This is a genomic window from Pseudomonas sp. Pseusp88, from assembly GCF_047303955.1.
Lineage (GTDB): Bacteria > Pseudomonadota > Gammaproteobacteria > Pseudomonadales > Pseudomonadaceae > Aquipseudomonas.
Map to the genome: position 1 here is coordinate 57672 of NZ_JBGLYM010000022.1, position 54978 is coordinate 112649.

The window sequence follows — 54978 nt, forward strand, 5'->3', positions numbered from 1 at the left end:
TGTGCGCGGTCCATGGAATCAAGGCGATCAATGGGAATACGTGGAAAATCCACAGCCTGCGGTGGACGGCGGCGACGGCTCGGCCAGTGTGACGCTGTCGGCAAAAGACCAGGAGTTGCTGGAACAGATGAAGCTGCGAACTCAGTCCAATCCGGATGCTGATCCGGTCACCGGGGCAGATCTGGGGTCGGGCATGGTCCAGGGCAAGGATGACTAAAAGCGCTGCAACCGTCCGCGTGGCGGTTGCTCTATTTTTTCGCTGGAGACTGACAAAGTGCTGATAACAGATGAAACCCTGGAAGACAACATCAACCCCCACCGCAGATTTGCAACAACTTTGAGTCGCTTCGAGATTGCAGCTCGCCAAGTGCGCAGGGGTTTTAAGGTCTCGATGGCGGTCAATGTATTCGGCGTAGGTACAGTGTTGCCAAACGATCTACCGAAAACAACGCAGACGCGCAAAACCAAGTGACTGACGGATACAAACGCGCCATGGACGGCCTTATGCAGAACTTACATACCCCGACTCAAGCTGACCCGCCCGCCAGTAAGTGCCGATGAAGCTACGGCAAAAACATCATCTATGAAGTGCTGTTCCTTGCTGCCGGGTTCTCACCCGCCGCTCTAATGCTTGGGGCAAAAACATTTGTAAAACGGAGAACTCATCAATGAGAGCACTCACCTATCACGGCGCCCATGACGTCAGAGTGGACACCGTAGCCGACCCAGTGATTGAAGCGCCGGACGACATCATCCTGCGTGTCACCGCCACAGCGATCTGTGGGTCGGACCTGCATCTGTATCGCGGTAAGATCCCGTCGGTTGAGAACGGCGACATTTTCGGCCATGAGTTCATGGGTATCGTTGAAGAAACCGGCTCAGAAGTGACTGCCGTTCAACGCGGCGACCGGGTCGTTATCCCTTTTGTAATCGCCTGCGGTGATTGTTTTTTCTGCCAGCAGGACCTGTTCGCCGCCTGTGAGACAACCAATACCGGGCGTGGCGCCATTCTCAACAAAAAGGCCATCCCACCGGGCGCCGCGTTGTTCGGCTTCAGTCACTTGTACGGCGGGATCCCCGGCGGTCAGGCCGAGTACGTCAGGGTGCCAAAGGCCAACACCGGACCATTCAAGGTGCCAGGGACCCTGGCCGACGAAAAGGTGTTGTTTCTTTCGGACATCCTGCCTACCGCCTTTCAGGCGGTCAGCAATACCGGGATTGGTCAGGGCTCGAGCATCGCAATCTTCGGCGCCGGCCCCGTCGGTCTGCTCAGCGCAGCCTGCGCGAGAATGCTCGGCGCGGAACGCATTTTCATGGTCGACCACCATGCCTACCGCCTTTCCTATGCGCAGAGCACCTACGGCGTAATCCCGATCAACTTCGATGAGGATGATGACCCGGCCGACACCATCATCCGCCAGACTCCGGGCATGCGTGGCGTCGATGGTGTAGTGGACGCGGTCGGCTTCGAAGCCAAGGGCAGTGCCACCGAAACGCTACTGACCACACTCAAACTGGAAGGCAGCAGCGGCAAGGCATTGCGCCAGTGCATCGCAGCCGTAAGACGTGGCGGGGTGGTCAGCGTGCCTGGGGTATATGCAGGTTTTATCCACGGTTTCCTGTTCGGCGATGCGTTCGACAAAGGACTGACATTCAAGATGGGCCAGACCCATGTGCAGCGTTTCCTCCCCGAACTGCTGCAGCACATCGAGGCCGGTCGCCTGTCGCCTGAAGCCATCATTACCCATCGGATGTCCCTTGAAGATGCAGCTCTGGGCTACGCGCTCTTTGACAAGAAAGAAGAGGATTGCCGCAAGGTGATTCTGACACCGGGCTCCTCTACCATCGTAGTGCCCGAGCCTGAAACCATGATGGGCCAGCCGGCCATGTGAATACGCTAAAACCTGTTGAATCCGTGCAAGACTGTGGCAGCGAATTCATTCGCGAAAGCAGTCTTGCAGACGACACAAATGCGACGCCTGCAGTGGCCTGTTAACCCATGAATTCGCTGCCATAGTTTGGGTCCCGCCTGTCCGGTGTCTGCTGCGTCGCAGCATTACGTTTGAGACAGCGCGGGATTACCGGCGGCCGAGATGTTTATTGCTCGGTATCAAGCCGCAAGCTTTTTCGCTTCATCGACACCGGCGCTGGTCAATTTGATAGGAAACTCCAGAGATGAAGTCTGGTGCTCTGCCGCCAATGGCTTGCCCTGGATAAAGTTTCGCTCCTGGAAACTTTTGATAATGGCCAATACGGCTTTTTCACCGCGATAGTTATCCAGTATTTCCTTGCCGAGACCGCTTGGGTGGGCATGCAACAGTCGGGTCAATACTTCGCGTTCCAGCTCATGATCACTCATGAATACCTCCGGGGCATGGTTTCATTGGGGTTTCAGATTGGATACCTCAAAGTCGCTTGAGTGCATTGGCAATGACAGGCGGTCATGAGCACGCGCCTCATCACCACGATCAGCACTCAGCGTGGCAAGCTTTTTTACGCCCATTTTTGGTGCGCGCTCATCCATGCCGCAGAGGGAGAAAACCTGGTCCACAGGCGCTGCTTCACGGAAAACACTGGCGTCAGGCCAGCAACGCCACTACATTTTTACCATAGCCGCCGCAAAGGTTTGCGCGCGCCGAATCCGCCTCATGTGTTTCACGCATAGGCCATGCTCAAACGTCATAACCCTGTGTTTTCCCACATGGTAGTCTCGCCGCCACTTTTGAATTGGCATTGATCGTTTTTCGATGATGACCAGAACCAGGAAACATCATGTCCAGAATCTCCCACTCAGCGTTGCGCCGTAATTTCCGAGAGCTGCTGGCCTCGCAGAAATGCTTTGAAACTGCCTCGGTATTCGACCCGATGTCCGCGCGCATTGCCGGGGACCTGGGTTTTGAGGTCGGCATCCTGGGCGGTTCGGTGGCGTCGTTGCAGGTATTGGCAGCGCCGGACTTTGCCCTGATTACCCTGAGTGAATTCGTCGAGCAGGCCACGCGCATCGGTCGTGTGGCGCAACTGCCTTTCATCGCCGACGCCGATCACGGTTACGGTAATGCCCTGAACGTCATGCGTACCGTCGAAGAACTCGAGCGCGCAGGCGTAGCGGCCCTGACCATCGAAGATACCCTGCTACCTGCGCAATTCGGCCGCAAATCCACCGACCTGATCGCCATCGAAGAAGGTATCGGCAAGGTAAAGGCTGCACTCGAAGCCCGTGTCGATCCCGAGCTGTCTATCATTGCCCGCACCAACGCTGGCGTGCTTTCTGTCGAAGACGCCATTCTGCGCACCCAGGCCTACGAGAAAGCCGGTGCCGACGGCATCTGCATCGTCGGCATCAAGGACGTCGACCATCTGCGGCAGATTTCGGAAAAACTCAGTGTACCGCTGATGCTGGTGACCTATGGCAATCCCAAGCTCACTGACATGCAACTGCTGGCGAGCCTGGGTGTGCGCGTCGTGGTAGCCGGCCATGGTGCCTACTTCGCTGCAATCAAAGCGACTTACGACAGCCTGCGCGCGCAGCGTCAGATCACCCACAGCACCTCGAATCTCAGCGCTACCGAACTGACCCACACCTACACCCTGCCTGAAAGCTATGTGGCCTGGGCGAAAGAGTTTATGGATGTGCAGGAGTAACGCTCACCCTTTGCCGCTCTCGTATGCCGTAGCGCAGAGCTGCCGGGCCGCCCACGGGGTGGAGTATGTGGGAACGAATTCATTCGCGAAGGCGGTGTTTCAGACGCCAACACTGCGTCGACTGTCCTCTTCGCGAATGAAATCGCTCCCCCAGCAATGGTATTTAGTCAGCTGATTATCGCCACCAAGGCGGCTCCTGCAGCTTTAATGTTCCCCACCATCAGCGCGCCGAAAAATGCCGCACATGAGCATGCAGCTGACCGGCCAGGTCGGAGAGGTTGATGCTCGAATCATTCACTTCATTGGCGCTGACGGCATTGTCATTGGCCAGGTTGCGGATCTTCTCCACACGCTCACTGATGTCCTGGGCGACCACTGCCTGCTGTTCAGCAGCACTGGCGATCTGGATGGACATGGTGCTGATGGTCTGGTTGGTCGCAGTGATGCGATCCAACACTTCGCTGGCGCTCTCTGCCCGACGAGCGCCTGTCTCAGCCTGAATGCTGCTCTGGTTCATGACCTCCACGGCCTTTTGCGCACTGGCCTGCAGGCGCTCGATCATGGCCTGGATTTCCATAGTCGACGACTGTGTACGCTGGGCCAGGCTGCGCACCTCGTCCGCGACCACGGCAAATCCGCGTCCCTGCTCCCCTGCCCTGGCCGCTTCGATCGCGGCGTTCAAGGCCAACAGGTTGGTCTGGTCGGCAATACCGCGGATGGCTTCGAGAATGCCGCCAATACTGGCAGTATCGCCGGCAACCGCACGGACCACGTCCGATGCTCCGGATATATCCACCGACAACTGCTGAATGGTGCCAACCATTTGCCCCACCATCCGTTGGCCGTCGGCGGCAGCGCTGTCTGCCTCGCGTGCGGTGGAGGCTGCTTCGGCGGCATGTCTTGCAACTTCATGCACGGTCGCAGCCATTTCGTTAATGGCTGCGGAAACTTCGGTGGTGTGGAGTTCCTGCTGACGGATATTGGCTTGAGTATTGAGAGTTGCACGGTTCAACTGACCGGAAGATACCTGCAGTTGCTCGCTGGAGGAAATCACACTGCCCACCACTTCCTTCAAGCTTTTGACCATCTTGTGGAAGGCGCTGGACAGCTCGCCGAAATCCCCCTGAGTGTTGGGGTCCATGCTGATATTCAGATTGCCACTGGCGACCTTGCTGGCGTCGTCGGTCAGGCGCTCCAGGGCGCCACTGACCTTGCGCCGAATCGCCAGAATACCGATTACCGCAACGATGATCAGCAGGATGACCAAAGCGATGACCGCGTACATGTAACTTTCGCCAAGATTGCGAAGTTGGGTGACTTCACCCGAGGTGCGTTTTTCCAGAAGTTGAAAGAAATCATCTACCGGATGCATGATCTTGGCTTTTTCAGCGAAATATTGCGGACTGTACACCTGCATCAAAGGCTGATTCGCTCCACCGGCAACGGCCCCGCCCTGTTTTCGCACGGCATCCATGGCTTGGGTTTCCAGCGTCACCAGACCATTGGATTTACCTTCGGCCTCGGTCAACTTGTCGAACTCGGCGCTATTGAAGCCCTGCTGTCGCATTAGCTCTTTGAGTGCAACGGTGTCGCCATTGCCACGTGGCGCAGATTCGTTGGCCAATAAAAAGTCCAGGTACGGCCGTTGATAATCCACGGGGCGTGCGAGTTTGCCGTTACGTATATCCAGAATGTCATTATAGCGCTTCGCATAATCGGGATTACCTGTGACCACGAACGCCCGCGCCATTTGCGTCAGGTCATCCGAACTCTGACGCAACTGGTCGGCCAGCAGGTAGGACTGATAGCGGTTGTCCTGGCGGTCGCTGAGGGCGAGCTGGTTGTTGACCAGCAGCAGGATCAAACCGCACAGCAAGGCTGCGCAGCCAATGATGAGGAAGAAAATGAGATTGAAAAACCGTTGGATGGACATCGTATGGGGCACTCTTTATCAATGAATTTAAGTAGTTGCAGATACGCCCGCCGTCTCGACAAGATCAATCGCAGAATGGTTATTGTCCAAATGGTCAGGTTATAGTTATGTTTTTTTGGACTCGCGAAAAACACCGCTAACATAGGGGATATCTGTGAGCGCCGCAATATATTACCAACGTTTTAAAGCCACCCGATAACCGAAGAAAAAACACTCTGCGTCAACTTATAGCGTTATGCATAAGTTGATTACTATTTTACAATTTGCTGCTGGCGAGCTGAAGTCCAGTCAACTTTTTCCACTCAATGGATGTGCGAAATGACCGCGCCCGATAATACATCCGCGCCCTTCCTCAAGCCCGGCGAGACGGTCGTGCTTTTCGATGGTGTCTGCAAACTTTGCAATGGCTCGGCCCGATTCATCATTGAGCATGATCACCAACAGCGGATCAAACTGGCCACGGTGCAATCGCCCGAAGGCCAGGCACTGCTGGCCTGGGCCGCCCTGCCCCTGGACCATTTCGACACCATGGCAGTCATCCGCGACAACCATCTGTTCCTGCGCTCAGATGGTTTTCTGGCGATCGTCGGGGACTTTTCCGCGCCCTGGCGCTGGCTACAACTTGCCCGTTTCATCCCGCGCAGCTGGCGCGACTGGGTCTATGACCGCATCGCGCGCAATCGCTATCGCTGGTTTGGTCGCTATGACACCTGTCTGATGCCATCGCCAGAGCACGAGCGACGTTTCCTCAAGGCACTGCCCGACAGCACTACCGAGCCGCGCTGACCATTGCCCGCAGCAGTACCGCGCAGCCCGCCGCGAGATCTTCCGGCGTGGCGTTTTCGATCTCGTTGTGACTGATACCGCCTTCACAAGGAACGAAGATCATACCCGCCGGCCCGAGTTCGGCGATGAATATCGCGTCATGCCCTGCGCCACTGACGATGTCCATATGGCTCAGACCCAGCTGCTCGGCACCTTGGCGCACAGCGTCAACACACAGTGGCGCAAAGTCCAGTGGCGGGAAGTCCGCAGTTGGCGTCAGCTCGAAGCTCAGACCGTGGCGTTTGCAAGTCTGCTCGATGACTTCACGCAAGTCGTCGACCATCTTTTGCAACTTGTCCCCGTGCAGGTGACGAAAATCGATGGTCATTTTCACTTCACCGGGAATCACGTTACGTGAGCCGGGATGGATGTTCAGGCAGCCCACCGTACCGCAGGCATGGGGCTGGCTGGCCAGGGCGATGCGGTTCACCGCCGTGACCACATCGGCAGCGCCTACCAACGCGTCCTTGCGCAATGACATGGGCGTCGGCCCGGCATGGGCCTCGACACCGCTCAAGGTCAGGTCGAACCATTTCTGTCCCAGGCAGCCCATGACGACGCCGATGGTCTTGCGCTGATCCTCAAGAATCGGGCCTTGCTCGATATGCGCCTCGAAGTAGGCGCCCACCGGATGCCCGAGCACCGGGCGGCTGCCGGCGTAGCCGATGCGCTGCAATTCCTCGCCCACCCCCAGGCCTTGTTCATCCTGCTTGGCCAGGGTCTCGGCCAGATCGAGTTTGCCGGCGAACACTCCCGAGCCCATCATGCAGGGAGGAAAGCGCGAGCCCTCTTCGTTGGTCCAGACCACTACTTCAATGGGGGCCTCGGTTTCCAGGTCCAGATCATTGAGGGTGCGGATCACCTCCAGTCCTGCCATGACCCCGAAGCAGCCGTCGAATTTTCCACCTGTGGGCTGCGTGTCGATATGGCTGCCGGTCATTACCGGGGCGCGCTGCGGATCCCGACCGGGGCGTCGGGCAAAAATATTGCCGATGGCGTCGATGCTCACGCTGCAACCAGCCTGTTCACACCACTGTACGAACAGATCCCGGGCCTGGCGATCGAGGTCCGTCAGCGCCAGACGACACACACCGCCTTTTACCGTGGCACCCAATTGCGCCAGGTCCATGAGCGACTGCCAGAGGCGCTGGCTATTGATCAGCGGCGCGTTGCTGTCGAAGGCTGCATGGGGATTGAGTCGAGTATTCATAAGGGGCTCCCGGCAATTGCCACGGCCAGACGCACAAGGCTCAGATCACTGCCTCTGGGTCCCATCAACGAGATGCCCAGGGGGGCACCGTCCTTGATGGTCAACGGCATGTTCAATTGTGGCGTGCGGCATAACACGGAAATCGCCAGCAGGTGATGGGAGATTTGCCGGGTCTCTTCGATTTCTTCATCCCTGGCGGTCAGCAAGGGTGCAATATCCGGCACCGTGGGCATCACCAATACTCTGTTGCCCAGCAGCGCTTTCCAGCGCGCCGCAAAGTCTTCGCGAAAGGCGCAGGCGTTTTCATACTGCTCATCGGTGACGGCCTTGGCCCAGGCAAAGCGTGCCGCGACATCCGGGCCAAGGGTCAGGCCTTCGCGCTCAATGAGTTCGCCCTGGGCCAGCCAGGCTTCGCGCCCCTGGATATAACGGAACGCCCAGTAAGCCTCCTTCAACGATGGCAGCTCGCCGGTCAGCTTGTACAACGGTCCACTGTGGGCGCCGATCCGGGCGATGGCCGGTGCCAGTGCATCCAGAGAGGCGGCAGGCAACAGAGCAAACAGCTCATCACAGATCAGCAGCTCGGGAACGTCGGGCAATGGCTGCGGGTCGTCGCCCAACAGGCACTCGCCGACCTGGCCGAACAAGGTTGCGTCACGGGTGAAGTAACCGGCAGTGTCCATGCTTTCACAGAGTGCCTGGGTTTTTTCCAGGGAAATGCGCCCGTGGCTGGGACGCAGTCCGAACAGGCCGCAGTAGCTGGCAGGGGTACGCACCGAACCGCCGGTATCGCTGCCCATGGCGAAATCGCACAAACCGTTGGAAACCGCCGACGCCGAGCCGGAAGAGGAGCCCCCGGGAATGCGGTCATGGGCTGCACCGTTGCGCGGCGTGCCGTAATGGGCATTCTTGCCGCTCATGGAGAACGCCATCTCGTTGGTATGGGCCTTGCCGATCAATTCAGCACCCGCATCCAGCAGGCGCTGAATCACCGGCGCTGTAGCGGTCTTGATTCCGGACATGGCCAGCACGTGGGGGTTGCCACCCCCGGTCGGGTAACCGGCGACATCGAACAGATCCTTGGCGGCAAAGGTATAGCCCGCCAGAGGCCCGCTTGCCGCACGGGGCACATCAACAGCCGGATAAGGCATGAAGGCAAACGCAGAATCGCTCATGACAAAGTCTCGCGAGAAAGTTGAACAGGCACCTGGTTCCAGTGATGGCAGCTCACTGAGTGTTCGGCAATGACGTCTTCGATGGCGGGCACCTGGCGCTGACACAGTTCGCTGGCCAACAAGCAGCGCGGAGCAAAGGCGCAACCGACCGGCAGATTGGCCAGGTCTGGCGGTGCCCCGGGAATACTGGTCAGGCGCTCGCCTTTGCGCAGCCCGTCCTTTGGCCGCGTGCCCAGAAGCACACGGGTATAGGGGTGCTGCGGGTTGTTCAGGAGTTCCGCAAGAGGCGCCTGCTCGACGATACGCCCGCCATACATCACCGCGACCCGGTCGGCGACTTCCACGGCGGCGCCGATGTCGTGGGTGACGAAAATGATCGACAGGCCCAGGGCCTGCTGCAATTCGCGCAACAGGATCAGAATCTGGATCTGCACCGTGGCGTCGAGGGCCGTAGTCGGCTCGTCCGCCAGTAGCAGCTTGGGCTGGCATGACAGCGCCAGAGCGATCATTGCCCGCTGCCGCATGCCCCCGGACATCTCGTGGGGATAGGCGTCCAGACGCAGTTCGGGACTGGGGATGCGCACCCGGTGCAAGGCCTCCACCGCTGCCGCGCGCGCCTCTGCATGAGACATGGGCTGATGGCGGCGCAGGGCTTCGATAATCTGCTGACCAATGGTGTAGACCGGGTCCAGTGCCAGCAGCGGCTCCTGAAAGATCATTGCTGCTATCGGCCCGCGCAGCGCCTGCAATTGTTTGGAGGACAGGGCCATAAGGTCCTGCCCGGCAATCTTGATGTGACCCTCGATTCGGGTGGTACGTTCAGAGTGCAAGCGCATCAGGGCGCGCAGGGTCACGCTCTTGCCGGAGCCGGACTCGCCGATCAAGGCCAGCACTTCACCCCGTGCCACTTGCAGACTCACGCCGTTGACGGCCGACAGGGTCTGACCGCCGCGCTTGAAACGCACCTTGAGGTCGCGCACGTCGACCATGGGTTGTTCGCTCATGCCTGCGCTCCCTGGTAAATCAGTTCGGCCGCCGGACTGCGGCTATGCCCTGCCCCCGGTTTGACCATCAGGCAGGCGGCGTAATGCTCGTCGTCGATCAAGGTCAAGGGTGCGGCGGTTTGTGCGCAAATGGCCTCGGCATGAGGGCAACGGGTATGAAAGCGACAGCCTGAGGGCGGGTCGATGGGGCTCGGTGGATCACCGGACAAGGGTGAAACCAGTGTGCGCTGTGCCGGATCCATGGACGGCATCGACGTCAGCAACGCGCGGGTATAGGGATGCTGCGCCGAGGCAAACAGTGACTCGGCCGGGCCGACTTCAACGATCTCGCCCAGGTACATGACAATAATCCGGTCGGACAGATACCGCACCACATGCAGGTCATGGCTGATGAATACGTAAGTCAGTTGCAGGCTGTCCTTGAGATCAAGCAACAGGTTGAGGACCTGGGCTTCCACAGACTTGTCCAGGGCGGAAACTGCCTCATCGAGAATCACCAGACGCGGATCTACTGCCAGAGCTCGGGCGATGTTCACCCGCTGACGCTGCCCCCCGGACAGCTCATGGGCGTAACGCCCGGCGAAACGCGTGGGCTCCAGCCCTACCCGGCCCAGCAGGTCGCGAGCGCGTTGCAGTGATTCACGCTGGCTGATGCCATGCACCGAAGGCCCGAACGCCACCGATTGCTCCATGGTCATGCGCGGATTGAGGGAAGAGTAGCTGTCCTGAAACACCATCTGCACCTGACGCCGGTAATCGCGCAACGGTAACTGATGGCCGCCAACGGTCATTGCATCGAACACCAGCTCGCCACTGTCATGCTCAATCAACTGCATGAGCAGCCGGGCCGTGGTCGACTTGCCGCAACCGGACTCGCCGACTACGCCGAGGGTTTCGCCCTTGCGCACGACAAAATCGATGCCATCCACCGCGCGTACGACGCTACGCTTGCCCAGCGCGCCCTTTACCGGGAAGTGTTTGACCAGTTTCGTCACCGTCAGCAGTGGCTGCGCAGGGCCGCCAATATCAAGCTGGGTCATGCTCAACTCCTGATTGCCATGGCCGCCCGCAAGCGATCGGCGAGCACATTGAAAGAGATCGAGGTGATAAAGATCATCGCGCCGGGCAACGCCGACACCAAAGGTTGGGTGTAGATGGCCGTGCGCAGGGTGTTGAGCATCAAACCCCACTCCGGCTCCGGTGGGGTCACCCCAAGCCCGAGGAACGACAAACCCGAGGCGAGAATCATCGATACTGAAATCAGGCCGGTGGCAAAGACGAAGATAGGCCCCAGCACGTTGCCCAGCACCTGGGTGCGAATGATGGTGAACGCTCCCGCCCCGGATGCCCGTGCAGCCTCGATGTAATCGCGGTTGCGCACTTGGGTGGTGACGCTTTCGGCGATCCGCGCCACTTGCGGCACGAACACCAGGGTCAGCGACAGCAGCGCGTTATTGACCCCGGCCCCCAAGGCGCCGGAAAAGGCAATGGCCAACAGCACTGAAGGGAAGGCATAGAAGACATCCACACTGCGCATGATCAGGCTGTTCAGGCGGCCGCCGAAGTAACCGGCAATCACGCCGATGGCGCCACCGATGAAGAAGGCGAGGATCACCGGGGTGATGCCCATGAACAGCGACAGCCGTGCCCCCAACATCAGGCGTGACAGCAAATCCCGGCCCAACTCATCGGTGCCCAGCGGAAAACCCTGGGTGCCAATGGGTTTGAGACGCTTGAACATCGAGGTGGTGAACGGATCTCCGGGAACGATCCACGGCCCAAGCAGCGCCAGAATCAGCAGCACCAGAATCACCGCAGCGACGGCCAGGGCCACCGGATCGCGACGCACCCGGCCGAATACTTCACGCCAGTAGCCCGGCGAACTTTCAACCGGGGCAATGACCGGGGTGGAGGTACGCAGCATTGACAGATTCATGCTCAGCCCCTTTTGATTCGTGGATCGAGCAACGTCTGGAGAATATCCACCAGCAGGTTGAGCACGACAAAAAACAGCGCCAGGACCCAGATCGTGCCCTGCAACAACGGTAGATCACGCTGGAAAATCGCCGAGTTGAGCAGCAGGCCAGTGCCCGGCCAGGCAAAGACGGTTTCCACCAGGATCGAGCCGCCCATCAGGTAGCCGATCTGCAGACCCATCACCGCCATGGCCGTGGGCGCAGCATTCTTCACCACATGCAGGAACAGTCCCCATTCGCCCAGCCCCTTGGCGCGCAGGCCAATGATGAACTCCTGGGACAGGGTTTCAGCTACCTGGGCGCGCACGGTGCGGGCGATGATGCCGGTGGGAATCACTGACAGGGTAATCGCGGGCAGGATCATGAATTGCAAGTGCGCCCAGTCCCATGCCCACGCCAGCTGACCCATGGGGCCGCCGCCGGTCGCGGGCAGCCAGCTCAACTGTGAGGAAAAGACGATCACCATCAGCATGCCCAGCCAGTAGTGCGGCACGCTGACGCCGATGGCCGAACAGGCAGATGCGATGCGGTCCAGCCAGCTGTCCTGAAAGTAACCACCGACAAAGCCGAACAGACTGCCGAGCACGAAGCCGATCAAGGTCGCGAGGATCGCCAGGCGCAGGGAGTAACTCACGGCACCGAGCACTTCGCCGGCGACCGGGCGGCCACTGGCAATGGACATGCCCAGATCACCCTGCACCGCATGCCAGACCCACAGGCCGAATTGCACCGGCAGCGGCTTATCGAAGCCATAGGCCTGAATCAACTGTTCACGCAGGGCTTCAGAAGCATCCGGCGGCATCACCGATACCAGGGGATCACCGGGGGCCATGTGCACGAGCATGAAACACACCAGTGCCACGCCCAACAGAATTGGCGTCGTCAACAACAGACGACGCAGGACATAGGCAAGCATAAGGTCGGTTCCTGTCAGTCAGGGGGCAGGCACGTTTTCGTGGGAGCGAATTCATTCGCGAATACGGTCTGCCAGTCACCGCGATGGTGAATGTGCCGACCTCTTTGCGGATGAGTCCGCTCCCACACATGCGGTTATCAATCCTGCTTGGAGACCAACGCGAGATCGATCAGCCAGCTCTGGGCCGGCACCACGCCACTGACCTTCGGCGAAATGGCCCGCGGGCCCATGTCGTGGGCGACGTACAGGAACGGAACCTCGTCGACGATGGCCGCGTTGAGCTTGCCCGCCGCTTCATCCAGTGCCTTGGGCTCGAACGAGTTGCGCACGGAGGTGATCAGCTCCTCGACTTTCGGTGTGCTGAAGTAGCCCCAGTTGTTTGAAACTGGCGGGAAAGCCTTGGCGCTGGCGAAACGGACCATGCCGAAATACGGATCCATGACTGCTGCACTGACGTTGATGGCATTGGCGCCCTGGGCGGCCGGGTCCTTGGCGCCGAGGCGCCATCCGCTGAACAGGGTGTTCCATTCGGTCACGGCGATATCGACGTCGAAGTAACAGTTTTTCAGGCTCTGCTGAATGTATTCGTTCATCGGCAGCGGTTGCATCTGTCCGGAACCGGAGGCAGACGTCAGCACCTTGACCTTGACCGGATGGTCCTTGCTGAAACCGGCATCGGCCATGAGTTTTTGCGCGGCAGGCTGATCGAAGCGGATCTTGAAGTCAGGGTTGCCGTACCAGGGCGAATCTTTCTCGTAGGTGCCGGTGGCTTCCTGCATATAGCCGCCGAGATAGGCTTTGAGTTCGCTGCGGTCCAGGCACAGGTTGGCGGCCTGGCGCACGCGCTTGTCCAGCCATGGCGAGCCGGGCGCGAAGGAGAACTGCCACGGCCAGATATGCGGCTGGGCGTTGGCGTAGATCTTGAATTTCTTGCTCTTGATCTGATCCATGGCGTCCGGCGCCGGCGCTTCGATCCAGTCAACCTGCCCTGACAGCAAGGCCGCAGTACGCGCGTTGGCCTCAGGCAGCGGGATCAGTACTACGTGATCGACCTTGGGCACACGCTTGGGATCCCAATAGCCCGCATTCTTGTCCAGCACCAGTTCCTGGCGCGGCACCATGCGGTCCATCTTGAACGGGCCGGTGCCTACCGAGTGGCCAGCAAAGGCAGTCCAGGCCAGCTTGGAGCGCTCGGCCGGGTCAGTGACGGTTGCCGGCACGGCGGCAAAATCTTTCTGCCAGGCCGTGGGCGAAGCCATGAACAGGTTGGTCAGGTTGAACGGCAGCACCGCATCCGGCTCACTGGTGGTCAGGACGACGGTCAGGTCATCGATCTTCTGTGCGCTTTTGAGCGTCGGCATCCGCGACACGGTCACGCCAATCTGCCCCGGGGCGAATTGTGGTGCCTGCTTGTCCAGCACCTTGTTGACGTTCCATACCACGGCATCGGCATTGAACGGTGTGCCGTCATGGAACTTGACCCCCGGACGCAACTTGAACACCCATTGCGTGTGGTCATCGGGCTTCACCGCCCATTCGGTGGCCAGGCCCGGGACCAATGAGCTGGGCTTTTCGCTCTGGGAAAGATCCCACTCCACCAGGGAGTCGAACATGGTGATACCGGTGAAACGGTTGCCTTCATAACCTTGATCCGGCTGACCGTGGGTCAGCGGAATATCGGCGGCGGTCATGGCGATCCGCAACGTGCTTTCAGCCATGGCGGTGAGTGGCGACAGGGTGCCCATCACTACCGAAGAGGCCAGTGCCAGTCGGGTAAAACTACGTGCGCGAAATGCTGAAGCAAGCGTCATGGCAAGTTTCCCATCAGTCAGGTAAGCAGAGCTGACAGGGTCAAGGCAATGCTCATACCAACTTGAATCGCTGTTCTGTAGAACGCTTACCCGACTGCCAGGATTGGCCTATTTTTCAGAGAGTTATGAGTCATCAAAAATTGAAAATTTTCTTCACCCAAACGTTTGGGTAGCGTTGCCCAAACGTTTGTGCAATCTTTTGGTACGCCGCGCTCCATCCTGGCGCAAACGTGTTGTCCGCCTTCCACGGGCAGCCCAATCTGTGCATACACATCGCCAAATGCGAGTATTTGCGCCCTGCTCTTCTGCGTTTTCAGGCACCCCATGAACAGACGTCCGGCTACGCTGCGCGGTATCGCCCAACAACTCAACGTGCATGTGTCCACGGTCTCGCGGGTGCTCAATGGCAGCCTCGATCACGCCGGACGCGCCGCCTCCAAGGAAACCATCGAGCGTATTCGCGCGCTGGCGGCAAGCCTGGACTATCAGCCCAACACACACGCCCGCACCCTCAAGACCCGACACAGCCGCGAGATTGCCATCCTGGTACCAAGGCTGTCGGACATTGTCCTGGCCACGGTGTACGAAGGCATCGATGAGGCCGCCAGTGCCCGGCGCTACACTTCGTTCGTCGCCAATACCCTGGACCGCCCCGAACGCCAGCGCGAACTGGCAGAGCGCGCGCTGGCGCGCAACGTCGAGGGTTTGATCATCAGTGATGTGCATTGCACCGCAGAGCCGGGCTTTCTTGAAGAACTGGAACAGCGCCAGGTGCCCTTCGTATTGGTCAGCCGCAGACGCGGCCAGCACTGCTCGATCACGGCAGACGATGAAATGGGCGGACGCCTGGCCGCTGAACACCTCTTCGCCCAGGGTCACACCCGGGTTGCGGTGATTGCGGGCGAAGCCCATAGCAGCAACGCCCGGGAACGCACAGCCAGTTTCGTCGAGTATTACCGCGAGCGCGGGATCGATATCGCGCCTGAACGGATCATTACCGGTCACTTCGATACCCAGGCGGGCTTCAGCATTGGTGAACAGTTATTGGCTCATCCGCAGCCACCCACGGCGATCTTCGCGGTCAACGATTTCCTCGCCATTGGCCTGTTCGGCGCCATGAGCAATCGCGGCCTGACGGTTGGCCGCGATATTGCCGTTGTCGGCTACAACGACACGCCCCTGGCGGCGCACCTGCAACTGACCAGTATCAGTACCAGCATGCATGCACAGGGTGTGTGCGCCGTGGAAACGCTCCTGAAGCGAATTGCCGGCGAACCGGTGCAGTCTCACCGCTTCCCCGTGGTCCTGACGGTACGCGGCAGCAGCGTGCAACCTCGGGTCATCAGCTCCAGCTGATACTCAGCCCGGAAAAACAGGTCGTGCCGTTGGCCGGCAAGCCCGGCGCCAACGAGATTGCGTGATGCCTGTGGAAACGGAACAGCCGTAGGAGCGAGGCTTGCCCGCGAAAGCATTATTCCAGCCTCTGCCCCCCTATTGGATGTACCAGACTCCATGCGCCAACCGACCAGGTTCAGTCAATTAACACGTCAGGTCAGAGGGCATCAAGCCGCGGCCGCTTCCCTCTTCAGACTGGCCATATCAATAACGAAGCGGTACTTCACATCGCCCTTGAGCATGCGCTCGTAGGCTTCGTTGATGTTCTGCATGTCGATCATCTCGATATCCGAAACGATTCCGTGTTTGGCGCAAAAATCCAGCATCTCCTGGGTTTCCTGAATACCACCGATCAGCGAACCGGCCAGACTGCGGCGCTTGAAGATCAGGTTGAAAACGTTCGGCGAAGGATGCGGGCTGTCAGGTGCACCGACCAGGGTCATGGTGCCATCACGCTTGAGCAGCGCCAGGAAGGCATCCAGGTCATGGGGTGCGGCCACGGTATTGAGAATGAAGTCCAGGGTATTGGCGAATGCGACCATTTCATCCGGATTCTTCGACACCACCACCTCGTCGGCCCCCAGGCGCAGGCCGTCTTCTCGCTTGTTCGGCGAGGTGGTGAACAGCACCACATGGGCGCCCATGGCATGAGCGATCTTCACGGCCATATGCCCCAGGCCGCCCAGACCGACCACGCCGACCTTCTTACCGGGTCCGACCTTCCAGTGATGCAACGGCGAGTAGGTAGTGATCCCGGCGCAGAGCAGCGGTGCCACAGCCGCCAGGTTGGCGTCACCATGGGCGATGTGCAAAACGAACTTTTCTTTCACCACGATATTGTCCGAATAGCCACCGAAGGTGTTTTCGCCACCGAAGACCGGCCCGTTATAGGTGCCGGTGAAGCCGTTTTCACAGTACTGCTCTTCGCCCTCGGCACAGGAGGCGCATTGCTGACAGCTGTCGACCATGCAGCCGACACCGGCCAGGTCGCCGACCTTGAACTTGCTGACCGCAGCGCCCACGGCAGTCACTCGACCAACGATTTCATGGCCCGGCACCGACGGATAAAGGGTGTTGTGCCATTCGTTTCGGGCAGTGTGCAGGTCGGAGTGGCAGACGCCGCAGTAAAGAATCTCGATCTGTACGTCATCGGCGCCCGGTGTGCGGCGTTCGAAGGTGAATGGCTTGAGCGAGTCCTTGGCATCCCTGGCGGCGTAGCTGTAAGTCTTGGTCATTGCAATCCCCTCTCGATTCAGCGGTTGAGTACAAGCTGACCAGCATAGACCTTGATACGTTCAACAGGGGGCGCAAGAGTGACGGTTGTCGGCATCAAAAGTCCCATGATCAAATGGCGTCGGGCGCAGTTGTTCGTCCCGCCCGTCAACCCGCAGACAAGAGAGCCCCATGGCAAACCAAGACATCACCTTCACTCCCGACCCGGATGCCGACTCCATTTCCTCCGACGTCGCCGGCTTTGGCGGCCTGCTGGTCTCCACCCAGGTCCCGACTCGCGCCGATGGCAGCCTTGAGCTGGGCGATATCGCTGCCCAGAGCGAATGCACCCTGCAGGCCCTCAAGGTCGCGCTGGAGCGTGCCGGCAGCTCCATGGACCGGGTCCTGCACCTGACCATCTACCTTACCGATATCGCTGACCGCCCTGCTTTCAATGAGGTCTACAATCGGTTTTTTGCCAAGCCATGGCCCGTTCGTGCGGCGGTTGGTGTGGCTGCTCTGGCGGTTGAGGGGATGCGTGTCGAGGTCACTGCGATGGCGGCAAAAGCTTAAAGCCGCTTCCATCGGGCAGTCCAAGGGTGCCGGTCAGGCGTTTCGCCGCTACAATGCGCGACCTGACCGTGCAACCTGACCAGAAAATTAAAAACCATGTCCCTGCCCAAACATCATCTGGAACTGCTGAGCCCTGCCCGTGACGTGGCCATTGCTCGCGAAGCCATCCTGCACGGCGCCGATGCCGTGTACATCGGTGGCCCGAGCTTCGGCGCCCGCCACAATGCCAGCAACGACGTGAGCGATATCGCCGCCCTGGTGGAGTTCGCCCGGCGCTATCACGCGCGGATCTTCACCACCATCAACACCATCCTGCATGACGACGAGCTGGAACCGGCGCGCAAGCTGATCCATCAGCTCTACGATGCCGGTGTCGATGCGTTGATCGTCCAGGACCTGGGGGTGATGGAGCTGGATATACCGCCCATCGAGCTGCACGCCAGCACCCAGACTGATATCCGCACCCTGGATCGGGCCAAGTTCCTCGATCAGGCCGGCTTTTCCCAGCTGGTATTGGCCCGCGAGCTGAACCTTCAGGAAATCCGCGCCATTGCCGCCGAGACCGATGCCGCCATCGAGTTCTTTATCCATGGTGCCTTGTGCGTCGCCTTCTCCGGCCAGTGCAATATTTCCCATGCCCACACCGGGCGCAGCGCCAACCGTGGCGACTGTTCCCAGGCCTGTCGCCTGCCTTACACCCTCAAGGATGATCAGGGCCGCGTCGTCGCCTACGAAAAGCACCTGCTGTCGATGAAGGACAATAACCAGAGCGCCAACCTGCGCGCCCTGGTCGATGCCGGTGTACGTTCGTTCAAGATCGAGGGCCGTTACAAGGATATGGGCTATGTGAAAAACATCACTGCCTATTACCGACAGCGCCTGGACGAAATCCTCGAAGACCGCCCGGATCTGGCGCGCGCGTCCAGCGGCCGCACCGCGCACTTTTTCGTGCCGGACCCGGAAAAGACTTTCCATCGCGGCAGCACCGACTACTTCGTCAGCGATCGCAAGATCGATATCGGCGCCTTCGATTCGCCGACCTTCACCGGCCTGGCCGTGGGCGTGGTCGAGAAAGTCGGCAAGCGCGACATGCAGGTAATCACCCATGAGCCACTGTCCAACGGCGACGGCCTCAATGTGCTGGTCAAGCGTGAGGTCGTGGGTTTCCGCGCCAATATCGCCGAAGCCAAGGGTGAGTTCGAGGAAGACGGCGAGAAGCGCTATCGCTATCGCGTCGAGCCCAACGAAATGCCTGAAGGCTTGTTCCGCCTGCGCCCGAGTCATCCGCTGAACCGCAACCTGGACCATAACTGGCAACAGGCCCTGCAAAAAACCTCCGCCGAGCGCCGCATTGGCCTGTCCTGGATTGCCCGCCTGCGCGAAGATCGCCTGGAACTGACTGCCACCAGCGAAGAGGGCATCAGCGCCAGCGTTACACTTGATGGTCCGTTCGGTGCGGCCAACAAACCGGAGCAGGCCCTGGAACAACTGCATGACCTGCTCGGCCAGTTGGGTACTACCCAGTACCACGCCACCGCCATCGAGCTGGATGCGCCCCAGGCGTTCTTCATCCCCAACTCGCAGCTCAAGACGTTGCGCAGGGAAGTGATCGAAGCCCTGACCAACGAGCGCGTCAAGGCTCATCCACGAGGTGGACGCAAGGCCGAGACCAACCCGCCGCCGGTCTACCCGGAAGCACACCTGTCGTTCCTCGCCAACGTCTACAATCAAAAGGCCCGTGACTTTTACCACCGCCACGGGGTCAAGCTGATCGACGCGGCCTACGAGGCCCATGAGGAAAGCGGTGAAGTGCCGGTAATGATCACCAAGCACTGCCTGCGTTTCTCCTTCAACCTCTGCCCGAAACAGGCCAAGGGTGTCACCGGGGTCAAGACCAAAGTTGCGCCGATGCAACTGATTCATGGCAACGAAGTACTGACGTTGAAATTCGACTGCAAGCCTTGCGAGATGCACGTGATCGGCAAGATGAAGGGCCATATCCTCGGTCTGCCGCAACCGGGCAGCGCCGTGGTCGGCCATATCAGCCCTGCCGATTTGCTCAAGACCATCCCTCGCGGTACGCACTGAAAACGAAAAAGCCCGGTGCAGCATGGCTGCACCAGGCGTTCTCGACAAATGTTCTGAAATACACCTCGTGGGAGCCGGCTTGCTGGCGATGACGGCGGCGCAGGCAATACATCCATTGACCGATCCACCGCTATCGCCAGCAAGCCGGCTCCTACACCCGTTGCATACCCGTTTACCGGTTACTGCGCAGCCACCGCCCCCTCCTTGAACATCGCCGCAAACTTGGCTTTGTTGGCCGCGTAGTACTCAGCCACCACCTTGTCTGCCGAGCTGTCACGCGCCTGGGCCATCAGTTTTTCCAGGTCAGCCTGGGGAATGGCGTAATGGTTGAAGAACCGCGCCACTTCCGGATGCTGAGCGCTGAAGCCTTTACGGGCCACGGCGTGGATCTGTTCTACACCGCCAAACATATGCTTGGGATCATCGAGGTAGCGCAACGACCACTTGGAGAACATCCAGTGCGGGCTCCAGGCGTTGATCAACGACCATTTATCGCGTTTGTTATTACGATCCAGTTCGCTCAACATGCCGCTTTCCGAAGAAGCGACCATCTTGTAGCCGTCAAGCTTGTATTCTTCGATGGCCTTGAGCGTCAACTTGTATTGACCGTTGCCCACTTCCGAGGTGAGGATCTTGCCTTCGAACTTTTTCTTCACTTCCGGTTTGTTCAGGTCTTCGACACTCGCCACTTCGCTGACCGGGATCGACGTCGGTACGGCCATGCCGATACGCCCTTCATAGAGCACCCCGAGGTCTTCGAGCTTGTCCTTGTACTTGTCCCAGAATGCCTGGTGAGTGCTCGGCAGCCAGACCATCGGAATCAGGTCGATATTGCCGTTGGCCATGGCCTGGAACTGAATGCCGATATCGGCCATGACCAGTTTCACCGGTTGCTTGAGCTGATCCTCAATAGCGATATTGGCCAGCTTTACGGCGATTTCGGTGTCGGACCAGTTGACCCAGCCAATCTTGATCGGCTCCTGCTCGGCGGCCTGGGCAAACAGGCTGCCAGTGGCCAGCGTGACCCCGGCGAACAAGCCGACCAGCATTTTCTTATACGGTAAATAAGCAACCATTGTGCATCTCCCCTATCAATTTATGGATATGGCTTGGCAGTTCAAGCGATAACGCTTTCTTGTTATTAACAGTAGAGCCTTATCAAGCACTCGTATCTGGACAGACTCAGGTTCAGTAAAACGGTCATTACATATTCGGGTAGTTCGGTCCCCCTCCGCCTTCCGGCGCAATCCAGGTAATGTTTTGCGTCGGATCCTTGATATCGCAGGTTTTACAATGAATGCAGTTTTGCGCATTGATCTGTAACGAGGGTTCGCCTTCCAGGTGAACGACCTCATAGACCCCCGCCGGGCAATAACGCTGGGCGGGCTCATCATAAAGTTTCAGATTGGTGTGTATGGGAATGGCGGTCGATGCCAACTTCAGGTGTATCGGCTGATTTTCATCGTGGGCGGTATTGCTGATAAATACCGACGACAGTCGATCAAAACTGATGATGCCGTCCGGTTTCGGATAATTGCGCGGTCGCAATTGGGCCGCGAACTTGAGCTTGTCGTGGTCCCGGGCCAGGTCACGCAGGACAAAGGGCGTACGCGTCTGCAAAAACTTCTGCTCGATATAGTTGAAGGCACCGCCCAGCAGCGCGCCGAATTTGTGTACGGCCGGGCCGAAATTGCGGCTCTGGCGCAGTTCCTCACCCAGCCAGCTGTCCGCGAAGGCCTGCTCGTAGCTGCTCAATGGCCGGGCCGGATCGGCGTCGGCGCTGATCGCCTCGAACATCGACTGCGCCGCGAGCATGCCCGATTTCATCGCCGTATGGCTGCCCTTGATCTTGGCGAAATTTAGCGTGCCTGCATCGCAGCCCACCAGCACGCCGCCGGGGAAGATCATCTTCGGCAGGGAGTTATAGCCGCCTTTGGCAATAGCCCGAGCGCCGTAACTGGTGCGCTTGCCGCCTTGCAGATAGCGCTTGATCAGGGGGTGATGCTTGTAGCGCTGGAACTCTTCGAAAGGCGACAGATGCGGGTCTTCGTAGCTGAGATCGACGATCAGCCCCACCGCCACCTGGCTATCGGCAATGTGATAAAGAAACGAGCCGCCGGGGTTGTGATCATCCAGAGGCCAGCCGGTGGTGTGTACCACCAGGCCTTCTTCGTGCACTGCGGGGTCGACCTGCCAGATTTCTTTGATGCCGATGGCGTAATGCTGCGGATCGGCATCGCGGTCCAGGGCAAAGGCCTCGATCAGGCGCTTGCCCAGGTGGCCGCGACAGCCCTCGGCGAACACCGTGTAGCGGCCGCGTAACTCCATACCCGGCGTATACACCCCCGGCCTCGGCTCGCCGTCACGGCCGACGCCCATATCCCCGGTGACAATGCCCCGCACCACACCGTCTTCAATGATCAACTCACTGGCGGCAAAGCCGGGATAAATCTCCACGCCCAGAGCCTCGGCCTGCTCGGCCAGCCAGCGGCACAGATTGCCTAGAGAAATTATGTAGTTGCCCTGATTGTGCAATGTCTTCGGGGCCGCCCACTGAGGGATCTTGCGCCCGATTTCGGCATCGCTGAGCCAGTAGATATCGTCGCGCAGCACCCGGGTATGCAGCGGTGCGCCGAGGGTTTGCCAGTCGGGAAACAGTTCATCCAGGGCACGGGTTTCAAATACCGCACCCGAGACGATATGCGCGCCGATTTCCGAGCCTTTCTCCACCAGGCACACCGACAGCTCCCGGCCCTCGGCGTTGGCGAGCTGCTTCAGGCGGCACGCGGTGGACAGCCCGGCCGGACCACCGCCGACAATGACGATATCGAACTCCATCTGCTCGCGTTGCACTTATCTATCTCCGGTGCCGTGTGGCTGGAATACGGTTGTTAGCGGGAATGCGCTTTTGTGGGAGCCGGTTGGTGGGGATGAGGGCTGATCTGTCACCGCAATTATTGCGGGCACTTCGCACTCGATCGCCATCAAGGCGGCTCCCGCAGAGCGGGTAGTTGTCACAATGCCAACTCCAACGCCGGCAACGCTTCGAACAGATCCGCCACCAGCATGTAATCCGCCACCTGGGCGATGGGCGCTTCGGCGTCCTGGTTGATCGCGACTATAATTTTCGATCCGCTCATACCGGCCAGATGCTGAATCGCGCCGCTGATGCCCACGGCGATATACAGCTCCGGCGCAACGATCTTGCCGGTCTGACCGACTTGCAGATCATTGGCGGCATAGCCGGCATCCACGGCAGCACGGGAAGCGCCCACGGCCGCGCCGAGCTTGTCGGCGACTCGCTCGATCAGGGCGAAGTTGTCCTTGTTCTGCATGCCGCGCCCGCCAGATACGACGACCCGGGCATTGGTCAGGTCGGGACGTTCGCTGACGCTGATGCGCTCATCGACAAAACGCACATTGGCCGCTGCCTGACCACCATCGAGCACCACAATGTCGCAAGGCTGCGCAGCAGCACCCGCCGCGCTGAAGGCCGAGGCGCGTGTCGTCAGAATCTTGATTGCGTCAAGGGACTGCACTCTGGCGATGGCATTACCGGCGTAGATCGGCCGCAGAAAGGTGTCGGCGCTGACAATCTGCACCACATCGGAAAGCATGCCCACATCCAGGCTGGCGGCGACCCCGGGCAGTACGCTACGGCCAAGACTGCTGGCATCGGCCAGGACATGGCTGTAACCATCAGCCACCAGGGCACTGATCAGCGGGATCAGGTTATCGGCCAGTGCGTGCGCGGTCTGGCACAGCAATACCCGGCTGACGCCCGTCGTCAGTGCAGCCTGTTCGGCCGCAGCGCGATCGACCCCGGTAATCAGCAGCACATCGATGTCCTGACCGAGGGATGCAGCCGCGGCAATCGCACACAGGCTGCCGGTCTTGAGCATGCCATTGGCCTGCTCGGCGATAACCAGAGTACGCATCAGATCACCCCCGCGACGTTTTTCAGTTTGTCGACCAGCTCAGGCACCGAACCGACGGTAATGCCGGCCTTGCGCACCACCGGTGGCAACACTTCCAGCAGACGGCTATGAACCTTGGTGCTGACCCCGAGACTATGGGCAGACACCACGGTCAGCGGCTTTTTCTTGGCTTTCATGATGTTCGGTAGCGAGGCATAGCGCGGTTCATTGAGGCGCAGATCGCAGGTGACGATAGCTGGGGCCTTGAGTGCGAGGGTCTGGGCGCCGTCATCCACTTCCCGCTCGACGCGCCATTCGCCATCGACAAAGCCAAGCGCAGAGGCGTACGTGGCCTGGCCCATGCCGGTCAGTTGCGCAACCATCTGCCCGGTCTGGTTGTTTTCCTGATCGATGGCCTGCTTGCCGAACAGCATCAGGTCGGGCTTTTCGTTGTCGATGATTTTGGCCAGGTACTTGGCCACATTGAGCGGCTCAAGCACCGCAGTGGTTTCCACCAGAATCGCCCGATCGGCGCCCAGGGCCAGGGCGGTACGCAATTGCTCCTGAACAACAGGCGCACCTACCGATACCACCACAACTTCTGTCACCAGGCCTTTTTCTTTCAGGCGTACGGCCTCTTCCACGGCGATTTCGCAGAACGGATTCAAGGCCATCTTCACCCCGTTCAACTCGACATCCGCACCATCGGCCCTGACCCGAACCTTGACGTTCGGGTCGATGGCACGTTTCACCGCAACGAGCACTTTCATGGTTACCCCCTGTTGTCTCGACAGCCAGGTAACGCTCGGTCCCTGTTGCCATTTCGGCCGATCTTAGCGAGGCATTCATGGCCAGGCAAGAGAAATGTACACATACGTCACAGAGATTGACACACATGTACAGTTCGCATACTTTCGCGTCAAACCAAGCCTGATGTTCCCGACAAGGAGCGCAACACCATGTCCAGCGATCCGCTGCTGCAGCCCTATAAGATCAAGAACCTGACCCTGCGTAACCGCATCATGACCACCTCCCATGAGCCGGCTTATCCGGTCGACGGGATGCCCAAGGAGCTGTACCGTGCCTATCACGTCGAACGCGCCAAGGCCGGCGTGGCCCTGACCATGACCGCCGGTTCCGCCGCGGTGTCCAGGGACAGCCCGCCGGTGTTCAACAACGTGCTGGCGTACAAGGACGAAGTGGTCAAATGGCTCAAGGACATGACTGATGAGTGTCATGAGCATGGTGCCGCCGTGATGATCCAGCTGACTCACCTGGGCCGCCGTACGCGCTGGGACAAGGCAGACTGGCTGCCCGTGGTCTCGCCGTCGCACCGCCGCGAAGCTTCGCACCGGGCCTTTCCGAAGAAGATGGAAGAGTGGGATATCGAGCGGATCATCAAGGACTATGTGGATGCCGCCGAACGCATGAAGGCTGCCGGTCTCGATGGCCTGGAGCTGCAAGCCTACGGCCACTTGATGGACCAGTTCTGGTCACCCTTGACCAATGACCTGGATGGCCCGTACGGCGGCTCACTGGAAAACCGTATGCGCTTTACCTTCGATATCCTGCGTGGTATCCGCAAACAGTGCGGCGAAGACTTCCTGCTCGGTGTGCGCTACACCGGTGACGAAGACCTGCCCGGTGGCTTCGGTGCTCAGGAAGGCATGGCGATCTCCCATATGCTCAAGGATAGTGGTCTGGTCGACTTCCTCAACGTGGTGCGCGGCCATATCGATACAGATGCCGGGCTCACCGATGTGATTCCAATCCAAGGTATGCGCAACTCGCCACACCTGGACTTTGCTGGAGAAATCCGCGCCGCCACCGGCTTCCCGACCTTCCATGCGGCAAAGATCCCCGACGTCGCCACTGCCCGCCACGCTATTGCGTCAGGCAAGGTGGATATGGTCGGCATGACCCGCGCCCATATGACCGACCCGCATATCGTGCGCAAGATCATCGAGAAGCGTGAAGAAGAAATCCGCCCGTGCGTGGGTGCCAATTACTGCCTGGACCGCATTTATCAAGGCGGCGCGGCATATTGCATCCATAACGCCGCCACTGGTCGCGAGACCACCATGCCCCACGAGATCGCCCCGGCGGCGGTCAAGCGCAAGGTGGTGGTGATCGGCACCGGCCCTGCTGGCCTGGAAGCCGCGCGAGTGGCGGCCGAACGTGGCCACAGCGTCACGGTACTGGAAGCGGCCGACCAGCCCGGCGGGCAGATTCGCCTGACATCACTAAGCGAACGCCGTCGCGAGATGATCAGCATCATCGACTGGCGCATGGCCCAGTGCGAGCGACTGGGCGTGACATTCCACTTCAATACCTGGGCCGAGGCCGACACCGTGCTGGCCCATGAGCCGGACGTGGTGATCGTCGCCACCGGAGGCCTGCCTCATACCGAAGTGTTGAGCGCTGGCAATGAGCTGGTGGTATCGAGCTGGGACATCATTTCCGGCGACGTGAAACCCGGTAAAAACGTGCTGATCTTTGATGATGCCGGCGACCATGCCGCCCTGCAGGCGGCCGAAGTCATCGCCAACAGCGGCGCGACCCTGGAAATCGTCACCCCGGACCGGTCATTCGCCCCCGAGGTTATGGCGATGAACCTGGTGCCCTACATGCGCAGCCTGCAGGACCTGGACGTAACCTTTACCGTGACTTATCGGGTCGACTCGGTGGAGCGCCGCGACGGCAAGCTGTTGGTCACTTTCGCCAGTGACTACGGCAAGGTCAACAAGCAGCGTGTCGTTGATCAGGTGGTCATCAACCACGGCACCCTACCCCTGGACGAGCTGTATTTCGATCTGCGCGAGCACTCAAGCAACGGCGGCGCCGTAGAGCAGCACAACCTGATCGCCGGCAAGGTGCAGGGCCTGGTGACTAATCCGCAGGGGCGCTTCCAGCTGTTCCGCATCGGCGATGCCGTGTCGGCCCGCAACACCCATGCGGCGATCTTCGATGCGCTGCGTTTGCTCAAAGACATTTAAATAACAACAACCCAAGCCAAAGGAAAAACCATGTCTGTCTTTACCCATGTCACCGTCGGCACCAATGACCTGAACAAGGCCCGCGCCTTCTATGACATCGTGCTCAAGCAAATCGGCCTGAACCGCGTAGCCGACCTCGACGACGCCGGCTCCATCTGGGGCGTCGACAAGCCTTCGTTCTTCGTCCTCAAGCCCAACGACGGCAAGGCGGCCAACGTCGGCAATGGCGTGACCGTCAGCTTTGAAGCGCCGAACCGTGCCGCCGTGCAGGCGTTCCACGAAACCGCACTGGCCAATGGCGGCACCTGCGCAGGCCTGCCAGGTGGCCGTGGCTGGGCAGAGAATGCCTACGCTGCCTACGCCCGCGACCTGGATGGCAACAAACTCGCCGTGTACTGCTTCAAGGCCGAGTAAGCGCTTGCTCTAGAAACACAAAGGCCCTCTTCATGAGGGCCTTTGTTGATCTGCCGTCAACTCAGCTTTCCAGCGGCGCCTCTTCGAAGGTATCGCTCAGGGCGACGAATTCACCGGGAGTCTTTTCGGCGAAACCGAACTTGCCAAAGAAGCGGTCCAGTTCGCGGCGTTTCGGCGCCTTGCCGGTGAAGATGCTGACGTAATGCGGGATACGCCGGAAGCGCTCGGTAATGTCCTCGGTGGTCTTCATCGAGATATAGCCGATCTGCGTAAGGTAAATAGTCCGCGCCCGGGCGTCGGCACCTTCCGGCTCGTAGCCGAAGCGACGAAACATCAGCGCCAGGGCACCGATTCGCGCTTCATCGGCGATGGCGATTTCAGCTGCCACTTCAGCGGACTGCAAAGCCCAGCTGCGCACGGCGAACTCGAATTGGGAATCGAACAGTTCAGGGTTCAACCAGCACTCGAAGACATTGAGGATCGCCTCGGTGATGTTCTCGGCATAGCTGTCGCACTGCTTGACCATGCCGCCGCTGTTCTTGTCGCGCCAGCGCGTCAGCAAGGCCGTCAGCAGTTGCTCGCGGTCCTCGAAGAACCAGTAGAAGCTGGTACGGGACAGGTTGAGGCGCTTGGCCAGGGGCATGACCCGCACCGCATCGACACCGGATTCCTTCAAGGCATCGTAGGCGGCTTCAAGCCAGCCCTCAGGCGAGCCCCGCCAGCCGGAATCCTGGGTTTTACTGCGTGCCTTGCCTGTTTGCGACATCCGCGACTCACCTTAGTCAAATATCCGTTAATTTACTGTACGCTCATGACCTTTTGATGTACACCTTTGTACATTCGCACGACACAGGGCCATCTATGAAAATCCAGCCGTTACCGCCGCTCAATAGCCTGGTGGCCTTTGAAGCGTCTGCGCGGCATTTGAGCTTTACCGCGGCGGCCCGGGAGCTGAATGTCACCCAGGGTGCGATCAGCCGGCAGATCCGCCTGCTGGAAGAATACCTGGGCGAAAGCCTGTTCACCCGCAACACTCGGGAAGTCAGCCTGAGCCATATCGGCAGCGGCTACTTTGAGACCGTACAAGGGTTACTCAAGCAGTTGGCCACTGCAACCGGCGAGATCCGCCGCTGGCAAGGCGCACGACAGATCACCCTGATGACCAGTTCGGCCCTGGCGGCGCTCTGGGTATTGCCCAGGGTCGGCGACTTCCAGCGATTATATGAAGACGTCGACCTGCGTATCATCGCCCATGACCAGGTCAAGGATCCATCCCGTCTGGACTGCGACCTGGCATTGTATTACTGCAGCACCCCGCCGAAAAACATGATTGTCACCCCACTCTTCCCTGAAGAAGTGTTCCCGGTATGCAGTCCGGCCTATCTGGCCAAGCATCCGCACCTGGAAGATATCGAACAACTGGCGGCGGCCACCTGGCTGACCCTGGACGACCCGCAGCGCGACTGGATCGGCTGGCAGCAGTGGTTCGAATACCAGGGCCTGGCACCGCGCACGCCGCGACATCGGGTCAATATCAATAACTACTCGATGCTGATCCAGTCCGCCTTGAGCGGCCAGGGTATTGCCCTGGCCTGGTCCAACCTGATCGGCGACCACCTGCACAGCGGTGCGCTGTTGCGACCGGTCAGCCAGGTACTGCGCACCGAAGCGCAGTTCTGCCTGTTGGAGCGACCGGGGATGGCGGGCAATCATTCGCTGGTGAGGCATTTCCGCGAGTGGTTGTTGCAGCAGGTGCCCTGACACGCCTTTGTGGAAGCGGATATATTCGCGAAATGCCGTAACAGGCGCCACAGATGGATCAAATATACTGACGTCATTCGCGGATGAATCCCGCAGTAGCGCGTGTATATCGTCGGATCTGTGGGAGCGGATACGTGCGCAAAGGGACTGTTCTGGCTTTACAGCAAACATAGAATCTCCCACAGTTGCAACGAACGCCGGTACTCATGAGATTTTCTCATTACTGCGCGCAATTAAATAGTTTGTGAATCCCTGGCATTTATATAATTATCTGCTCCAGCGCTGCCCAACAATCAATCAATAATAAAAGCGTATAATCAAGATGACCAATCCGTCCCGTAAAGACTTCCTTCCTGCACCACGACTGCCAATCAATAACTAACGACATGGTTGTTTTCGCGACCATGACTCAATTAAGCAAATTGACAGAGTGACATTATGTGGATCACTGACGATAAACTTCCGTTGGGCGCCCATATCGCCCGCTACGTAGAATGGTTGACGCAACACGGTGCGAAGCTGTTTGACTTTATTTCTCTCGTCCTCTCCGCCGCCATGACCACCTTTTCCTCCGCTTTGCTCTGGTTCAACCCGTTTATATTGATCCTGCTGTTTGCCGGTTTTGCCTGGTGGGTACAACGCAAGTTATCCCTGGCCCTATTCGTGGCATTCTCATTTTTACTGATATTGAATCTGGGTTATTGGCAGGAAACCATGGAGACCCTGGCCCAGGTCAGCTTCGCCACCCTGGTCTGCGTCATCGTCGGAGTACCGGTGGGTATCCTCGCTGCCCACAAACCGACGTTCTACACCGTGATCCGCCCGGTGCTCGACCTGATGCAGACGATCCCCACCTTCGTCTACCTGATCCCGACCCTGACCCTGTTCGGCCTGGGCGTGGTGCCGGGGCTGATTTCCACCGTGGTCTTCGCCATCGCCGCGCCGATCCGCCTGACCTACCTGGGCATCCGTGATGTGCCTGAGGAGCTGCTGGATGCCGGCAAGGCCTTCGGCTGCTCGCCGACGCAGTTGCTGGTGCGCATCGAACTGCCCCACGCCATGCCCAGCATTGCCGCCGGGGTGACCCAGTGCATCATGCTGTCGTTGTCCATGGTGGTGATTGCCGCCTTGGTCGGTGCCGACGGCCTCGGCAAACCAGTGGTCAATGCGTTGAACACCGCCGATATCGCCCTGGGCTTCGAGGCCGGCATGGCTATTGTGCTGCTGGCGATCATGCTCGACCGCATCTGCAAACAACGTGACCGTACCCTGGGAGGTGACGCATGAGCATCATTCGTTTCGAAGACGTCGACGTCATCTTCTCCGATCGGCCCAAACCTGCTCTGGCCCTGCTCGACCAAGGCCTGTCACGTCCCGAGATCCTCAAGCAGACCGGCCTTATCGTCGGTGTAGAAAAGGCCAGCCTGGAGATCAACAAAGGCGAGATATGCGTGCTCATGGGCCTGTCCGGCTCGGGCAAGTCCAGCCTGTTGCGCTGCATCAACGGTTTGAACAGCGTCAGCCGCGGCAAGCTGTTCGTCGAACATGATGGGGCGCAGATCGATATCGCCCGCTGCTCTGGCGCCGAACTGAAACTGATGCGCACCCAACGCATTGCCATGGTGTTCCAGAAATTCGCTCTGATGCCCTGGTTGACGGTCAGTGAAAACATAAGCTTCGGCCTGGAGATGCAGGGTCGCGCACCGCAGGAGCGACGCAAGCGGGTCGATGAAAAACTCGAACTGGTAGGCCTCACCGCCTGGCGCAACAAACGGCCCGACGAACTGTCCGGCGGCATGCAACAGCGGGTCGGCCTGGCTCGTGCCTTGGCCATGGACGCCGATATCCTCTTGATGGACGAGCCCTTCTCCGCCCTCGATCCGCTGATCCGCCAGGGTTTGCAGGACGAATTGCTGGACCTGCAGAAAAAACTGCACAAGACCATCGTGTTCGTCAGCCACGACCTGGACGAAGCGCTAAAACTCGGCACACGCATCGCCATTATGAAAGACGGCAAGATCATCCAGTACAGCAAACCCGAGGAAATCGTACTGAACCCGGCGGACGAGTACGTACGGGCCTTCGTCGCCCATACCAACCCGCTGAATGTGCTGCGCGCCAGCAGCCTGATGACGTCGTTGCAGGACTGCCAGGCCAGGGTTGGCGAGTATTGCCTGGATGCCGGGCAAGACCTGTGGCTGACCGTGGGCCCGTCCCGGCGTCTGGTCAGCGCCCGCAAAGGCACGGCGCCCTGTGAGGTGCAGGTCTGGAACGGCAGCCAGGCTACCGCCACCCTCGCCCGCCTGCCAACGCTGGTCGCCGCCGATACCAGCATGCGTGATGCCCTGAATATCCGCTATGAAACCGGCCATCCGCTGATCGTGCAGGACAGCGACAAGGGCATCGTCGGCGTGCTTGGCGACGGTGAGCTGTATCGGGCGCTGCTGGGCAAGAACCTGGCGCCGCCGGCGCCGGCAGTCAGTGCTGCGCCGGTAGGCGCGTTGAAAACAACACAGATCGCCTGAGCTGCAATAGACCTCTGCAGGAGCGGCTTCAGCCGCGAGACCGCCCTCCCGGCTAAAGCCGGTCCTACGGGAGGGTAGGTAACGCATGACCGCTATTCAATTACCGGAGTAAAGACACCATGCCCGAAGATAAAAAGGTCAAGGGCTACCGCCGGTTGATCCCGTCCATGACCGCCCTGCTGGAATTCGAAGCGGTCGCCCGGCTGAGCAGCTTTACCTTGGCCGCCCAGGAACTGGGGGTCACCCAGGCAGCGGTAAGCAAGCAGATCAAATATCTGGAGGAGACCCTCGGGGCGCGGCTGTTCCATCGCCTGCACCGGGCTATTCAGCTGACCGGCGAAGGCGATGTGCTGTATTCGGTAGTGTCCGAATCCATGCAGCGCATGGCCAGTGTGTTCGACAAGATCAGCGAGGGTATTACCGAACAGAAGTTGGTGCTGGCCAGTACTTCGGCATTTTCGCAATTGCGGATATTGCCGCAACTCAGCACCTTGCGTTTGCAACAACCGGAATTACAACTTCGCCTGATCACCCAGCAACTGACCCCGGACTTGCGCGGTGATGATATTGATCTGGCAGTGCGCTTTGGTAATGGCAAGTGGGATGACGGTACGGCGATTCATCTGTTCGATGAGCAAGTGTTTCCAGTGTGCTCGCCAGCCTGGTTGGCCAGTCATCCGCCACCCGCGTCACCGGAAGACTTCCTGCATGTGGAGTTGATCGATTCCGACACCACTCTGGAAGGCTGGATGACCTGGAACAGCTGGTTCAAGGAACTGGGCGCGAGTCGGCCAAAACTCAAGTACAGCCTGCGCTGCAGTGCCTATACCGACACCATTCAGGCCGCCCTGCAAGGCCATGGCATTGCCCTGGGCTGGAGCCGCCTGCTGGAGCCCATGCTTGCCAGCGGCCAGCTGGTGCGCCTGACGTCACTGGTGGTCAGGCCCGGGGATGCCTACTACGTCGTGGTGCCCAATGGTCGTACGCCAACGCCTATGATGCTGGCGCTGATCGAATGGCTGCGAGGTGATGCACCGACGCTGAATAACTCGAAGTTACTTTCCCAGGTCGCATAACTTGAAGTTATGCGAAGTTAAGAATAAGGCGCATTGACGATAATTTCCGGCAATTCAATACTCTCCCCCATTAAAACTTAATTATTAGATCCAGCCTGTGAGGTTTCCATGACCGTTGTCGCCATTAAATCCCATCGTGAACTTGTCCAGGCTCGAACTCCGGGTCATGGCATGCCCGGCGACTTATTTGGTCGCGAAGATATATTTGCCAACGATGTCGATATTTTCTTTACCAAGCACTGGATCCTGGTCGGCGTGACGGCGGATATTCCGGAACCGGGCGATGTCTCGACCATCGATATCGGCAAGTCGTCGATCATCCTGGTACGGGACGACGATGAGCAGGTGCAGGCCTTTCGTAATGTCTGCCGTCATCGCGGCGCACGTCTCAAGCCTGCCGGCAAATCCACTGTGGGTATGCTGGTCTGCCCGTACCACCAATGGACCTACGACCTGGACGGCAGCCTCAAGCACGCAGCGCATATGGGCAAGGACTTTGATTCCACCTGCCGCAGCCTGATTACCGTGCACACCAAAGTGGTCGGGGCGCATATCTTCGTCTGCCTGGCGGACGAAGCACCAGCGGATATCTCGCTGCTGGAGCAGACCATGGCCCCGCGCTTTGCCCAGTACGATCTGAGCCGCGCGAAGATCGCCCATGAATCGGAAATCATCGAAAACGGCAACTGGAAGCTGGTCATCGAGAACAACCGCGAATGCTATCACTGCGCCGGGACACACCCGGAACTGACCGCCTCCTTCCTGCCGGAAGACTTCGGCTTTTGCACTGATGGCCTCAGCGAGGAGTCCCTGCAGGCCCTGGACGAGTATCACCAGCGCAACGCCGCCACCAAACAGAACTGGGAAGACGACGGTTTCATCTGTGATGCCGTCGAGCACCTGGGCGAAGATGCCGTGACCCAGTTCCGCTCCCAACGCCTGGTAATCGCTGGCAATGGCGAGTCCCAGACCCTCGACACCCGCGTCGCCTGCACCCGCCTGTTCGCCGATCTGTCCCGCCGCGATCTGGGCGACATGCACCTGTGGACCCACAACTCCTGGACCCATGTCATGAGCGATCATGCGGTGATCTCGTACATCATCCCGTTGGCCGCAGACAAGACCCTGGTCCGCACCAAATGGCTGGTGCATGCCGATGCGGTCGAGGGCGTGGACTACAACCGCGAGGCCCTGACCGAGGTGTGGAATGCCACCAACCTGCAGGACGCCGATCTGGTCGCCATCACCCACAGCGGCACCCAAGACCCGGCCTATGCACCCGGCCCGTTCTCGGCCTTTACCGAGTCCTATGTCGACCAATTCTCCCGCTGGTACGCCGCTCGTCTCGCGGCCCATGGTGTATGAGGCCTGCCATGACCGCTCATGAAAAGATTATCGAACAGTCCGTACCACGTCTCACCGACCCGGACACATGGAACGCCTATGGCGCCCAGTGGAACAGCGGCGAACAGAAGACCCTGTACTGCTGCGCCGTGCATGATGAAACCCTCGACGTAAAAAGCTTCTGGTTCACCTGCCCGGACTTTCGCGCCCTGAGTTTCGAGCCCGGCCAGTTCATCACTGTTTCGCCGGTCATCGACGGGCAGACTCTGGCGCGCTGCTACACCCTGTCGTCTTCGCCGACCCGCCCGTTCACCTTTTCCATCACGGTCAAGCGTGTACCGGGCGGCCCGGTATCAAACTGGCTGCACGATAACCTGCGCCCCGGCGATACATTGCGCGCCAGCGGCCCGGCAGGCAGCTTTACCCCGGTCGGCCATCCAGCGCGCAAGATGCTTTACCTGTCGGCCGGCTCCGGCGTCACGCCGCTGATGTCTATGACCCGGGCCAGTGTCGATCTCGGCGCGGACCTGGATATCACCTTTGTGCACAGCGCCCGCACGCCGTCCGATATCATTTTCAATGCTGAACTGACACGCATGCAGACGCTTTCTCCGGGTTTGCGGGTGCTCAATCTCTGTGAGCGCCTGGGTGTACACAGCGACTGGCCACATCCCTTGGGCCGCCTCGACCTGCCCCTGCTCGCGCGCTGGGTGCCGGACTTCATGGAACGGGAAGTATTTGTCTGCGGGCCAGGCGGTTATATGGCCGGAGTCAATGCGCTGCTCAAGGAAGCAGGCTTCGACTTCCAGCACTTCCATCAGGAAAGCTTCGATATTTCCCAGCTCGACGAACAGACCCTGGAAGAAGTGGCGACAGAGCCTGGCCAGCAGGCGGATACCTTCACCGTCACTCTGTCCCGCTCCGGCAAAAGCTTCAGCATGTCCGGACAGCAGACCGTGCTGGCGGCGGCGAAAAAGGCCGGGGCCATTGTGCCGTCGTCCTGCAGCCAGGGGGTCTGCGGTACCTGCAAGACTGCGCTGCTGCAAGGCACCGTGGACATGCAGCACAAGGGTGGTATCCGCCAGCGGGAAATCGACAAGGGCCTGCGCCTGTTATGTTGCAGCAAGCCGACCTCGGACCTGGTGATCGATCTGTAAGCCGTTAATGTGCGGTCAGCGAACAGGAAATACCGGCGGTCATTGAGCTGTCCGGGTCGACGTTCTAGAGTTCCTGCACTTGAACAGACAAAGGATCAGCTCATGCCCACCGTCACTCTTGCCGACGGCGACCTGCACTATCAACTCGACGGCCCCGCCAGCGCGCCTTTGTTGGTGCTGTCCAACTCCCTGGGCACGGACCTGCACATGTGGGACGCGCAGCTCCCTGCGCTCAGCGAGCATTTTCGCGTGCTGCGCTACGACAGCCGTGGCCATGGCCGCTCTCTGGTCACCCCAGGTCCCTACAGCATCGAACAGCACGGCCGCGATGTCCTGGCCTTGCTCGACGCCCTGGACCTTGAGCGCGTGCATTTCTGTGGCCTGTCCATGGGCGGGCTGATCGGCCAATGGCTGGGCATCAATGCCCCGCAGCGTTTGCATCGATTGGTGTTGTGCAACACTGCCGCGAAGATCGGTTCCCCGGAGATCTGGAACCCGCGTATCGACAGCGTCCTGCGCGACGGTGCCGCCGGCATGCGCGCGCTGCGTGAAGGCACCATCACGCGCTGGTTCACCCCGGCCTTCGCCGCCTCCCATCCGGACAAAGTGGACACTGTGGTCAGTGTGCTGCAGAACACCTCTCCCGAAGGCTACGCCGCCAGTTGCGCTGCCGTGCGTGATGCCGACTTCCGCGAGCAGATCGCGGTCATCAAGCTGCCGGTGCTGGTGGTGGCGGGCATGGCTGATCCGGTGACGACTCCGGATGACGGGCACTTCATGGTGGAGCGTATTGCCGGGGCGCGGATGGTCACACTTGAGGCGGCGCATCTGTCGAGTGTCGAGGCGGTCGAGGTGTTTTCGCGGTCGGTGCTGGACTTTCTGTTGGCCTGATCGCAGCAGCTGGATGGGGTGATAATTGTAGGAGCTGCCGAAGGCTGCGAAGGGGGTGTGTCAGACAAAAACCTTCGCAGCCTGCGGCAGCTCCTACAGATCACCACGACACTCAGGTCCGCACCTTGGCTCAAGAAAACGTCGGGACCGATACAACGCAAAGATGACGCCCAAGTGGATTCAGATGGGTGCCCCGCGCTTCAGTGGTGGCATGGCCGCCGCAAACAGCAACGTGCCGAATATCCAGCACGTCGTGTCCACTAACGCAGTACCCGCCAGTTGCCAGGTGGAACCGGCCACCCTGGTCTATCTCGACAGCCAGGGCATGCGCTACACGCTTACCTGCCAGGGCGGCGTCTGATTTACAGCAGTTTCCAGGTGTAACTGAGGATCAGACGGTTCTCGTCGATATCCGAGCGGTAATTCGAGCGGGCCATGACATTGCGCACCCGAATACCCAAGCCGCCTAACATGCCACTCTGCACCACATAGCCGACATCCAGGTCGCGCTCGCGGTCCTTGCCTTCGAAGCTGGCGCCGGTATCGACATTGTTGCCGCTGATATAACGCACGGAGGTGGTCAGCCCCGGCACGCCCAGCGCCACAAAGTCGTAATCATAACGGGCCTGCCAGGAACGCTCGTCGGTGTAGGCGAACTCATAGGTGGGGACTTCGTTGCCCAGCGGCGTGATATTGGCAAACACCCGGGGGAAGGCGCTGTCGCCATACATGCCTTGATAACCGGCATAGAAGGTGTGCCCTCCGCGTTTGGCCGACAACAGCGAGAAAAAGGCACGGTTATCAATCTTGCCCAGCAACTGCGAGCCGTCTTCCCGGGCATCGTAGTAGCCGAGGTTGGCGCCCAGCACCCAGTCGCCAACGGGCTGGCTGTGCTTTAGGCCGATGAAATCCTGGGCGTAGATATCCTTGAGCTGGCCATGCCAGACGCTGACGCTGGTGCGCTTGTCGTTGAAGGCATAGTCGCCGCCCACATAGTTGAATGCATCGCTCTCGGCCTGGCGTTGCGGCACATGGCCGAGCATAGCGAGCATTTTCTCGTCGCCGGCCTCGTTGCGCAGGCTGGTGCGGGTAAGGTGCCCGGCCTGTACGGTCAGGCCACTGATCTCACTGGAGCTGATATTCAACCCCTGATAACTCGGTGGTAGCAGGCGGATATCACTGAAGGCCAGGACCGGCAGGTTGGGTTGCAGCTCACCGACTTTCAGCTCGGTATTGGAGAACTTTGCCTTCAAAGTCAGGCCCAGGCGGCTGTAGTCGTCAGCAGCGCGACCGTCGTCCTTGACCGGCAATAGGCCGGTGTTGACCCGATCCGGGCTGCTGTCGAGCTTCAGGCCCAGAGTGCCCAGCGCATCCACACCGAAACCGACCGGCCCCGGCGTGTATCCGGACTTGAACGTCAGGATAAAACCCTGGGCCCATTCCTCTGCCTTGGACTGTTTATTGGCGCCGACGATATCGGAGAAGTCGCGGCTGAAGTAATAGTTGCGCGCCTGCAAGGTGGCGCTGGATCCCTCGATAAAACCGCCCTCACCCGCGCTGGCCGCCAGGGGCACGCCGATAAGGGAAAACCAGATGCGTTGCGTAGTCTGCTGATTCATGTCGTGGCTCTTTGTCTTATTTTTATAGAAGGACAGGTACAGAGAACAGGTAGGGGCAGGCTTGCTGGCGATCGCGCCGGGCCAGGCGATGACGATGTCGCCTGACAGAAATCAATCGACAGCAAGCCGGGTTCCATAAAATCGCGTCAGCTCAGTGGGTTATGCGCTTTGCGTACTGACCATGCTTGCCGCACCCCGGCGCTCGCTCAGCGCATAGGCCGTCATGGCCAGGGCCGCAACGGCGCCGGGAATGGCAAAGGCGAGGAAGTTCAGCTGCAACGGCAGCTCGATGCCCATCAGCGCGCCCCCCAGCAACGGTCCGACGATGGCGCCATTGCGGCCAATCCCCGAGGCCCATCCCAGGCCCGTAGAGCGGATCGACAGGCCATATAGCTGCGCGGCGCCGGCATACAGCAGGATCTGCGTGCCGATGGTGGTCGCTCCGGCGACGAAGATCAGCAGGTACAGCACCGGCATCGGGCTGTTGATCCCCAGCAGGCTGATCGACACTGCAGAGGCGATAAAGAAGCCGACCATGACCTTGATCAGATTCAGCCGATCCCCCAGCCAGCCGCCGATAATGGCCCCGGCCATCCCGCCGAAATTCAGCGCCAACAGGAACGACAGGCTCGAACCCAGGCTGTAGCCCGCCCCGGCCATCAGTTTGGGCAGCCAGGAACTCAGGGCGTAGACCATCAGCAGGCAGCAGAAAAACGCCACCCAGATCGCCAGAGTGCGCAGACCCAGGCCATGGCGAAACAGCTCCAGCACCGAAGCTCCGCGGCCTTTGCCGTCGCTGATGTGCAAGACATCATCTGCATCCAGCACAGCTTCCGGCGAGAGACGCTTGAGCAGCAACCGGGCCTGTTCCGTGCGCCCCTGACGAATCAGGAAGCCGATGGACTCGGGCAGCAGATAGAGAATCAGCGGCAGCAACAACAGCGGAATGGTCGCGACAAAAAACATCGACGACCAGCCAAAGCGCGGCAGCATGAAGATACCGACACCCGCCGAGAGCATGCCGCCCAGGGAATAGCCGCTGAACATCAGCGCCACCAGGGTGCTGCGCATTTTCTTCGGCGCGTACTCGTTCATCAGCGCCACGGCATTGGGCATCAGCCCGCCGCAGCCCAGCCCGGCGATAAAGCGGCAAATGCCGAACTCGGTGGGCGAACTGGCGAAACCGTTGATCACCGTGGCGATGCTGAACAGGGCAAAGCAGATGGCAATGCCCTTCTTGCGGCCGATCCTGTCGGCCAGGCTGCCGAATGCCAAGGCGCCGAACATCATGCCGAACAGCGCATAGCTGCCCAGGGCACCGGCCTGCAGCGGCGACAGGCCCCATTCCTTCATGAGCACCGGCAGGACTACGCCATAGATGAACAGGTCGTAGCCGTCGAAGATCAACAGCAAGGCACACAGGCCCATCACCAGCCAGTGAAAGCGGCTGAAACGGGCATTATCGATAAGCGAATGGACATCGTGGGTACGCATGGCAGTGCTCTCATTATTGTTGTTGTGAGTCAGTGTCCGCAGTAAGGCCGTTGCTTCAGCCCAGGTCGCCACCTCCCACCGGCAGGGTCACGCCGGTGATGTACGACGCTTCATCGCTGGCCAGGAACAGGATCGCGCCCGCCTGTTCGTCAATGCTGCCGTAGCGTTTCATCAGGGAGCTGTCGAGGGTCTGGTCGACGATCTGCTGATACCAGACGCGCTCCTGCTCGCTTTGCGCCTGGCTGTTGCGCGGGATGCGTCGTGGCGGTGCTTCGGTGCCGCCCGGTGCGGTTGCGTTGACGCGGATGCCGCTGCCGGCGGTTTCCAGGGCCAGGCAGGCGGTCAGGGCATTCACGCCGCCCTTGGCCGCGCCGTAGGGCACGCGATTGACGCCACGAGTGGCAATGGAGGAAACATTGACGATGGCGCCACTGCCCTGTTCGAGCATGTAGGGCAGCACGCTATGGCAGCACCACAGCGTCGGGAACAACGAGCGGCGCACTTCAGCCTCGATCTCGTTGGGCTTGTAATGCTCGTACGGCTTGGCCCAGATGGTCCCGCCAACGTTGTTGACGAGGATATCGATGCGGCCGAAACGCGCGGCGGCAGCGGCCATGACCCGTGCGCAGTCTTCATACTGCTCAAGATCAGCGGTGAGGATCAGGGCGTTGTCGTGCTGCAGTTCATGGACGATATCCGAGCGATCGACGGCCACCAGCAAGGCGCCCTCTTCCAGCAAACGCTCGGCGACTCGGCGACCGATGCCCTGGGCTGCGCCGGTAACCAGCGCAACCTTATGGTTGAAACGTGAGTTCATGGTGAATCCCTCAGGCGGCGTCGCCAGTGGTCACGGGGGCAGAGATTGCGTTCGGGGTAAACTTCTCGTAGTGGAAGCTGGCCGGATTCACGCCCTGATTCTTGAAGTGCTGGCGCACGGCATCGACCATGGGGGGCGGACCGCACAGGTAGACGTCGACATCGCCGTCATTGAGGACCTCGGCGGCCATGTGCTGGGTGACATAGCCCTGTCGTTCATGACCGGTGGCTGGGTCCGCCACGCAAGTCACGAAGCTGAAATCAGGCAAGCGCGCGGCGAATGCCTGCAAGGCCTCGACCATGACCAGGTCCTGATCCCGGGTCACACCGTAAATCAAGGTCACCGGTTGGCGGGCCTTGCCCTCGGCGAGCACTTCCAGCATGGCCAGGAACGGCGCCAGGCCGGTGCCCCCGGCGAGAAACAGCAATGGTCGGCTGACTTCGCGCAGATAGAAGCTGCCCAGCGGCCCGGTCATGGACACGGTATCGCCGATCCTGGCCCGTTCCAGCCAGCTGCTCATCAGGCCACCGGGGACCTGCTTGATCAGGAAGCTGGCGCACTTGTCGCCGGGGCGACTACTGAAGGAGTAGGAACGGCTCTGGCCACTGCCCGGAACGCCGATATTCACGTACTGGCCGGGCAGGAATACCGGCGCCTGGTCCAGTTCGAAGCTGATATCGACGGCGGCATCGGCATGCCGGGTGACGCTGGCAACCGTGGCGCTGAATTGCCCGGTGCCGGTCTTGCAGGCACTGGACGGCACCGGCACGGCAATCACGCAGTCCGATTGCGGCACCATCTGACAGGTCAGCACCTGACGTTCCTGGGCTTCATCCTCGCTCAGGGCGTCTTCGATATAGTCATCACCCAGGTCATAGGCGCCGGTTTCGCAGTGGCATTTGCAGGTGCCGCAAACACCGTCGGAGCAGTCCATGGGCAGGTTGATACGTTGGCGAAAGGCCGCGTCCAGCACCTTCTCGCCCACTTTGCAGTCGATAAAACGGGTCACCCCGTCCTCGAAATTCAAGGCAATGGCGTACGTCATGGGCTTGCCCTCAGATGTGGTAGATATCGATGACCTGGTGGATGTAGTCGTTCTTGAGCACCACTTTCTTGGCCGTGATCAGCGGTTGCTCGCCGCGCACATCAAGGCGATAGAAGGACGTGCCGAAATACGTATCGGTGGTCTTGTAGCGATGGCTGAGGGTTTGCCAATTGAAGCGCAGCTCGGCGGACTGGCCGTCATTGGTCAGCACCTCCAGGTTGCTGACGAAATGCGCGGTGCGCGGTTCCGGCGTACTGGCACTGGAGCGCTCGGTCTTGATGCGGAATACCCGGTCTTCCAGACCATCACGGCTGGGGTAGTAGATCAGCGAGATTTCGCTCTGGGGATCTTCGGTCAGGCTGTCGTGGTCATCCCACGCTGGCATCCAGAACTCCACCTTGGGCGAGTAACACTCCAGCCATTCGTCCCACTGACGATCGTCGAGCAGGCGCGCTTCGCGGTAGAGAAAGTCGAGCAACTGGTCACGGGAAATGCTCATGAGTGCACCTCCTTGTCGGTGGCGATCAAGCCTTGCTGCTCCCGTTCGATGGCCCGTTGCAGGCTTGCCGCCCAGTGGGCGTGCTGGCGCACGAACAGGCCTTCATCCTCGGTTTTCACGCCACTGAGCTGCGGGTTCATGCCCATGGCCCTGGCATTGTCGTCGGCGCCTTCTATCCACTGTTTGGCGCCGCGGCTGAGGTCGTTCCACAAGGTGGTCGCGCCCTGGTAGCCGGTCTGGCAGGCGCGGAACTCTTCCAGATCATCCGGCGTCCCCATGCCGCTGACATTGAAAAAATCTTCGTACTGCCGAATCCGCGTCGCGCGCTCCTGGGCACTTTCGCCCTTGGGCGCCATGCAGTAGATGGTCACTTCGGTCTTGTCCACGGCTATGGGCCGCACGACACGGATCTGCGTGGAAAACTGATCCATCAGGTACACATTGGGATAGAGGCAGAGGTTGCGGGTCTGGTCGACGATAAAGTCGGCGCGCTCCTGGCCCAGGCGCTCGGCCAGGGCTTCACGGTGGGCGTGCACCGGGCGCACTTCAGGGTTGAGCAGGCGCGTCCACAACAGGATATGGCCGTGCTCGAAGGCATAGACGCCGCCCAGGCTTTTCGACCAACCATTGGCGTCCACGGTGCGGGTGCCTTCGGCTTCATAGTTACGGCGGCCCATGGTCGCCGAGTAGTTCCAGTGTACGGAGCTGACGTGATAACCGTCGGCACCGTTTTCAATCTGCAGCTTCCAGTTGCCGTCGTAGACATAGGAGGAACTGCCGCGCAGCACTTCCAGGCCTTCGGGGGCCTGATCGACCATCTGATCGATGATGATCCGGGTTTCGCCCAGATAGTCGCTCAGTTCCGGGGCATCCTCACTGAGGCTGCCGAACAGGAAGCCGCGATAGTTCTCGAAACGGCCCAGGCGCTTGAGATCATGGGAGCCGTCACAGTCGAAGCTGTCGGGATAGGCGCCGGTCTTGGCGTCCTTGACCTTGAGCAGTTTGCCGGCGTTGCTGAAGGTCCAGCCGTGGAACGGGCAGGTAAACGAACCCTTGTTACCCTGCTTGCGGCGGCAGAGCATGGCGCCACGGTGGGCGCAGGCATTGACCAGGCCGTGCAGCGTGCCCTGCTTGTCCCGGGTGATGACCACCGGCTGACGGCCGATCCAGGTGGTGAAGTAGTCGTTGATCTGCGGCACCTGGCTTTCATGGGCCAGGTAAACCCAGCCACTTTCGAAAATGTGCTTCATCTCCAGGGCGAAGAGTTCGGTGTCGGTGAAGATGTCGCGGCGGCAACGGAAGACGCCGGTGGCGGGGTCTTCCTGGACGGAGTCGCGCAGTTGCCGGGCGAGTCGGTCGAGTGTGCTGATCATGGGGTAGGCCCTCGGTTGTTCTTGTATCAGGCCCCCTCACCTTATGTGCTTGCCTTGCCCTCCAATATCCGCTGGCTGCAAATCGTTATCCGTCTGCTGCAATGCTTTCTTTGAAGCCGCAGCCGTGTCCCTGACACTGCGCTTTGGCGGGAGAAACAAGCCGGCTCCCACGAAATCTCATTTCATGCGTCGTGTCTGTTGAAGCCGGTCCTATGGTGTACGGATCAGCGGGCAGCTGCGCGCCGCCAGGTCTGCGACGGCAACTCGCCAAAGCGCTTGCGATAAGCCTCGGAGAAGCGTCCGAGATGCAGAAAACCATGATCCAGCGCCACCTCGGTCACGCTGCGGGCGGTGGCCAGTTGGAGTGCCGCATGGACCTTTTCCAGTTTGCGCTGGCGCATGTAGTCACGGGGTGACAGCCCGACCTGGCGTTCGAACAACGTATACAACGAGCGCTCGCTGACCCTGGCCACAGCCATCAATTGCTCGATGCTGATGTCTTCGCACAGATGCTCTTCGATGAACTGTCGTACCGCCTCGAAACCGCCGCTTTCGTCGGGCCGGGGAACCACTCGCAGGACATTGCTGGCCAACAGTGCCAGCAGTTTATTGGCGACGATGCGCTCGTACAGCTCCTGCATCGGCGCTACGGCGGCGTTCTCTGCTTCGTGACAGATCAGGCCGAGCAGTTGCAGGAAGCCGCTCATTTCTGCCAGTTCATGGCGCGCGGCGACAAAGCGGATGCCCTGCTGCGGCAGGGTCCAGTGCTGCTCCAGGCAGGCGTTTTCCAGCAGGCGCACCGGCAACTTGACGATGAATTTCTCGCAGTCGGCGGAATAAGTCAGGTCCACCGGGTCATCGGGGTTGATCAGCAACACCTCGCCAGGGCCGAACACCTGCTCCTCGCCCCGAGCGCTGGAGCGACAGTGACCGTGCAGGAGAATTTGCAGGTGATAGATGGTTTCCAGAGCCGTAGACGTGACCTGCACCGGCGCACCGTAGCTGATGCGACACAGGTCCAGGCTGGAAAAAGTGCGGTGGCTGATGCTCGCCTCGGGGCGGCCACGGCGTGGCAGGCGAATACAGTGGCTGCCCACATGCTGGTTGACGTAATCCGACACGGCATAGGCATCCGCACGGTCAAATATCCGGCTGCGCTCACTCAATAGCACGGTCATGGTTGCGCCTCTTATAGTTGTATTGGGCTCGGACTCAAGGCAAAACGCCCCCGCAGGCAAGACCTGTGGGGGCGGCTGGTTCAGATAATACCGTGCATCAGGCTTCCAGCGCCCTCACCCGCTCATGCCGATTCTCGTCCTTGGGCGCGGCGGTGGGTTGCAATACGAAATCAAAGTCGATGTCGGCACGGCGGCCATTGGCATCGTCACTGAAATGGATCTCGGCGATCAACTCATCACGTGTGGCGTAGGCAAAGTCGTCGTGCAGGTATTTGTCCCCGGCCAGGTTGATCTGGGTGGTCAGGTGGCGATGACCGGGCGCCGAGATAAAGAAGTGGATATGCGCAGGACGCTGACCGTGACGCCCCAGTTGATCGAGCAGCTTCTGGGTCGGGCCGTCCGGTGGGCAGCCATAGCCGGACGGCACGATGCTCTGAAAGCGATAGCGGCCTTCGGCATCGGTCTGGATACGCCGACGCAAGTTGAACTCCGACTGCGACGGGTCGAAATAGGAGTAAGTGCCGCCGGTATTGGCGTGCCAGACGTCGACAATGGCATTGGTCAGGGGGGAGCCATCGGTGTCACGAACCTGACCGGTCATGTATAACACGGTACCAGGGTCCTGGCCGTCATCGAGGCGGGCAAAATGTTCGCTCAGCGGCGCGCCGGCGACATACAGCGGGCCTTCGATGGTCCGCGGCGTGCCGCCGACATGCCCGGCCTGCTCGTCTTCAGCGTCCATCAACAGGTCCAGGTAATGTTCCAGGCCCAGACCTGCTACCAGCAGCCCGGCTTCCTGGCGACTGCCCAGTTCGTTGAGGTAGTTGACGGCTTTCCAGAACTCTTCAGGGGTGATCTGCAGGTCTTCGATGATCTTGATGCTGTCATTTAGCACCCGGTGCACCACATTCTTCATGCGCTGGCTGCCGCCGGCCTGGTCAAAGCCGGAAGCGCTTTCAAAGAATTGCTGGACTTCGGCAGTTTGCGAGATACGGATGGTCATGGCGGTGGTCCTCATCTTTATTTTTGTTGGAACAGTGATCGCGCGATATTAACGATCGTCGTCGTGAACCGAAGACGGATGTCGACACAGCGCCGTGACCTCCATCTCCATGTACGGGTAAAGCGGCAGTTGCATCAAGGTATCGTGCAGTGCCTGGTTATCCGCCACATCGAAAATACTGACGTTGGCGTACAGCCCGGCAATACGCCAGAGGTGGCGCCAGATGCCGTCGCGCTGCAGGCGCTGGGCCAGTTCCTTTTCGTCGGCCTTGAGCCGGTTGGCCTGCTCGACGGGCATATCGGGCGGCAGTTTGACGGTCATGCGGACTTGAAAGAGCATCGCGTGGTGTCCTTTTTATTAGAGATAATCAGCGGCGGGCAAAGCGCGCCAGGCGTTCATCATCCAGCTCCAGGCCAAGGCCCGGGGTGCGCGGCACCAGCAGTTGGAAATCACGATAGACCGGTGGCTCGACCAGAATGTCTTCGGTCAGCAGCAACGGGCCGAACAACTCGGTGTGCCACTCCAGTTTGTCCAGCGTGGCAAAGGCATGGGCCGAGGCCAGGGTGCCGATGCTGCCTTCGAGCATGGTGCCGCCATACAGGCCTATACCTGCTGCCTCGGCGATGGCCGCAGTACGCAGCACGGCCTTGGGGCCACCCGTCTTGGCGATTTTCAGGGCAAAGATCGACGCCGCGCCCATCTGCGCCAGAGCGAAGCTGTCCGGCACCGATTCGATGGCTTCATCGGCCATCAAAGGGATCGGGCTGTGGGCACTCAGGCGCACCATACCGGCGCGGTCGTAGCGGGACAGCGGTTGCTCGACCAGCTCGACCCCGGCATCGGCCAGCAGATAGCAGGCGCGAATCGCAACCGCCTCGCTCCAGGCCTGGTTGATATCCACCCGCACGCTCGCGCGGTCGCCCAGAGCACGCTTGATCGCGGCAACGTGGGCGATATCCCGGGCCGGTTCGCCGGCACCGATCTTCAGCTTGAAATGTCGATGGCGACGCAAATCGAGCATGCGTTCGGCTTCTTCGATATCCCTGCCGGTATCACCGCTGGCCAGGGTCCATGCCACTTCAACACCGTCGCGCACCCGGCCGCCCAGCACTTCTGCCACCGGCAGGCCCAGGCGTTTGCCTTGGGCATCGAGCAAGGCGGTTTCCACGGCGCTGCGGGCGAAGGTGTTGCCCCGGATGCCGCGATCCACCCGCTGCATGGCGGCATTGAGGTTGCTGGCATCCTGGCCGATCAGCAGCGGCGCGAACCATTTGTCGAGGTTGACCTTGATGCTTTCCGGGCTTTCCCCGGCGTAGGCAAGGCCGCCGATGGTGGTGGCTTCGCCGACGCCGACGATGCCGTCGCTGCTATAGATGCGCAGGATAACCAGGGTCTGGCCGTGCATGGTGTGCATCGCCAGCTTGTGCGGGCGAATGGTGGGCAGATCGACAATCTGGGTATCGAAGCGTTCGATGGTAATGGCGGTCATGGGACGTTCCGGATGTGTTGTGTTTGTTCTTGGCCACAGATTGACGCTGGCCCCACACAACGTCCAATATTGATTAAGTCTGGTTTAATACCCTGGAGGTATCGTGGAGCTTCGTCATTTACGCTACTTCCGGGTGCTGGCCCAGACCCTCAACTTCACCCGCGCCGCCGAACAGTTGAATATCGCCCAGCCGCCCTTGAGCCGACAGATCCAGCAACTGGAGGATGAACTGGGGGTGGCCTTGCTGGAGCGTTCACGACCATTACGCCTGACCGAGGCCGGGCGCTTCTTCCACGAGCATTCCAGCCAGTTGCTCGAGCAACTGGCGCGGATCAGTGACGATACCCGGCGAGTGGCGGCAGGCCAGAAACGTTGGCTGGGCATCGGCTTCGCCCCGTCGACCCTGTACGGCGCCCTGCCCGACCTGATCCGCAGGCTGCGCAGCCTGGGGGATATCGAGTTGGGCCTGTCGGAGCTGATCACCCTGCAACAACTCGAAGCGCTGAAAAGCGGGCGCATCGATATCGGCTTTGGCCGCATCCTGTTCGACGACCCGGCGATTACCCAGCAGATTCTCCGGGAAGATCCGCTGGTCGCCGCCCTGCCCGCCGGGCACCCGCTGCTGGCCGGTCCCGCGACTCTGGAACAGCTGGCCGCCGAACCCTTCGTGCTCTATCCAGGCAGTCCACGGCCGAGTTATGCCGACCATGTCCTTGGCATATTTGCCGCCCAGGGCCTGCATATCCATGTGGCCCAGACCGTCAACGAACTGCAGACCGCGATAGGCCTTGTCGCCGCAGGTATCGGCATCACCCTGGTGCCCGCCTCGGTGCAACGCCTGCATCGCGACGATATCGGCTACACCGCATTGCTGGACAGCAGCGCCACTTCGCCGATTGTGGTCAGTTATCGCGCCGGGGATGTATCGCCGGTCTTGCAGCAATGCCTGGGCCTGCTGGGTAATCGTTGACGGCATTAGCGCCCAAAGAGTCCGAAGTGTCGGGACAGCCAGCCCGTTTATCCGCGTGGATGAATCGCGTCTACTGGCCGGGAACTAAAGCCCGAGGGGCAGCCAGTGCAACAGCACACCATGGCGCCGGGCTTTGACCCACTGAACACCGAGGCCCTCATGTGCAAATTGCATTGGCCTGATTCAGCCCAGCCACATGGACAGCTCGACGTCCTCGGCGAAAGGAATCGACATGAAGCCGCTGCCTGGGGCCCGTACCAGCGCCAGGTATTCAGGGCTGTAATCGGCGTTGTCGGCGACGATCAGCGCGCCGGGACGCAGATGCCTTTGCACCAGGGCCAATACCTCCATGTACAGCGACTTGGCGCCGTCCAGCAGCACCAGGTCGATGCCGTCGGGCAGATCCACCGCCAGGGTCTGCAAGGCGTCCCCCTCGCGAATCTCCACCAGATCCTGCAAACCGCCCGCCGCCAGGTTCTGCCGTGCGCGTTGGGCTTTCTGCGCTTCAAACTCACTGCCGATCAAGCGTCCACCACCGTTATCACGCAAGGCGGCAGCCAGGTGCAGCGTGGAAATCCCGAACGACGTGCCGAATTCGACGATAATTCGCGCCTTGCTGCTGCGCGCCAGCATATACAGCAGCGCACCGGTTTCCCGGGATACCGGGAGGGCGAAATCCTTCAGATGCGAGTACAGCTGTTGATATTCGGTCTTGCTGTGCATCAGGCGATTCAGCTCGCCTTCCGGCAGGTCACGGAAGGCGGCGCTGTTCATCGGTGAAGTGGCTTCGGACTCAATAAACAGGCGATCCAACAAGGCAGTGATAGTGGTCAAGGTATTCATGCAATTCTCCGTTCAGATGCACTAATGTGAACACCGGATTAGAATGCGACGAATCACTCACATTTAATATTCGCGTTTCCAGGGCTGCCATGACCAACCGCCAGAACCCCAGGATTTCCCAGCGTAAGCAGCCTAAACAGGCCCGTTCAACCGAGCTGATCAGCATCATTCTGGAGGCCGCCACTCAGGTTTTGGCCAAGGACGGCGCGCAGCTGTTCACCACCGCGCGGGTTGCCGAACGGGCCGGTGTCAGCATTGGCTCGTTGTACCAGTACTTCCCCAACAAGGCGGCGATTCTGTTTCGCCTGCAGAGCGATGAGTGGCGCCAGACCACGGACTTGTTGAGCAGTATTCTCGAGGATCGCCAGAAGCCGCCTCTGGAACGGCTGCGCCTGCTGATCCATGCCTTCGTGCACTCCGAATGCGAGGAAGCCGCCATGCGCACGGCTCTCAGCGACGCCGCCCCGCTCTATCGCCACGCCCCCGAAGTTCATGAAGTCAGGGCCGAGGGTGCGCAGAGAATCCAGGCGTTTATCCGCGAGGCCCTGCCAAACGCGACCGAAGCAAGACAGCTGCTGGCCGCCGATCTGGTCAACCAGACCCTGAGCGCCGTGGGCAAACGCTTCTCCGAACAGCCACGCAGCGCTGCCGAGATCAATGAATATGCCGGGGCCATGGCGGATATGTTGTGTACCTATCTCAGGGATATCGCGGCCAGCACAGTCCCCTGAACTGGAGGGCGATTGCTGCAGGAGCGGCATTAATAGCTCAAATAAATCACGCTTTTGTGGGAGATCCCATCCCGTCTTCGACGCCACGTTGTTGCGCAGCAAACACTTGGCAGGGCGCTAGAGGAAATTCTGTGGGAGCGAATTCATTGGCTCTGTCTGCATTAAGTGTTGCGTACGAGGTATCGCGAATTATGTGGGAGCGGATTCATCCGCGAAGGGGCCAGTACATCCAACACATTTGGCGGCGTCCGAAATAAAGCCTTCGCGAATGAATTCGCTCCCACAGTAGCGCGTGAATATCATTGGATCTGTGGGAGCGGATTCATCCGCGAAGGGGCTACTCTGGTTTTAAAGCAAACATAGAATCTCCCACTTTGCCATGTGTCTATTTTGCACGGCATCGCAGCGTTGAGGCAGTTGCGTGGGTTCATGCTTACATTCATGAATCCAGAGCAAATATCATTTGCCAATATCCATATTTTTCAGCACAAATCATCCTCCCATAATGCGCTCCATTCAACCCACTGGAGCGCTTACCATGCCCATCGCATTACTTGCGTTAACCCTGAGTGCCTTTGCCATAGGCACCACAGAATTCGTGATCGTTGGCTTGTTGCCAACCATCGCTGCCGATCTTGGCGTCACCCTTCCGTCCGCAGGCCTGCTGGTCAGTCTGTATGCGCTGGGGGTCGCCGTCGGCGCACCGCTACTCACCGCCCTGACCGGCAAGGTTCCGCGCAAGGTGCTGCTGCTCTCGCTGATGGTGCTGTTCACCGTCGGCAACCTGCTGGCCTGGAAAGCGCCAGGTTATGAATCCTTGATCATCGCCCGCATCGTCACGGGCCTGGCCCACGGCGTGTTCTTTTCCATCGGTTCGACCATTGCCACCAGCCTGGTTTCCAAGGAAAAAGCCGCCAGTGCGATTGCCATTATGTTTACCGGGCTGACGGTAGCCCTGGTGACGGGCGTGCCGCTGGGCACCTTTATCGGTCAGCATTTCGGCTGGCGTGAAACCTTCCTCGCGGTGTCGGCCCTGGGCGTGATTGCCTTTATCGGCAGCCTGATTTTTGTGCCCAACACCATTCGCCACAGCAAGCCGGCGTCGATCCTGCAGCAGTTGCAGGTGCTGAAACAGCCGCGCCTGTTGCTGGTGTACGCCATGACTGCGATCGGCTACGGCGGCTCGTTCATCGCCTTTACCTATCTGGCGCCGATCCTTCAGGAAATATCAGGCTTCAGCGCTGCAACCGTTGGCCTGGTCTTGCTGGTGTATGGCGTTTCGGTTGCGGTGGGCAATATCTGGGGCGGCAAACTGGCGGATCGCAAGGGACCGGTCGGCGCGCTGAAAATCATCTTCCTGGCGCTGGCGGCGGTGCTGGTACTGCTGACCTTCACTGCCAGTTCGCCATGGCTGGCCCTGGCAACAGTCCTGCTGTGGGGTGCGGTGGCATTCGGTAATGTGCCGGGCTTGCAGGTTTACGTTGTGCGCCAGGCCGAACTGCATACGCCACAAGCCGTGGACGTCGCCTCGGGGTTGAACATCGCCGCATTTAACCTGGGTATTGCCGGTGGCGCCTGGGGCGGTGGCCTGATTGTCGCCAATGTCGGTCTGATTCACACGGCGTGGATCGGCGGCCTGGTGGTATTGGTGGCCTATGCCCTGACCGTATTGAGCGGTCGACTGGACAAAAGCCAGCCCATTTCCACCGCGCCAGTCAGCGTATCGGCCCACTAATTCAATACAGGAGCACATTCCCATGCACCCAAGATTCGAGCGCCTGCTGGGCCCCACCGGTTTCTCCATAGGCCTGGAGCTGCCACTGGATAACGACTGGTCAACGGCTGGCCAGCAGCTTCGCGAACAGGATCATCGTCCCTTTGGCGTACCTGACATGCGGCGTCACGGCCAACTGGCCCGACAAGCCGATGAGAGTGGTTTCAAGGCCCTGTGGCTACGTGACGTGCCGCTGTATGACCCCGCTTTCGGTGATGCGGCGCAGGTATTCGAGGTGTTTTCCTATCTCGGCTACCTGGCAGGTATTACCCGCAACGCCATGCTCGGCACGGCCGCAGTGGTCCTGCCGTTGCGCCAACCCTGGCTGACCCTGAAGGCGGCGAACAGCATCGATCAATTGAGCGATGGCCGACTGTTGCTGGGTGTTGCCAGCGGCGATCGGCCCATGGAATACCCGTTGTTCAACAAGGACTTCGCCGCACGCGGTGAAAGCTTTCGGCAAACGGTCGAGTTGATCCGCTCCCAAGGCCGGGGCATCTTGCCCGACGCCGCGCAACTGCTGCCGCAACCGCTTGAGCCATTGCCGTTGCTGGTCGCGGGGCTGGCGCAACAATCACCGGCCTGGGTCGGTGAGCACATGGAGGGTTGGTTGAGCTATCCAGGCACACCGGACGAACACCGCAAGCGCGTGGCCTTGTGGCGTGAGGTGGCGGGTGACAAACCTTACATCTCGTTTATCCATCTGGACCTGGACGAAGATCCACACGCACCTATGCGCCGCTTCCGCTTTGGTGGCCAATGCGGGTCCCAGGCCCTGATCAGGGAGCTGGAAGCGCTACGTGAGGCAGGTGTGCAGCATGTTGGCCTGCATTTACGCCGTTCACAGCGGGATGTGGCCAGGGTCATCGACGATTTGGCGGAGCATGTACTGCCGCGGTTTCATTGATCGTTGGTGCTCTCAGAATTGGAATGAGATTGCGCAGGAGCCGTCTTGGTGGCGATCGAGTGCAAAGCGCTCGTAAGAGTGTCAGTGGCTGAACCGAGGCCATCGCCAGCAAGCCGGCTCATCTAATCCTCATTCTATTGGCCTATCTAATAGCGCAATAAACCTCTCAAGAAAATTCCCTCATACATTAAAGAAATGCCCTACAGCGTCGTTTGTAGCTTGCATTTTAGTATCCGCTACTTCGCATTGAAGTTGAGTGAGCAATAGCGCTTTGCCGTTATGCGCCACTTCTTGCGCACTTCTTTCAATGCCCTTGCCGTGAATGTCATTTTCTTAATGAGGAACAGCGGATGTTCGCACCTGCCAATCAGACTCACTTCAGTCTTACCATCAATGATCTTGAGCACGATCTGCAAGTGCTGTCGTTCACTGGCACCGAAGGCATCAGCCAGCCCTACCGTTTCGACCTCGAACTGGTCAGCGAGCGCAGCAACCTGGACCTGGAAACCCTGCTGCACAAGCAGGCGTTCCTGGCTTTCGATCAGCACGGCGCCGGTATCCACGGTCAGATCTACAGCGTCGCCCAGGGCGATGCGGGCAAGCGCCTGAGCCGTTACAAAGTCTCTCTGGTACCGCAGTTGCAATACCTGCATCACCGCACCAACCAGCGCATTTTCCAGCAAATGTCGGTGCCGACCATCATCGCGGCGATTCTCGAAGAACATGGCATTCTCAGCGACGCCTACCGATTCAACCTCGGTAAGGCCTGCCCAGAACGTGATTACTGCGTGCAATACGATGAAACAGATCTGCACCTGATACAGCGCTTGTGCGAAGAGGAAGGCATTCACTACCACTTCCAGCACAGCCGCGACGCCCACGTGCTGGCCTTCGGTGACGATCAGACCTTTTTCCCCAGACTGGGCCAGCCCACGGCGTATGTGCAAGACAGCGGCATGGTCGCCGATGAACCGGTAATCAAGCGCTTCAAACTGCGCCTGGAAACCCGTACCGGCCGAGTCACCCGCCGCGATTACGACTTCGAGCAACCCAGGCTGCAACTCGAAGGCGCCTGCAAGCTCGAGGGTCAAAGCAAGCAACCGGATCTGGAAGACTACGACTATCCCGGTCGTTTCGACGACGAGGCACGAGGCAAATTGCTCAGCCGGCGCGCACTGGAGCGCCACCGTACCGACTATCAGCAAGCCGAGGGCCACAGCAACCAGAGCCGACTGGTCAGCGGCCATTTCCTGGAGCTCAGCGACCACCCACGCAGCGAGTGGAACGACCTCTGGCTGCTCACCAGGATCGCCCACGAGGGCAAACAGCCGCAGGTGCTGGAAGAGTCTACGCCCAGCGATACCAGCGCCAACCAGGACGACTTCCACCAGGGCTACCGCAACCATTTTTTCGCCACGCCGTGGACGGCGTTCTACCGCCCCGCGTTGAACCACCCCAAGTCTCGCGTGCTTGGCAGTCAGACCGCCATCGTCACCGGGCCCGAGGGCGAAGACATCCACTGCGATCCGTACGGTCGGGTGAAGGTGCAATTCCACTGGGACCGCGAAAGCCGGGGCGATGACCAGGCCAGTTGCTGGCTGCGGGTGTCCTCCGGTTGGGCGGGCGACCGCTATGGTGGCATCGCCATCCCCCGTGTCGGCATGGAAGTGCTGGTGTCCTTCCTGGAAGGCGACCCCGATCAGCCCGTCGTCAGCGGCTGCCTGTACCACAAGCGAAACGAGACGCCCTACGCGCTTCCTGCTCACAAGACCCGCACCGTCTTCAAGACTCTCAGCTCACCGGGCGGCGTCGGTTACAACGAAGTGCGCATTGAAGACAAGAAAGGCGCCGAGCAGATCTTTATCCACGCCCAGCGTGACTGGGACGAACGCATCGAAAACGACCAGAAAATCCACGTCGGCCACCAACGTCACGACACCGTCGAAGCCGACAGCTACAGCGAATTCAAGGCCGAAGAACATCGCACCACCGGCGCCGACCGCAAGGTCCAGGTGCGCATGGACGATCACCTGACCGTCGGCGCGAAACAGCACGTCAAGGTCGGCGTCGGCCAGTTCATCGAAGCCGGACAGGAGATCCATCTCGAAAGCGGCATGAAATTGGTACTGGAAGCAGGCTCCGAACTGACCCTCAAGGCGGGCGGTTGTTTTATCAAGACCGATGCCGGTGGCGTGACCATAAGCGGGCCGCTGATCAGCATCAATGGTGGCGGCAGCCCGGGCGGCGGCACTGCGGCGGCGCCTCTGTTACCAGGGCCATTGAAACAGGCGGATACAGATAAACCAGGCCTGCTATTGCAGAACAACCTGGGTGAAAACACCCCCCTTGTCGAAATGTGTCAAAAGCCCAAGGGTGGCACGCCCATGCAGTGTCCGCTAACTGATTGCCCTTGCAGAGAGGCCTTACTGGCAGGAGCCGGGGCATGACGATTTCGATACTGCTTGAACACACCGACGATATCCTGCGCAAGCTCTACCAGTGCTCGCCGCCCCCGCAGCCGACATACCTGTTCGACGCTACCGAGCTGCACGGCTACGCGCAGCAAAGCCCGCTCTGGCTGGAGTGCGCGACCAGTACCGTCGCTCTCGAGCATATGCGAGGTGCCCCCGGACAATGGGCCGGTCTTATCGTCGAGAGCCAAGCCTCAAGGGAAATGCTGTTGGCCCATCTACGCCACATTCTCGTGGTTCGTTTTGACAATGGGCGCAAGGCGCTACTGCGCTACTCGAACCCAACCACTGCCAGTTATTTCTTTAGCGTCAACGATGCAGCAACCCTGAGCACCTGGATGGGGCCGATCTCTCGCCTGAGCTGGTTCGGCGGAACCTGGGCGGATTCCGCGCAAGGCGCGTTGCGTTGGTGCAATGTCGAAAACCCTGCCGCCCCCACCTGGAAACAACCCGCCGAGCCGTACGTCCTGCATTTGAGCGAACGGCAGGAGGCGGCCTTGCAACGTCAACGGATGGACCACTTCGCACATGAATGGTGGAAAAAACAGGCAGTGGTTTCGTTCACCGACGCCGCTGCTTTTCAGCAGGAAGCCATCAGCAACGGCTTTGTCGAGGCCGACCACCTTGAGCAGTACCTGTCGCTGCGCGCCCACTACCCCGCCAAACAACCACCGCCCCTCCCCACGCAAGGCAGCAATACCGAACGCTTGCGTCAGCTGCAGCAGAACCTCACACATAACCCTCAGGGCAAGGAGTCTCTGACATGAGCAGAATCGTTGGCAGCCTGAGTGACGGACCGGCCTGCGAAGCCGGCAAGTTGATCGTCCAGGTCATCGGCAAGGACCACCCGGCAGAGCAAAAAGTGGTGGTACACACGGCCGACAATCACCTGGTCAAGGGCACTCGTGACAAAATGAACAGGGA

49 protein-coding genes and 1 pseudogene (1 of these 50 cut by a window edge) are annotated in these 54978 nt (G+C 59.9%); 23 read left to right on the forward strand and 27 right to left on the reverse strand.

Features of this window, described 5'->3' with window-relative positions; all coding sequences use genetic code 11:
• Window positions 1-217, forward strand: partial view of a manganese catalase family protein gene (locus ACCD02_RS23115; protein ID WP_413307034.1) — the end only. It extends 665 nt beyond the left edge of the window; the window shows 217 of its 882 coding nt (coding positions 666-882); the start codon falls outside the window, past its left edge; the stop codon is at window positions 215-217.
• Window positions 218-668: 451 nt separating this feature from the next.
• Window positions 669-1892, forward strand: coding sequence for a zinc-dependent alcohol dehydrogenase (locus ACCD02_RS23120; protein WP_413307037.1), 1224 nt, complete (start codon window positions 669-671; stop codon window positions 1890-1892).
• 218 nt (window positions 1893-2110) lie between these two features.
• Here the strand turns inward: ACCD02_RS23120 and ACCD02_RS23125 are convergent, their stop codons facing one another.
• A complete protein-coding gene (locus tag ACCD02_RS23125) occupies window positions 2111-2359 on the reverse strand; it encodes a hypothetical protein (RefSeq protein WP_413307040.1) in 249 nt (82 codons plus the stop codon).
• A gap of 413 nt (window positions 2360-2772) precedes the next feature.
• Here ACCD02_RS23125 and ACCD02_RS23130 point away from each other — a divergent pair, with 413 nt between their 5' ends.
• On the forward strand, window positions 2773-3642 hold the full coding sequence (locus ACCD02_RS23130) for an isocitrate lyase/PEP mutase family protein (RefSeq protein ID WP_413307042.1): 870 nt from the start codon (window positions 2773-2775) through the stop codon (window positions 3640-3642).
• 220 nt (window positions 3643-3862) lie between these two features.
• Here ACCD02_RS23130 and ACCD02_RS23135 read toward each other — a convergent pair whose 3' ends face one another.
• Together ACCD02_RS23135 and ACCD02_RS23140 are read right to left on the reverse strand one after the other, a co-directional pair.
• The gene (locus ACCD02_RS23135) at window positions 3863-4729 is read right to left on the reverse strand and encodes a methyl-accepting chemotaxis protein (RefSeq protein WP_413307169.1); all 867 of its coding nucleotides are present in this window, start codon (window positions 4727-4729) and stop codon (window positions 3863-3865) included.
• Window positions 4721-5575: pseudogene (locus tag ACCD02_RS23140) on the reverse strand (HAMP domain-containing protein); the annotation flags it as partial. The pseudogene ACCD02_RS23140 and the gene ACCD02_RS23135, both read right to left, overlap by 9 nt.
• A 318-nt stretch (window positions 5576-5893) precedes the next feature.
• Here ACCD02_RS23140 and ACCD02_RS23145 point away from each other — a divergent pair.
• Window positions 5894-6361, forward strand: a complete 468-nt coding sequence (locus ACCD02_RS23145) for a thiol-disulfide oxidoreductase DCC family protein (protein WP_413307045.1) — start codon at window positions 5894-5896, stop codon at window positions 6359-6361.
• On the opposite strand, the gene ACCD02_RS23150 is transcribed toward ACCD02_RS23145, so the two are convergent.
• The 7 genes from ACCD02_RS23150 to ACCD02_RS23180 all read right to left on the reverse strand — a co-directional run bounded on the left by ACCD02_RS23150 (window position 6345) and on the right by ACCD02_RS23180 (window position 14492).
• Window positions 6345-7610 (reverse strand): Zn-dependent hydrolase, encoded by a 1266-nt coding sequence (locus tag ACCD02_RS23150; RefSeq protein WP_413307048.1) that lies wholly within the window; start codon window positions 7608-7610, stop codon window positions 6345-6347. The genes ACCD02_RS23145 and ACCD02_RS23150 overlap by 17 nt on opposite strands.
• Window positions 7607-8785: an amidase gene (locus ACCD02_RS23155; RefSeq protein WP_413307051.1), complete on the reverse strand. Its 1179-nt coding sequence runs from the start codon at window positions 8783-8785 to the stop codon at window positions 7607-7609. Before ACCD02_RS23155 ends, ACCD02_RS23150 begins: the two co-directional genes overlap by 4 nt.
• Entirely contained in the window at window positions 8782-9789 is a 1008-nt protein-coding gene (locus ACCD02_RS23160; RefSeq protein WP_413307054.1) for an ABC transporter ATP-binding protein, read from the reverse strand. Before ACCD02_RS23160 ends, ACCD02_RS23155 begins: the two co-directional genes overlap by 4 nt.
• Window positions 9786-10829, reverse strand: coding sequence for an ABC transporter ATP-binding protein (locus tag ACCD02_RS23165; protein WP_413307057.1), 1044 nt, complete (start codon window positions 10827-10829; stop codon window positions 9786-9788). Before ACCD02_RS23165 ends, ACCD02_RS23160 begins: the two co-directional genes overlap by 4 nt.
• Before the next feature lie 2 nt (window positions 10830-10831).
• Window positions 10832-11725: an ABC transporter permease gene (locus ACCD02_RS23170; RefSeq protein WP_413307059.1), complete on the reverse strand. Its 894-nt coding sequence runs from the start codon at window positions 11723-11725 to the stop codon at window positions 10832-10834.
• Window positions 11726-11727: 2 nt separating this feature from the next.
• A complete protein-coding gene (locus tag ACCD02_RS23175) occupies window positions 11728-12681 on the reverse strand; it encodes an ABC transporter permease (protein ID WP_413307062.1) in 954 nt (317 codons plus the stop codon).
• 137 nt (window positions 12682-12818) lie between these two features.
• Window positions 12819-14492: an ABC transporter substrate-binding protein gene (locus ACCD02_RS23180; RefSeq protein WP_413307065.1), complete on the reverse strand. Its 1674-nt coding sequence runs from the start codon at window positions 14490-14492 to the stop codon at window positions 12819-12821.
• 324 nt (window positions 14493-14816) lie between these two features.
• On the opposite strand from ACCD02_RS23180, the gene ACCD02_RS23185 reads away from it, so the two are divergent.
• Window positions 14817-15848: a LacI family DNA-binding transcriptional regulator gene (locus tag ACCD02_RS23185; RefSeq protein ID WP_413307067.1), complete on the forward strand. Its 1032-nt coding sequence runs from the start codon at window positions 14817-14819 to the stop codon at window positions 15846-15848.
• 206 nt (window positions 15849-16054) lie between these two features.
• Here ACCD02_RS23185 and ACCD02_RS23190 read toward each other — a convergent pair whose 3' ends face one another.
• Window positions 16055-17122, reverse strand: coding sequence for an NAD(P)-dependent alcohol dehydrogenase (locus tag ACCD02_RS23190; protein ID WP_413307069.1), 1068 nt, complete (start codon window positions 17120-17122; stop codon window positions 16055-16057).
• A 169-nt stretch (window positions 17123-17291) separates the two neighbouring features.
• Between ACCD02_RS23190 and ACCD02_RS23195 the strand changes: the two genes are divergently transcribed.
• A complete protein-coding gene (locus ACCD02_RS23195; RefSeq protein WP_413307072.1) occupies window positions 17292-17672 on the forward strand; it encodes a RidA family protein in 381 nt (126 codons plus the stop codon).
• A 96-nt stretch (window positions 17673-17768) separates the two neighbouring features.
• Window positions 17769-19760, forward strand: coding sequence for a peptidase U32 family protein (locus tag ACCD02_RS23200; protein WP_413307075.1), 1992 nt, complete (start codon window positions 17769-17771; stop codon window positions 19758-19760).
• Window positions 19761-19939: 179 nt separating this feature from the next.
• Here the strand turns inward: ACCD02_RS23200 and ACCD02_RS23205 are convergent, their stop codons facing one another.
• The 4 genes from ACCD02_RS23205 to ACCD02_RS23220 form a co-directional block, all read right to left on the reverse strand.
• Entirely contained in the window at window positions 19940-20836 is an 897-nt protein-coding gene (locus tag ACCD02_RS23205) for a glycine betaine ABC transporter substrate-binding protein (protein ID WP_413307077.1), read from the reverse strand.
• A 127-nt stretch (window positions 20837-20963) separates the two neighbouring features.
• A complete protein-coding gene (locus tag ACCD02_RS23210; protein WP_413307080.1) occupies window positions 20964-22613 on the reverse strand; it encodes an electron transfer flavoprotein-ubiquinone oxidoreductase in 1650 nt (549 codons plus the stop codon).
• A gap of 161 nt (window positions 22614-22774) precedes the next feature.
• On the reverse strand, window positions 22775-23698 hold the full coding sequence (locus tag ACCD02_RS23215) for an electron transfer flavoprotein subunit alpha/FixB family protein (protein WP_413307083.1): 924 nt from the start codon (window positions 23696-23698) through the stop codon (window positions 22775-22777).
• The gene (locus ACCD02_RS23220) at window positions 23698-24447 is read right to left on the reverse strand and encodes an electron transfer flavoprotein subunit beta/FixA family protein (protein WP_413307085.1); all 750 of its coding nucleotides are present in this window, start codon (window positions 24445-24447) and stop codon (window positions 23698-23700) included. Before ACCD02_RS23220 ends, ACCD02_RS23215 begins: the two co-directional genes overlap by 1 nt.
• A 189-nt stretch (window positions 24448-24636) precedes the next feature.
• On the opposite strand from ACCD02_RS23220, the gene ACCD02_RS23225 reads away from it, so the two are divergent.
• The gene (locus ACCD02_RS23225; RefSeq protein ID WP_413307088.1) at window positions 24637-26673 is read left to right on the forward strand and encodes an FAD-dependent oxidoreductase; all 2037 of its coding nucleotides are present in this window, start codon (window positions 24637-24639) and stop codon (window positions 26671-26673) included.
• A gap of 30 nt (window positions 26674-26703) precedes the next feature.
• Window positions 26704-27087 (forward strand): VOC family protein, encoded by a 384-nt coding sequence (locus tag ACCD02_RS23230; RefSeq protein WP_259103658.1) that lies wholly within the window; start codon window positions 26704-26706, stop codon window positions 27085-27087.
• Window positions 27088-27148: 61 nt separating this feature from the next.
• Here ACCD02_RS23230 and ACCD02_RS23235 read toward each other — a convergent pair whose 3' ends face one another.
• On the reverse strand, window positions 27149-27853 hold the full coding sequence (locus ACCD02_RS23235) for a TetR/AcrR family transcriptional regulator (protein ID WP_413307092.1): 705 nt from the start codon (window positions 27851-27853) through the stop codon (window positions 27149-27151).
• 95 nt (window positions 27854-27948) lie between these two features.
• Here ACCD02_RS23235 and ACCD02_RS23240 point away from each other — a divergent pair, with 95 nt between their 5' ends.
• From ACCD02_RS23240 to ACCD02_RS23275, 8 genes are all read left to right on the forward strand, one after another.
• Window positions 27949-28848, forward strand: coding sequence for a LysR substrate-binding domain-containing protein (locus ACCD02_RS23240; protein ID WP_413307095.1), 900 nt, complete (start codon window positions 27949-27951; stop codon window positions 28846-28848).
• 438 nt (window positions 28849-29286) lie between these two features.
• Window positions 29287-30135, forward strand: coding sequence for a choline ABC transporter permease subunit (gene choW / locus ACCD02_RS23245; protein ID WP_413307098.1), 849 nt, complete (start codon window positions 29287-29289; stop codon window positions 30133-30135).
• On the forward strand, window positions 30132-31373 hold the full coding sequence (choV, locus tag ACCD02_RS23250; RefSeq protein WP_413307101.1) for a choline ABC transporter ATP-binding protein: 1242 nt from the start codon (window positions 30132-30134) through the stop codon (window positions 31371-31373). Before choW ends, choV begins: the two co-directional genes overlap by 4 nt.
• A 119-nt stretch (window positions 31374-31492) precedes the next feature.
• The gene (locus ACCD02_RS23255; RefSeq protein ID WP_413307103.1) at window positions 31493-32449 is read left to right on the forward strand and encodes a LysR substrate-binding domain-containing protein; all 957 of its coding nucleotides are present in this window, start codon (window positions 31493-31495) and stop codon (window positions 32447-32449) included.
• 108 nt (window positions 32450-32557) lie between these two features.
• A complete protein-coding gene (locus ACCD02_RS23260) occupies window positions 32558-33814 on the forward strand; it encodes an aromatic ring-hydroxylating oxygenase subunit alpha (protein ID WP_413307105.1) in 1257 nt (418 codons plus the stop codon).
• Window positions 33815-33822: 8 nt separating this feature from the next.
• A complete protein-coding gene (locus ACCD02_RS23265) occupies window positions 33823-34950 on the forward strand; it encodes an FAD-binding oxidoreductase (RefSeq protein WP_413307108.1) in 1128 nt (375 codons plus the stop codon).
• Window positions 34951-35052: 102 nt separating this feature from the next.
• Window positions 35053-35841 (forward strand): 3-oxoadipate enol-lactonase, encoded by a 789-nt coding sequence (gene pcaD, locus ACCD02_RS23270; RefSeq protein WP_413307110.1) that lies wholly within the window; start codon window positions 35053-35055, stop codon window positions 35839-35841.
• 184 nt (window positions 35842-36025) lie between these two features.
• Complete coding sequence (locus ACCD02_RS23275; protein ID WP_413307112.1) at window positions 36026-36202, forward strand: DUF2790 domain-containing protein; 177 nt, start codon at window positions 36026-36028, stop codon at window positions 36200-36202.
• 1 nt (window position 36203) lies between these two features.
• Here ACCD02_RS23275 and ACCD02_RS23280 read toward each other — a convergent pair whose 3' ends face one another.
• The 10 genes from ACCD02_RS23280 to ACCD02_RS23325 all read right to left on the reverse strand — a co-directional run bounded on the left by ACCD02_RS23280 (window position 36204) and on the right by ACCD02_RS23325 (window position 46358).
• Window positions 36204-37460, reverse strand: a complete 1257-nt coding sequence (locus tag ACCD02_RS23280) for an OprD family porin (protein ID WP_413307115.1) — start codon at window positions 37458-37460, stop codon at window positions 36204-36206.
• Between the two features lie 159 nt (window positions 37461-37619).
• Complete coding sequence (locus ACCD02_RS23285; RefSeq protein WP_413307117.1) at window positions 37620-38954, reverse strand: MFS transporter; 1335 nt, start codon at window positions 38952-38954, stop codon at window positions 37620-37622.
• A 55-nt stretch (window positions 38955-39009) separates the two neighbouring features.
• Window positions 39010-39771 (reverse strand): 1,6-dihydroxycyclohexa-2,4-diene-1-carboxylate dehydrogenase, encoded by a 762-nt coding sequence (locus tag ACCD02_RS23290; RefSeq protein ID WP_413307120.1) that lies wholly within the window; start codon window positions 39769-39771, stop codon window positions 39010-39012.
• 10 nt (window positions 39772-39781) lie between these two features.
• A complete protein-coding gene (gene benC / locus ACCD02_RS23295) occupies window positions 39782-40816 on the reverse strand; it encodes a benzoate 1,2-dioxygenase electron transfer component BenC (RefSeq protein WP_413307122.1) in 1035 nt (344 codons plus the stop codon).
• A gap of 10 nt (window positions 40817-40826) precedes the next feature.
• A complete protein-coding gene (gene benB / locus ACCD02_RS23300) occupies window positions 40827-41315 on the reverse strand; it encodes a benzoate 1,2-dioxygenase small subunit (RefSeq protein WP_413307125.1) in 489 nt (162 codons plus the stop codon).
• Window positions 41312-42688, reverse strand: coding sequence for a Rieske 2Fe-2S domain-containing protein (locus tag ACCD02_RS23305; protein ID WP_413307127.1), 1377 nt, complete (start codon window positions 42686-42688; stop codon window positions 41312-41314). The genes benB and ACCD02_RS23305 overlap by 4 nt, the downstream gene beginning before the upstream one ends.
• 224 nt (window positions 42689-42912) lie before the next feature.
• Entirely contained in the window at window positions 42913-43866 is a 954-nt protein-coding gene (locus ACCD02_RS23310; RefSeq protein ID WP_413307129.1) for an AraC family transcriptional regulator, read from the reverse strand.
• Between the two features lie 97 nt (window positions 43867-43963).
• Complete coding sequence (gene catA, locus ACCD02_RS23315) at window positions 43964-44869, reverse strand: catechol 1,2-dioxygenase (protein ID WP_413307131.1); 906 nt, start codon at window positions 44867-44869, stop codon at window positions 43964-43966.
• Between the two features lie 48 nt (window positions 44870-44917).
• Window positions 44918-45208: a muconolactone Delta-isomerase gene (catC, locus tag ACCD02_RS23320; RefSeq protein ID WP_413307134.1), complete on the reverse strand. Its 291-nt coding sequence runs from the start codon at window positions 45206-45208 to the stop codon at window positions 44918-44920.
• Between the two features lie 28 nt (window positions 45209-45236).
• Entirely contained in the window at window positions 45237-46358 is a 1122-nt protein-coding gene (locus tag ACCD02_RS23325) for a muconate cycloisomerase family protein (RefSeq protein WP_413307136.1), read from the reverse strand.
• A gap of 103 nt (window positions 46359-46461) precedes the next feature.
• On the opposite strand from ACCD02_RS23325, the gene ACCD02_RS23330 reads away from it, so the two are divergent.
• Window positions 46462-47328: a LysR family transcriptional regulator gene (locus tag ACCD02_RS23330; RefSeq protein WP_413307139.1), complete on the forward strand. Its 867-nt coding sequence runs from the start codon at window positions 46462-46464 to the stop codon at window positions 47326-47328.
• A 183-nt stretch (window positions 47329-47511) separates the two neighbouring features.
• Here the strand turns inward: ACCD02_RS23330 and ACCD02_RS23335 are convergent, their stop codons facing one another.
• Window positions 47512-48171, reverse strand: coding sequence for an O-methyltransferase (locus tag ACCD02_RS23335; protein WP_413307142.1), 660 nt, complete (start codon window positions 48169-48171; stop codon window positions 47512-47514).
• An 89-nt stretch (window positions 48172-48260) separates the two neighbouring features.
• Between ACCD02_RS23335 and ACCD02_RS23340 the strand changes: the two genes are divergently transcribed.
• The 5 genes from ACCD02_RS23340 to ACCD02_RS23360 all read left to right on the forward strand — a co-directional run bounded on the left by ACCD02_RS23340 (window position 48261) and on the right by ACCD02_RS23360 (window position 54821).
• A complete protein-coding gene (locus ACCD02_RS23340; RefSeq protein WP_413307145.1) occupies window positions 48261-48902 on the forward strand; it encodes a TetR family transcriptional regulator in 642 nt (213 codons plus the stop codon).
• Between the two features lie 538 nt (window positions 48903-49440).
• Entirely contained in the window at window positions 49441-50637 is a 1197-nt protein-coding gene (locus ACCD02_RS23345; protein WP_413307147.1) for an MFS transporter, read from the forward strand.
• Window positions 50638-50659: 22 nt separating this feature from the next.
• Complete coding sequence (locus ACCD02_RS23350) at window positions 50660-51583, forward strand: TIGR03571 family LLM class oxidoreductase (RefSeq protein ID WP_413307149.1); 924 nt, start codon at window positions 50660-50662, stop codon at window positions 51581-51583.
• Window positions 51584-51933: 350 nt separating this feature from the next.
• Window positions 51934-54030, forward strand: coding sequence for a type VI secretion system tip protein TssI/VgrG (gene tssI / locus ACCD02_RS23355; protein ID WP_413307152.1), 2097 nt, complete (start codon window positions 51934-51936; stop codon window positions 54028-54030).
• Entirely contained in the window at window positions 54027-54821 is a 795-nt protein-coding gene (locus ACCD02_RS23360; RefSeq protein ID WP_413307155.1) for a DUF4123 domain-containing protein, read from the forward strand. Before tssI ends, ACCD02_RS23360 begins: the two co-directional genes overlap by 4 nt.
• Window positions 54822-54978 lie beyond the last annotated feature (157 nt).

Bases quoted from the DNA above. Each gene is read 5' to 3' on its own strand.
- ACCD02_RS23150 (WP_413307048.1), bottom strand. From the start codon at position 7,610: ATGAATACTCGACTCAATCCCCATGCAGCCTTCGACAGCAACGCGCCG.
- tssI (WP_413307152.1), top strand. From the start codon at position 51,934: ATGTTCGCACCTGCCAATCAGACTCACTTCAGTCTTACCATCAATGAT.
- pcaD (WP_413307110.1), top strand. From the start codon at position 35,053: ATGCCCACCGTCACTCTTGCCGACGGCGACCTGCACTATCAACTCGAC.
- choW (WP_413307098.1), top strand. From the start codon at position 29,287: ATGTGGATCACTGACGATAAACTTCCGTTGGGCGCCCATATCGCCCGC.
- ACCD02_RS23205 (WP_413307077.1), bottom strand. From the start codon at position 20,836: ATGGTTGCTTATTTACCGTATAAGAAAATGCTGGTCGGCTTGTTCGCC.
- ACCD02_RS23325 (WP_413307136.1), bottom strand. From the start codon at position 46,358: ATGACCGCCATTACCATCGAACGCTTCGATACCCAGATTGTCGATCTG.
- ACCD02_RS23310 (WP_413307129.1), bottom strand. From the start codon at position 43,866: ATGACCGTGCTATTGAGTGAGCGCAGCCGGATATTTGACCGTGCGGAT.
- ACCD02_RS23275 (WP_413307112.1), top strand. From the start codon at position 36,026: ATGGGTGCCCCGCGCTTCAGTGGTGGCATGGCCGCCGCAAACAGCAAC.
- ACCD02_RS23255 (WP_413307103.1), top strand. From the start codon at position 31,493: ATGCCCGAAGATAAAAAGGTCAAGGGCTACCGCCGGTTGATCCCGTCC.
- ACCD02_RS23145 (WP_413307045.1), top strand. From the start codon at position 5,894: ATGACCGCGCCCGATAATACATCCGCGCCCTTCCTCAAGCCCGGCGAG.
- ACCD02_RS23285 (WP_413307117.1), bottom strand. From the start codon at position 38,954: ATGCGTACCCACGATGTCCATTCGCTTATCGATAATGCCCGTTTCAGC.
- ACCD02_RS23220 (WP_413307085.1), bottom strand. From the start codon at position 24,447: ATGAAAGTGCTCGTTGCGGTGAAACGTGCCATCGACCCGAACGTCAAG.
- catC (WP_413307134.1), bottom strand. From the start codon at position 45,208: ATGCTCTTTCAAGTCCGCATGACCGTCAAACTGCCGCCCGATATGCCC.
- ACCD02_RS23130 (WP_413307042.1), top strand. From the start codon at position 2,773: ATGTCCAGAATCTCCCACTCAGCGTTGCGCCGTAATTTCCGAGAGCTG.
- ACCD02_RS23200 (WP_413307075.1), top strand. From the start codon at position 17,769: ATGTCCCTGCCCAAACATCATCTGGAACTGCTGAGCCCTGCCCGTGAC.
- ACCD02_RS23160 (WP_413307054.1), bottom strand. From the start codon at position 9,789: ATGAGCGAACAACCCATGGTCGACGTGCGCGACCTCAAGGTGCGTTTC.
- ACCD02_RS23225 (WP_413307088.1), top strand. From the start codon at position 24,637: ATGTCCAGCGATCCGCTGCTGCAGCCCTATAAGATCAAGAACCTGACC.
- ACCD02_RS23240 (WP_413307095.1), top strand. From the start codon at position 27,949: ATGAAAATCCAGCCGTTACCGCCGCTCAATAGCCTGGTGGCCTTTGAA.
- ACCD02_RS23265 (WP_413307108.1), top strand. From the start codon at position 33,823: ATGACCGCTCATGAAAAGATTATCGAACAGTCCGTACCACGTCTCACC.
- ACCD02_RS23175 (WP_413307062.1), bottom strand. From the start codon at position 12,681: ATGCTTGCCTATGTCCTGCGTCGTCTGTTGTTGACGACGCCAATTCTG.
- ACCD02_RS23260 (WP_413307105.1), top strand. From the start codon at position 32,558: ATGACCGTTGTCGCCATTAAATCCCATCGTGAACTTGTCCAGGCTCGA.
- ACCD02_RS23135 (WP_413307169.1), bottom strand. From the start codon at position 4,729: ATGGTCAAAAGCTTGAAGGAAGTGGTGGGCAGTGTGATTTCCTCCAGC.
- ACCD02_RS23305 (WP_413307127.1), bottom strand. From the start codon at position 42,688: ATGATCAGCACACTCGACCGACTCGCCCGGCAACTGCGCGACTCCGTC.
- ACCD02_RS23185 (WP_413307067.1), top strand. From the start codon at position 14,817: ATGAACAGACGTCCGGCTACGCTGCGCGGTATCGCCCAACAACTCAAC.
- ACCD02_RS23215 (WP_413307083.1), bottom strand. From the start codon at position 23,698: ATGCGTACTCTGGTTATCGCCGAGCAGGCCAATGGCATGCTCAAGACC.
- ACCD02_RS23230 (WP_259103658.1), top strand. From the start codon at position 26,704: ATGTCTGTCTTTACCCATGTCACCGTCGGCACCAATGACCTGAACAAG.
- ACCD02_RS23290 (WP_413307120.1), bottom strand. From the start codon at position 39,771: ATGAACTCACGTTTCAACCATAAGGTTGCGCTGGTTACCGGCGCAGCC.
- ACCD02_RS23180 (WP_413307065.1), bottom strand. From the start codon at position 14,492: ATGACGCTTGCTTCAGCATTTCGCGCACGTAGTTTTACCCGACTGGCA.
- ACCD02_RS23125 (WP_413307040.1), bottom strand. From the start codon at position 2,359: ATGAGTGATCATGAGCTGGAACGCGAAGTATTGACCCGACTGTTGCAT.
- benC (WP_413307122.1), bottom strand. From the start codon at position 40,816: ATGACGTACGCCATTGCCTTGAATTTCGAGGACGGGGTGACCCGTTTT.
- ACCD02_RS23335 (WP_413307142.1), bottom strand. From the start codon at position 48,171: ATGAATACCTTGACCACTATCACTGCCTTGTTGGATCGCCTGTTTATT.
- ACCD02_RS23165 (WP_413307057.1), bottom strand. From the start codon at position 10,829: ATGACCCAGCTTGATATTGGCGGCCCTGCGCAGCCACTGCTGACGGTG.
- ACCD02_RS23120 (WP_413307037.1), top strand. From the start codon at position 669: ATGAGAGCACTCACCTATCACGGCGCCCATGACGTCAGAGTGGACACC.
- ACCD02_RS23190 (WP_413307069.1), bottom strand. From the start codon at position 17,122: ATGACCAAGACTTACAGCTACGCCGCCAGGGATGCCAAGGACTCGCTC.
- ACCD02_RS23360 (WP_413307155.1), top strand. From the start codon at position 54,027: ATGACGATTTCGATACTGCTTGAACACACCGACGATATCCTGCGCAAG.
- choV (WP_413307101.1), top strand. From the start codon at position 30,132: ATGAGCATCATTCGTTTCGAAGACGTCGACGTCATCTTCTCCGATCGG.
- ACCD02_RS23235 (WP_413307092.1), bottom strand. From the start codon at position 27,853: ATGTCGCAAACAGGCAAGGCACGCAGTAAAACCCAGGATTCCGGCTGG.
- ACCD02_RS23280 (WP_413307115.1), bottom strand. From the start codon at position 37,460: ATGAATCAGCAGACTACGCAACGCATCTGGTTTTCCCTTATCGGCGTG.
- benB (WP_413307125.1), bottom strand. From the start codon at position 41,315: ATGAGCATTTCCCGTGACCAGTTGCTCGACTTTCTCTACCGCGAAGCG.
- ACCD02_RS23345 (WP_413307147.1), top strand. From the start codon at position 49,441: ATGCCCATCGCATTACTTGCGTTAACCCTGAGTGCCTTTGCCATAGGC.
- ACCD02_RS23340 (WP_413307145.1), top strand. From the start codon at position 48,261: ATGACCAACCGCCAGAACCCCAGGATTTCCCAGCGTAAGCAGCCTAAA.
- ACCD02_RS23195 (WP_413307072.1), top strand. From the start codon at position 17,292: ATGGCAAACCAAGACATCACCTTCACTCCCGACCCGGATGCCGACTCC.
- ACCD02_RS23170 (WP_413307059.1), bottom strand. From the start codon at position 11,725: ATGAATCTGTCAATGCTGCGTACCTCCACCCCGGTCATTGCCCCGGTT.
- ACCD02_RS23155 (WP_413307051.1), bottom strand. From the start codon at position 8,785: ATGAGCGATTCTGCGTTTGCCTTCATGCCTTATCCGGCTGTTGATGTG.
- ACCD02_RS23350 (WP_413307149.1), top strand. From the start codon at position 50,660: ATGCACCCAAGATTCGAGCGCCTGCTGGGCCCCACCGGTTTCTCCATA.
- catA (WP_413307131.1), bottom strand. From the start codon at position 44,869: ATGACCATCCGTATCTCGCAAACTGCCGAAGTCCAGCAATTCTTTGAA.